This window comes from Nocardiopsis gilva YIM 90087 (genome assembly GCF_002263495.1).
Taxonomy (GTDB): Bacteria; Actinomycetota; Actinomycetes; order Streptosporangiales; family Streptosporangiaceae; genus Nocardiopsis_C; species Nocardiopsis_C gilva.
Genome location: NZ_CP022753.1, coordinates 1,415,718 through 1,473,388 on the forward strand (window position 1 = coordinate 1,415,718; position 57,671 = coordinate 1,473,388).

44 protein-coding genes and 1 pseudogene (2 of these 45 cut by a window edge) are annotated in these 57,671 nt (G+C 67.4%); 29 read left to right on the plus strand and 16 right to left on the minus strand.

Annotated features, from left to right (window positions below; translation table 11 throughout):
* The 6 genes from CDO52_RS06715 to CDO52_RS06740 all read left to right on the plus strand — a co-directional run.
* Nucleotides 1-11, plus strand: the 3' end of a protein-coding gene (locus CDO52_RS06715) for an isoprenyl transferase (RefSeq protein ID WP_017619891.1). Its footprint begins 751 nt before the window's first position; only the last 11 of its 762 coding nucleotides appear in the window; its start codon lies beyond the left edge, outside the window; its stop codon occupies nucleotides 9-11.
* A gap of 381 nt (nucleotides 12-392) precedes the next feature.
* The gene (locus CDO52_RS06720; protein WP_026126018.1) at nucleotides 393-1,655 is read left to right on the plus strand and encodes a PhoH family protein; all 1,263 of its coding nucleotides are present in this window, start codon (nucleotides 393-395) and stop codon (nucleotides 1,653-1,655) included.
* Between the two features lie 235 nt (nucleotides 1,656-1,890).
* A complete protein-coding gene (locus tag CDO52_RS06725; RefSeq protein WP_094932268.1) occupies nucleotides 1,891-3,447 on the plus strand; it encodes an alkaline phosphatase D family protein in 1,557 nt (518 codons plus the stop codon).
* A 99-nt stretch (nucleotides 3,448-3,546) separates the two neighbouring features.
* A complete protein-coding gene (locus tag CDO52_RS29065) occupies nucleotides 3,547-4,167 on the plus strand; it encodes a transglycosylase family protein (protein ID WP_083919966.1) in 621 nt (206 codons plus the stop codon).
* Between the two features lie 513 nt (nucleotides 4,168-4,680).
* A complete protein-coding gene (locus tag CDO52_RS06735) occupies nucleotides 4,681-5,349 on the plus strand; it encodes an aggregation-promoting factor C-terminal-like domain-containing protein (protein WP_026126015.1) in 669 nt (222 codons plus the stop codon).
* Nucleotides 5,350-5,596: 247 nt separating this feature from the next.
* Entirely contained in the window at nucleotides 5,597-5,842 is a 246-nt protein-coding gene (locus tag CDO52_RS06740; RefSeq protein WP_017619886.1) for a hypothetical protein, read from the plus strand.
* A gap of 148 nt (nucleotides 5,843-5,990) precedes the next feature.
* On the opposite strand, the gene CDO52_RS06745 is transcribed toward CDO52_RS06740, so the two are convergent.
* The 6 genes from CDO52_RS06745 to glpX all read right to left on the minus strand — a co-directional run bounded on the left by CDO52_RS06745 (nucleotide 5,991) and on the right by glpX (nucleotide 14,333).
* The gene (locus CDO52_RS06745; RefSeq protein ID WP_017619885.1) at nucleotides 5,991-7,712 is read right to left on the minus strand and encodes a serine/threonine-protein kinase; all 1,722 of its coding nucleotides are present in this window, start codon (nucleotides 7,710-7,712) and stop codon (nucleotides 5,991-5,993) included.
* A 222-nt stretch (nucleotides 7,713-7,934) separates the two neighbouring features.
* On the minus strand, nucleotides 7,935-9,320 hold the full coding sequence (locus CDO52_RS06750; RefSeq protein ID WP_017619884.1) for a class II fumarate hydratase: 1,386 nt from the start codon (nucleotides 9,318-9,320) through the stop codon (nucleotides 7,935-7,937).
* A 199-nt stretch (nucleotides 9,321-9,519) separates the two neighbouring features.
* Complete coding sequence (locus CDO52_RS06755) at nucleotides 9,520-10,155, minus strand: lytic polysaccharide monooxygenase auxiliary activity family 9 protein (RefSeq protein ID WP_017619883.1); 636 nt, start codon at nucleotides 10,153-10,155, stop codon at nucleotides 9,520-9,522.
* A 375-nt stretch (nucleotides 10,156-10,530) separates the two neighbouring features.
* The gene (locus CDO52_RS06760; protein WP_017619882.1) at nucleotides 10,531-11,139 is read right to left on the minus strand and encodes a DUF1707 SHOCT-like domain-containing protein; all 609 of its coding nucleotides are present in this window, start codon (nucleotides 11,137-11,139) and stop codon (nucleotides 10,531-10,533) included.
* Between the two features lie 485 nt (nucleotides 11,140-11,624).
* Complete coding sequence (locus tag CDO52_RS06765; protein ID WP_017619881.1) at nucleotides 11,625-13,103, minus strand: DUF3352 domain-containing protein; 1,479 nt, start codon at nucleotides 13,101-13,103, stop codon at nucleotides 11,625-11,627.
* A gap of 204 nt (nucleotides 13,104-13,307) precedes the next feature.
* The gene (gene glpX / locus CDO52_RS06770; protein WP_017619880.1) at nucleotides 13,308-14,333 is read right to left on the minus strand and encodes a class II fructose-bisphosphatase; all 1,026 of its coding nucleotides are present in this window, start codon (nucleotides 14,331-14,333) and stop codon (nucleotides 13,308-13,310) included.
* Nucleotides 14,334-14,512: 179 nt separating this feature from the next.
* On the opposite strand from glpX, the gene CDO52_RS06775 reads away from it, so the two are divergent.
* Together CDO52_RS06775 and CDO52_RS06780 are read left to right on the plus strand one after the other, a co-directional pair.
* On the plus strand, nucleotides 14,513-15,151 hold the full coding sequence (locus tag CDO52_RS06775; RefSeq protein WP_026126013.1) for a TetR/AcrR family transcriptional regulator: 639 nt from the start codon (nucleotides 14,513-14,515) through the stop codon (nucleotides 15,149-15,151).
* Nucleotides 15,152-15,181: 30 nt separating this feature from the next.
* Nucleotides 15,182-15,718 (plus strand): DUF4245 domain-containing protein, encoded by a 537-nt coding sequence (locus CDO52_RS06780; protein WP_017619878.1) that lies wholly within the window; start codon nucleotides 15,182-15,184, stop codon nucleotides 15,716-15,718.
* A gap of 87 nt (nucleotides 15,719-15,805) precedes the next feature.
* Here the strand turns inward: CDO52_RS06780 and CDO52_RS06785 are convergent, their stop codons facing one another.
* Nucleotides 15,806-16,780 carry a 4-hydroxy-3-methylbut-2-enyl diphosphate reductase gene (locus tag CDO52_RS06785; protein WP_017619877.1) on the minus strand — a complete coding sequence of 325 codons (975 nt, stop codon included), beginning with the start codon at nucleotides 16,778-16,780 and terminating at the stop codon, nucleotides 15,806-15,808.
* A 343-nt stretch (nucleotides 16,781-17,123) separates the two neighbouring features.
* Here CDO52_RS06785 and CDO52_RS29200 point away from each other — a divergent pair, with 343 nt between their 5' ends.
* Together CDO52_RS29200 and CDO52_RS29205 are read left to right on the plus strand one after the other, a co-directional pair.
* Complete coding sequence (locus CDO52_RS29200; RefSeq protein WP_332459807.1) at nucleotides 17,124-17,444, plus strand: hypothetical protein; 321 nt, start codon at nucleotides 17,124-17,126, stop codon at nucleotides 17,442-17,444.
* Nucleotides 17,445-17,472: 28 nt separating this feature from the next.
* Nucleotides 17,473-17,769, plus strand: a complete 297-nt coding sequence (locus CDO52_RS29205; RefSeq protein ID WP_332459808.1) for a hypothetical protein — start codon at nucleotides 17,473-17,475, stop codon at nucleotides 17,767-17,769.
* A 97-nt stretch (nucleotides 17,770-17,866) separates the two neighbouring features.
* Here the strand turns inward: CDO52_RS29205 and CDO52_RS06795 are convergent, their stop codons facing one another.
* The gene (locus CDO52_RS06795; RefSeq protein WP_017619875.1) at nucleotides 17,867-18,355 is read right to left on the minus strand and encodes a hypothetical protein; all 489 of its coding nucleotides are present in this window, start codon (nucleotides 18,353-18,355) and stop codon (nucleotides 17,867-17,869) included.
* 209 nt (nucleotides 18,356-18,564) lie between these two features.
* Here CDO52_RS06795 and CDO52_RS06800 point away from each other — a divergent pair, with 209 nt between their 5' ends.
* The 3 genes and pseudogenes from CDO52_RS06800 (at nucleotide 18,565) to CDO52_RS06810 (ending at nucleotide 21,084) form a co-directional block, all read left to right on the plus strand.
* Entirely contained in the window at nucleotides 18,565-19,428 is an 864-nt protein-coding gene (locus tag CDO52_RS06800; protein ID WP_017619874.1) for a patatin-like phospholipase family protein, read from the plus strand.
* 82 nt (nucleotides 19,429-19,510) lie between these two features.
* Nucleotides 19,511-20,777 (plus strand): annotated as a pseudogene (xseA, locus tag CDO52_RS06805) (exodeoxyribonuclease VII large subunit).
* The gene (locus CDO52_RS06810) at nucleotides 20,758-21,084 is read left to right on the plus strand and encodes an exodeoxyribonuclease VII small subunit (protein ID WP_017619872.1); all 327 of its coding nucleotides are present in this window, start codon (nucleotides 20,758-20,760) and stop codon (nucleotides 21,082-21,084) included. Before xseA ends, CDO52_RS06810 begins: the two are co-directional and overlap by 20 nt.
* Nucleotides 21,085-21,187: 103 nt before the next feature.
* Here the strand turns inward: CDO52_RS06810 and CDO52_RS06815 are convergent, their stop codons facing one another.
* From CDO52_RS06815 to CDO52_RS06825, 3 genes are read right to left on the minus strand one after another with little or no spacing between them, the layout of a single operon-like run.
* The gene (locus CDO52_RS06815) at nucleotides 21,188-21,862 is read right to left on the minus strand and encodes a DUF6542 domain-containing protein (RefSeq protein WP_051060836.1); all 675 of its coding nucleotides are present in this window, start codon (nucleotides 21,860-21,862) and stop codon (nucleotides 21,188-21,190) included.
* Between the two features lie 31 nt (nucleotides 21,863-21,893).
* Nucleotides 21,894-23,261 (minus strand): DNA recombination protein RmuC, encoded by a 1,368-nt coding sequence (locus CDO52_RS06820; protein ID WP_017619870.1) that lies wholly within the window; start codon nucleotides 23,259-23,261, stop codon nucleotides 21,894-21,896.
* A gap of 14 nt (nucleotides 23,262-23,275) precedes the next feature.
* On the minus strand, nucleotides 23,276-23,887 hold the full coding sequence (locus CDO52_RS06825) for a TetR/AcrR family transcriptional regulator (protein WP_017619869.1): 612 nt from the start codon (nucleotides 23,885-23,887) through the stop codon (nucleotides 23,276-23,278).
* 250 nt (nucleotides 23,888-24,137) lie between these two features.
* Between CDO52_RS06825 and CDO52_RS06830 the strand changes: the two genes are divergently transcribed.
* On the plus strand, nucleotides 24,138-26,675 hold the full coding sequence (locus tag CDO52_RS06830; protein WP_094932269.1) for a beta-glucosidase family protein: 2,538 nt from the start codon (nucleotides 24,138-24,140) through the stop codon (nucleotides 26,673-26,675).
* Here the strand turns inward: CDO52_RS06830 and CDO52_RS06835 are convergent.
* Entirely contained in the window at nucleotides 26,659-27,564 is a 906-nt protein-coding gene (locus tag CDO52_RS06835; RefSeq protein WP_094932270.1) for an FkbM family methyltransferase, read from the minus strand. The two genes, CDO52_RS06830 and CDO52_RS06835, sit on opposite strands and share 17 nt — an antisense overlap.
* Before the next feature lie 362 nt (nucleotides 27,565-27,926).
* Here CDO52_RS06835 and ychF point away from each other — a divergent pair, with 362 nt between their 5' ends.
* The 14 genes from ychF (at nucleotide 27,927) to CDO52_RS06915 (ending at nucleotide 49,956) form a co-directional block, all read left to right on the plus strand.
* Nucleotides 27,927-29,021 (plus strand): redox-regulated ATPase YchF, encoded by a 1,095-nt coding sequence (gene ychF, locus CDO52_RS06840; RefSeq protein ID WP_017619865.1) that lies wholly within the window; start codon nucleotides 27,927-27,929, stop codon nucleotides 29,019-29,021.
* A gap of 509 nt (nucleotides 29,022-29,530) precedes the next feature.
* On the plus strand, nucleotides 29,531-30,499 hold the full coding sequence (locus CDO52_RS06845) for a conjugal transfer protein (protein ID WP_017619864.1): 969 nt from the start codon (nucleotides 29,531-29,533) through the stop codon (nucleotides 30,497-30,499).
* Between the two features lie 104 nt (nucleotides 30,500-30,603).
* Nucleotides 30,604-30,930, plus strand: a complete 327-nt coding sequence (locus tag CDO52_RS06850; RefSeq protein ID WP_017619863.1) for a hypothetical protein — start codon at nucleotides 30,604-30,606, stop codon at nucleotides 30,928-30,930.
* 12 nt (nucleotides 30,931-30,942) lie between these two features.
* On the plus strand, nucleotides 30,943-35,376 hold the full coding sequence (locus tag CDO52_RS06855) for a TcpE family conjugal transfer membrane protein (RefSeq protein ID WP_094932271.1): 4,434 nt from the start codon (nucleotides 30,943-30,945) through the stop codon (nucleotides 35,374-35,376).
* A 160-nt stretch (nucleotides 35,377-35,536) separates the two neighbouring features.
* The gene (locus tag CDO52_RS06860) at nucleotides 35,537-38,044 is read left to right on the plus strand and encodes an ATP-binding protein (RefSeq protein ID WP_094932272.1); all 2,508 of its coding nucleotides are present in this window, start codon (nucleotides 35,537-35,539) and stop codon (nucleotides 38,042-38,044) included.
* Nucleotides 38,045-38,121: 77 nt separating this feature from the next.
* Nucleotides 38,122-40,443 carry a type IV secretion system protein gene (locus CDO52_RS06875; protein WP_020380411.1) on the plus strand — a complete coding sequence of 774 codons (2,322 nt, stop codon included), beginning with the start codon at nucleotides 38,122-38,124 and terminating at the stop codon, nucleotides 40,441-40,443.
* Nucleotides 40,444-40,520: 77 nt separating this feature from the next.
* Nucleotides 40,521-41,186 carry a hypothetical protein gene (locus CDO52_RS06880; RefSeq protein WP_017619859.1) on the plus strand — a complete coding sequence of 222 codons (666 nt, stop codon included), beginning with the start codon at nucleotides 40,521-40,523 and terminating at the stop codon, nucleotides 41,184-41,186.
* A 72-nt stretch (nucleotides 41,187-41,258) separates the two neighbouring features.
* Nucleotides 41,259-42,428, plus strand: a complete 1,170-nt coding sequence (locus CDO52_RS06885; RefSeq protein ID WP_026126010.1) for a C40 family peptidase — start codon at nucleotides 41,259-41,261, stop codon at nucleotides 42,426-42,428.
* 40 nt (nucleotides 42,429-42,468) lie between these two features.
* Nucleotides 42,469-43,260 (plus strand): hypothetical protein, encoded by a 792-nt coding sequence (locus CDO52_RS27230; protein ID WP_026126009.1) that lies wholly within the window; start codon nucleotides 42,469-42,471, stop codon nucleotides 43,258-43,260.
* A gap of 17 nt (nucleotides 43,261-43,277) precedes the next feature.
* Nucleotides 43,278-43,772: a hypothetical protein gene (locus CDO52_RS27235; RefSeq protein ID WP_152471731.1), complete on the plus strand. Its 495-nt coding sequence runs from the start codon at nucleotides 43,278-43,280 to the stop codon at nucleotides 43,770-43,772.
* A 50-nt stretch (nucleotides 43,773-43,822) separates the two neighbouring features.
* The gene (locus CDO52_RS06900) at nucleotides 43,823-45,091 is read left to right on the plus strand and encodes a tetrahydrofolate dehydrogenase/cyclohydrolase catalytic domain-containing protein (protein WP_083919961.1); all 1,269 of its coding nucleotides are present in this window, start codon (nucleotides 43,823-43,825) and stop codon (nucleotides 45,089-45,091) included.
* A gap of 968 nt (nucleotides 45,092-46,059) precedes the next feature.
* The gene (locus CDO52_RS06905; RefSeq protein ID WP_232524400.1) at nucleotides 46,060-47,202 is read left to right on the plus strand and encodes a M48 family metalloprotease; all 1,143 of its coding nucleotides are present in this window, start codon (nucleotides 46,060-46,062) and stop codon (nucleotides 47,200-47,202) included.
* A 20-nt stretch (nucleotides 47,203-47,222) separates the two neighbouring features.
* Nucleotides 47,223-48,689 carry a type IV secretory system conjugative DNA transfer family protein gene (locus CDO52_RS06910; RefSeq protein ID WP_026126007.1) on the plus strand — a complete coding sequence of 489 codons (1,467 nt, stop codon included), beginning with the start codon at nucleotides 47,223-47,225 and terminating at the stop codon, nucleotides 48,687-48,689.
* Between the two features lie 190 nt (nucleotides 48,690-48,879).
* Nucleotides 48,880-49,956, plus strand: a complete 1,077-nt coding sequence (locus CDO52_RS06915; protein WP_152471730.1) for a hypothetical protein — start codon at nucleotides 48,880-48,882, stop codon at nucleotides 49,954-49,956.
* A 72-nt stretch (nucleotides 49,957-50,028) separates the two neighbouring features.
* On the opposite strand, the gene CDO52_RS06920 is transcribed toward CDO52_RS06915, so the two are convergent.
* Together CDO52_RS06920 and CDO52_RS06925 are read right to left on the minus strand one after the other, a co-directional pair.
* A complete protein-coding gene (locus CDO52_RS06920) occupies nucleotides 50,029-50,295 on the minus strand; it encodes a DUF397 domain-containing protein (protein WP_086003448.1) in 267 nt (88 codons plus the stop codon).
* Entirely contained in the window at nucleotides 50,292-51,149 is an 858-nt protein-coding gene (locus CDO52_RS06925) for a helix-turn-helix domain-containing protein (RefSeq protein WP_017619852.1), read from the minus strand. Before CDO52_RS06925 ends, CDO52_RS06920 begins: the two co-directional genes overlap by 4 nt.
* Nucleotides 51,150-51,325: 176 nt before the next feature.
* Between CDO52_RS06925 and CDO52_RS06930 the strand changes: the two genes are divergently transcribed.
* Complete coding sequence (locus tag CDO52_RS06930; protein ID WP_017619851.1) at nucleotides 51,326-51,691, plus strand: hypothetical protein; 366 nt, start codon at nucleotides 51,326-51,328, stop codon at nucleotides 51,689-51,691.
* Nucleotides 51,692-52,803: 1,112 nt separating this feature from the next.
* On the opposite strand, the gene CDO52_RS27240 is transcribed toward CDO52_RS06930, so the two are convergent.
* Nucleotides 52,804-56,730: a wHTH domain-containing protein gene (locus CDO52_RS27240; protein ID WP_152471729.1), complete on the minus strand. Its 3,927-nt coding sequence runs from the start codon at nucleotides 56,728-56,730 to the stop codon at nucleotides 52,804-52,806.
* A 696-nt stretch (nucleotides 56,731-57,426) separates the two neighbouring features.
* Nucleotides 57,427-57,671 carry the final stretch of a hypothetical protein gene (locus CDO52_RS06940; RefSeq protein WP_051060833.1) on the minus strand. The gene runs 307 nt beyond the window's last position, so 245 of the gene's 552 nt are visible here — the last part of the coding sequence; its start codon lies beyond the right edge, outside the window; its stop codon occupies nucleotides 57,427-57,429.

Sequence of the window (57,671 nt, forward strand, 5' to 3'; positions counted from 1 at the left end):
ACGGCTCCTGAGCCGACCCCCCTCCACCCTCGCCCGGACACCGGCAGGAAACGGAGGAAGGATCGTGTTACCGGGTGTTCACACGCCGTCTCACCTGGGGGTCTTGCTCTTTCAAGGGACGTCGGTACCGTCAATACCAGTGGATGGTGCGTATCCGTCCACTCGGGAGGCCCCGAACGGTTGAGGTCCTGGTTGAACGAGGAACTCATGGTGTCAAGGGCCGGTCCCGGCCCTGTCGGGGCTGGTCCCGGTCCTTGGTATCCCGTGAGAGAAGGGCGCCTACGTGGCGCCCAAGGGGAGAACGAGTGGCTAGTTCCTCGACCTACCGCCGCGATCTCGACACCCTCGACACGTCCGCTCCGCTGACGGAGACGGAACGGCGGCGAACCTACGTGCTCGACACCAGCGTCCTGCTGGCCGACCCCACGTCGATCACCCGATTCGCCGAGCACGGGGTGGTCCTGCCGATCGTGGTGATCACCGAACTGGAGAGCAAGCGCCACCACCCGGAACTGGGCTACTTCGCTCGGGAGGCGCTGCGCAGGCTGGACGACCTCCGGGTCGCCGAAGGGAGCCTCGACGTCGACGTCCCGGTCAACGAGTACGGCGGCACGCTGCGGGTGGAGCTCAACCACAGCGACCCGTCGGTGCTCCCGGCCGGATTCCGGCTCGGCGACAACGACACCCGGATCCTCACCGTCGCCCGCAACCTTCACGATGAGGGCGACGTCGTGCTGGTCAGCAAGGACCTGCCGATGCGCATCAAAGCGTCGTCCATCGGCCTGGCGGCCGAGGAGTACCGCGCCGAACTCGCCATCGAGCACGGCTGGACCGGCATGGCCGAACTGGAGGTCCCCGCGCACGAGGTGTCCGCGCTCTTCGAAAACGGGACGGCCGACATCGAGGAGGCCCGCGACCTGCCCTGCCACACCGGACTCGTGCTGGTCTCGGAGCGCGGCAAGGCACTGGGCCGGGTCCTTCCCGACAAGTCGGTGAAGGTGGTCCGGGGCGACCGCGACGTCTTCGGCCTGCATGGACGCAGCGCCGAGCAGCGCATCGCGCTCGACCTGCTGGCCGACCCCGACCTCGGCATCGTCTCGCTCGGCGGCCGCGCCGGCACCGGCAAGTCCGCGCTCGCGCTGTGCGCCGGGCTCGACGCGGTGCTGGAGAAGGGGCGGCACCGCAAGGTCATGGTGTTCCGTCCGCTCTACGCGGTCGGCGGCCAGGAGCTCGGCTACCTGCCCGGCACCGAGAACGAGAAGATGTCGCCCTGGTCCCAGGCGGTGCACGACACCCTCTCCGCGGTCACCACGCCCGAGGTCATCGAGGAGGTCGTCGACCGGGGCATGCTGGAGGTCCTGCCGCTCACCCACATCCGGGGCCGCTCGCTGCACGACGCGTTCGTCATCGTCGACGAGGCCCAGTCCCTGGAACGCGGGGTCCTGCTCACGGTGCTCTCGCGCCTCGGCGAGAACTCGCGCGTGGTGCTCACCCACGACGTCGCCCAGAGCGACAACCTGCGGGTGGGCCGCTACGACGGCGTCGTCGCGGTGATCGAGAAGCTCAAGGGCCACCCCCTCTTCTCGCACATCACCCTCACCCGCTCCGAGCGCTCCCCGATCGCCGCGCTCGTCACCGAGATGCTGGAAGGCTGATCCGGTAGGTCGCGGGCGGACGCCATTGCCTCCGCCCGCGACCCGGCCCATCGCCTCCCTGTCGTTGATCTCGGGAAAGTGCGCCAAAAACCCTCGGAATCTGGCGCACTTTCCCGAGATCAACGACCGAACGGGGGTGTGTTCACGTCGTCGTCGGCGTGCGTTCGGGAGTGCGTGTGCGGCCGTGCCGTAGATTGCCGTGCGCGTCACATCCCCGTACGGAGGAGCCACCCGCATGGCCGCACCGTCCCCCGCATCTCCCGGATCCCCGCTGTCCCGGCGCTCCCTGCTCGCTTCCGGCGCCGTCGGCCTGGCCACCGCCGTCGTCCCCGGAGCGGCCCCCGCGCTCGCCCAGGGCAAGAACCGGCCCGTCCTGACCCACGGCATCCAGCTCGGCGACCCGCGCGGCGACGGCGCCGTGGTGTGGACCCGGGCGGACCGCGCCGCGCGGATGGTCGTGGAGGTCTCCTCCCGCCCGGACTTCGCCGACGCGCGGATCGTGCGCGGGCCGATGCTGACCCCGGCACACGACGGGACCGGGCGGATCCGGATCACCGGCGTGGATCCGGGCACGCGCGTCCACGTCCGGGTGCGCGCCGAATCCGGCCGGGCCGCGAGCGAACCCGTCGAGGGCTCGTTCCGCGTCCCCGGCGGCGGGGACGGCCCCATCCGCTTCCTCTGGTCGGGCGACGTCGCAGGGCAAGGCTGGGGCATCAACACCGACATCGGCGGGATGCCGATCTATGGCGCCATGGCCGACCGCGAGCCGGACTTCTTCGTGCACAGCGGCGACTCCTGCTACGCCGACGGCCCGCTGGAGGAGACCGTCACCCTGCCCGACGGCCGGACCTGGCACAACCTCGTCACCGAAGAGAAGAGCAAGGTCGCCGAGACCCTGAGGGAGTTCCGCGGCCAGTTCGCCTACAACCTGCTCGACGACGGCGTCCGCGCGTTCGCCGCGCGCGTCCCGCACATCGTCCAGTGGGACGACCACGAGGTCGTCAACAACTGGTACCCGGGCGAGATCCTGGACGACGACCGCTACACCCAGCGCCGCGTCGATGTCCTGGCCGCCCGCTCCCACCGGGCCTTCCACGAATGGCAGCCGATCATCCCGGCCGAGGCCGTCGATGGCCGCATCTACCGGAAGATCTCCTACGGCCCCGAACTCGACGTCTTCGTCATCGACATGCGGCCCTACCGGGACGCCAACTCACCGGGCACCGCCCGCCGCGAGCGCATCCTCGGCGAAGCCCAGGCCCGGTGGCTGGTGCGGGAGATGGCGGCCTCGACCGCGACCTGGAAGGTCATCGCCTCCGACATGCCGATCGGCCTGGTCGTGCCGGACGGGGACGACATCGAGGCGGTCGCCAACGGACGACCGGGTGTCCCCCGCGGCCGCGAGGCCGAGATCGCCTGGGTGCTGCACCGGCTGCACCGAAGCGGCGTGCAGAACGTCGTCTGGCTGACGGCGGACGTGCACTACACCGCCGCGCACCACTACGCGCCGGATCGTGCGAGCAGTCCGGAGTTCACCCCGTTCTGGGAGTTCGTTTCCGGCCCACTGCACGCGGGGGCGTTCGGCCCGAACAAGCTCGACCCCACGTTCGGCCCCAAGGCGGTCTTCGTCCAGGCGCCGCCGCGTGCCAATGTCTCCCCGATGGAGGGCTTCCAGCACTTCGGGGAGGTCGAGATCGACCGCGAGAGTCGCGACCTCACCGTGTACCTCCGTGACAGCAACGGGGACTCCCTGTGGTCTACGACGCTGAATCCGCAGGAGCGACCGACCTGACGGTAGCGGCGTCGCTACACTGTGTGCGATTCGCATTACATAGAGAACACCCTGCCCGTTCGGCCCGGACGCGGGACGCGGCAGGGTGGGACTCGATCTATGGGGGGATGCGTGTTACTCAACCGGATCTCAGGACGGCTGGCCGTGGGCGCCGGTGCCGCTGCGGTGGTCGCGGGGGCGGCCTTCGTCGCCGCGTACGCCGACTCCGACGCGGACGCCGGACAGGCGGTCTCCGCGCTGCGGCCGACCTCGGACGCCCCCGAGGACTTCTTCGCCGCCACCGAGCAGATCTCCGGCAGTGACCTGCGCAGACAGCGCGAACAGGCACAGCGGCAGATCGACGCGGCCAGCGGCGCGGCCGTGACAACGGGGACGGGCTCCGCCACGGAGGTGAAGGAAGAGCCCGAGGAAAAGGACGAGGGCGACGCGGGCGGCTCCGATGGGGCGATCGACCCCGACATCGGCGGCGACGTCGACAACCTCAACTGGAGCGCCCTGGCCCAGTGCGAGTCGGGCGGCGACCCGACGAAGGTGAGCCCTGCCGGCTTCTACGGGCTCTACCAGTTCAGCATGTCCACATGGCAGTCGGCCGGCGGTACGGGATCACCCGCCGACGCGAGCGCCGACGAGCAGACGATGCGCGCCAAGAAGCTCTACACCAAGGTCGACGGCAACTGGCAGGGCCAGTGGCCGGAGTGCGGCCGGCACCTGTTCGACTGAGCCCGCCGGAGCCTCCGGCTCCGCCGAGGTCCCTTCGGGCCCCGCGATCACCGATCGCGGGGCCCGAAGCGCGTCGTGGCGAGGAACGCGGCTCGAACGGCGGATGCCGCCTCGGGGAAAGCGGATGCGGAACCGGTTCTCCCCTGTGGAGCCTGTGACGCTTTGTCACCCAGCGTGCATAAACGCAGGTGAGAATTGCCCCAACGCTCACCGTGTGTGCTGTGATTCACGTCATAGGTGGATTTTGCGTAGTCTCCTGCGGCGATGCGGCAGGGTTGGATCCGTTCCATAAGGAGTCCCCGGAGCGCGGGACGGGTGCCGATGTGACACCCCCACGGACCCACCGAATCCCGTGCGCGAGGTCGCGAAGCGGCGGGGCGGCCGGCGGTCACGCCCCTCAGATACATCCGCCGCTCACCATTCCCCCAATGGCACACCCGACCTGCTGAGTCCCGGGGCCGAGGTCTCTCACGCGCGTCACCGCCGGGCGCGTGACTGACGAAAGGGCGATTTGTGCTACTTAACCGGATCTCGTTGCGGGCGGCCACGGCCGTGGGGTCCGCGACGCTGGTCGCAGGCGTGACATTCGCGGTGACCGCGTTCGCGGACACCGGCGCTGACCCCGGGCTGGCCGCCTCCGCCGCCACCGCGGCGCAGCCCCCCGCCCCCGAGGACGCCCCCGACGACTTCTTCGCCGCCAGCGACCCGAGCCCTGGCGAAGATCTGGCCCAGGAGCGCGAAAAGGCCAAGGGGCTCATGGAGGAGGCCGGAAACGCGGCCGTGTCCTCCGGGTCGGGCTCCGTCAAGGAGGAGAAGGAAGAAGAGGAAGAGGAGTCGAAGGACGAGGACGACTCCGGCGACTCCGACACCCCCGTCCCCACCGGCGACCCCAAGGCCATCGCCAAGGCCATGCTCGGCGACTACGGCTGGGGGCAGGAGCAGTTCACCTGCCTCGAACCGCTGTGGGAGAAGGAGAGCAACTGGGACCACCAGGCCAAGAACCCCAGCTCCGGCGCCTACGGCATTCCGCAGGCCCTTCCCGGCAGCAAGATGGCCAGCGCCGGGTCCGACTGGGAGACCAACCCGGCCACCCAGATCGAGTGGGGCCTGGGCTACATCGAGGGTCGCTATGACAACCCCTGCGGCGCCTGGGCGCACTCGCAGGCCAAGGGGTGGTACTGACCCGGCGGCATGTGCCAGCGTGACCTGCGGTTACGCGTGAACGATGGGCTCGCGGGCGGCTGCCTGCGGGCCCATCGGTTGTTTGGTGGCGCTCTTGGCGGGCACCTCCACAGTCGCCCGGCGCTGCTGAGATCCACGGCACCGCCGGGACCCGGTGACCGGCTCGGGCCGGGTTCCGGACAGGCACCGGAAGAGCGGGTTACCGTGACGGTGACGGAGATGACATCCCCCGGCCCTGGAGAGCGGCGTGTACCGAATCGCTATCAGCCATGTGGACAACCCCGGCCGCAAGATCACCCCGACCCACCAGGACACGGCGCGTACCGTGGAGGACGCTGTGTCGGTGGTGCGGAAATGGCTGCACCCGCTCGACTCCTCCCCGATCCTCACCGACGATGTGCAGCAGGCGGTGAACATCGCCGACTTCCGGGTCGACATCGCCGATACGACACCTGGCCAGGTGTACCGGGTCGTCATCGCCCCGAGTATGTAACGACATGTAGAAGCAGGGTCATATGTGCCGAATGTGCGGCAGAGACAAGCAAGGTAAGGCCATCTGCCCCTGGTGCCGGGACTCCTCGCCCCCGGTCTGAACAGGGTGCCGGATAGAGCGGCCGGGCGGCTCGACGCGGGGATGCGGTTCAGCTCCGGGGCTCGAAGGAGTCCAGGATCGACCGGTGCAGTCCCTGGTAGTCGGTGGCCTCATGAGCGGGGACGTTCCACGCCAAGACGTAGCCCTCCCTGTCGCTCACGATGACGTGAGCGACCAGCCGCCGACCCGGCGTCGTCTGATCGCCATCGACGTAGTCCCCCTCCGCATAGGCGACGTCCCAGGACGCGGGGAATCCGGGTGCGGACTCGACGACGTCGATCGTCTCGTAACTCTCGGGGACCTCGCCCTCCTCCTCGAAGAAGACCAGCCAGTCGTGGGCGGTCTCCGGGTCGCCTTCCTCGACCGACCACGAGTCCACGAAGAACCAGGCGTCCCCGTCGGGGTGCGTGAACTCGACGAATCGCTCGTTGGCGCTGTCCGTGCGCCCCTCCCAGTCCGATGGGTAGTCGATCGCGTACCACTGGTTGGTGTAGGTCCTGGCGTCGCTCAGGGGACCGTTCTGGGCGTACATGACGAACATGACCACCAGGAGCACGGCGAGGACGACGGCGATCGCGCCGCCGCCGAGGAGCACCGTGCCAATGCCGAAGCCCCGAGGAGGGTTCGTCCGCTGCGCCTGGGCGGTGAATTCCGCGTAGGGAGTCGGCCACGCGCCGGTGGGGGCGGAGCGCATCGGGCCCGTAGGCGGCCCCGCGTGCGGCCCTCCGGCGGGGTTGGGCGTCGACGGGTCGGCGGGATGGGGTGTCACGGGGCCGTTCGGTCGCGGTGTTATCGGACCGCTTGGCCGTGGCGTGACGGGGCCATTCGGCGGCGGTGTCACCGGCCCGCTCGGAGAGGGGGTCGTGGGCCCCTGCGGGTACGTGGCAGCGGGCGGTTGCGACTGCGGCTGCTGGGCCGGCTCCGCGACCGGCGCTCCACCGGCAGGCGATCCGGCCTCACCGAGCAGCGCCAGCGCCTGGTCGGCGGTGAGCCGTCGTGCCGGATCGCGTTCCAGCAGGCCCCGGATGAGCGGCGCCAGCGGCGCCGCGCGTTCCGTGGGTGGGAGGGGAGCGGAGAGCACTGCGGCGATCGCCGCGGTGACACTGTCCCGGCGGAAGGGGGAGGCACCCTCACACATCGCGTACAGCGTCACGCCGACACTCCACAGGTCGGCGGCTCCGGCCGCCTGGTCACCGCGGATGCGCTCCGGCGGCATGTACTCGGGCGAGCCGACCAGCGTGCCGGTGCGGGTGATGGAGGATCCGCCCTCGACCGTGGCGATCCCGAAGTCGGTGAGCGTCACCCGGTCGCCCTCGGTGAGCATGACGTTCGCCGGTTTGATGTCGCGGTGGATCACCCCCGCCGCGTGGGCCGCGCGGACCGCCTCTAGGAGCTCCCGTGCGATCGCGGCGGCGCGCTGCGGGGCGATCGGGCCTCCGGCGCTTAGCTCCTCCTGCAGCGACCGGCCGCGGATCAGCTCCATCACCACCCAGGGGTGGCCCTCGACGTCGAGGACATCGTGGATGGTGACGACCGAGGGGTGGGTGATGCGGGCGGCCGACCGGGCCTCGCGCCGCACCCGCGCGTGCGCCTCCTCGCGCTGGGACTCGGTGAGCCCGGCGGGAAGCAGCACCTCCTTGACGGCGACCTCGCGGGCCAGGTGGGGGTCCCACGCCAGCCACACGACGCCCATGCCGCCGACACCGAGTTTGCTCCGCAGCCGGTACCTGGCGGCGATGACGCGCTCGCCGCCGTCGTTGCTCTTCGCCATGAGCAGCCTTCGTCGGGGGAGAGAAGGGGGGAAATGCAGGGGCTCACCTGCAGATTACTCACAAGATCCCGACGATGATCAGACTGCCGCGAATTGGCGGGAATCGGCCACGGTGTTATCGGAAAAGGATCCGGGGAAAAAGAAAAGCCGGTGCGCTGGGACACCCCGGCACACCGGCTTCCCGCCGAACGAATTCCATGGGCGGGCGACCGGGTCGCGCGTCTAGGAGTTCGTCATCTTCAGCACGTCGAGCGCCTCGTCGAGCTGCGCCTCGGTGAGCTTGCCGTCGGCGATGTAGCCGCGTTCGAGCACGACCTCGCGGATCGTCTTGCGGTCGGCCAGGGCCTGCTTGGCGACCTTGGCGGCCTCCTCGTAGCCGATGTACCGGTTGAGCGGCGTGACGATCGAGGGGGAGGACTCGGCGTACTCGCGGCAGCGCTCCTCGTTGGCCTCGATCCCGGCCACGCAGCGGTCGGCGAACACGCGGGACACGTTGGCCAGCAGGCGGACCGACTCCAGCACGTTGCGGGCGATGAGCGGGAGCTGCACGTTGAGCTCGAAGTTGCCGGTGGCACCACCGAACGCCACCGCCGCGTCGTTGCCGACGACCTGCGAGGAGACCTGCAGCATGGCCTCGCACAGCACCGGGTTGACCTTGCCGGGCATGATCGAGGACCCGGGCTGGAGGTCGGGCAGGAAGATCTCCTGGAGACCGGTGCGCGGGCCGGAGCCCATCCAGCGGATGTCGTTGGCGAACTTGGCGAAGCTCACCGCGATGGTCCGCAGCTGCCCGGAGAGCTCGACCAGGCCGTCACGGGCGCCCTGCGCCTCGAAGTGGTCGCGGGCCTCGGTCAGCGGCAGGCCGGTGGCGGTCGCGATCTCGGCGATGACCCGCTCGGAGAAGCCCTCCGGGGTGTTGATGCCGGTGCCGACGGCGGTGCCGCCCAGCGGCAGCTCGGCGACGCGCGGCAGCGCCGCCTGCAGGCGCTCGACTCCGTAGCGGACCTGCGCGGCGTAGCCGGCGAACTCCTGGCCCAGGGTGACCGGGGTGGCGTCCATCAGGTGCGTGCGGCCGCTCTTCACGACGGTCGAGAACTCCACCGACTTGCGGGTGAACTCGCCCTCCAGGTGGCGCAGCGCCGGGATCAGCTCGTTGACCACGGCCGCGGTCGCGGCGATGTGGATCGACGAGGGGAACACGTCGTTGGACGACTGCGAGGCGTTGACGTGGTCGTTGGGGTGGACGTCCTCGCCGAGGCGCGCGCTCGCCAGCGTCGCGACGACCTCGTTGGTGTTCATGTTGCTGGACGTGCCCGAACCCGTCTGGAACACATCGATGGGGAAGTGGTCGTCCCACTTGCCCTCGGCGACCTCCAGGGCGGCGTCGCGGATCGCCTTGGCGAGGTGGTCCGGGACGACCCCGAGCTCGGCGTTGACCTTGGCGGCGGCGGCCTTGATGTGCCCCAGAGCGGCGATGTGCGCGCTCTCCAGGCCCTGCCCCGAGATCGGGAAGTTCTCGACCGCGCGCTGCGTCTGGGCGCGCCACTTGGCGTCAGCGGGGACCTTGACCTCGCCCATCGAGTCGTGCTCGATGCGGAATTCACTCATTGCTGAAAGACACCTCCAGGGAAACCTGTGCACAAGACTGCCAGATACCCCATGCCGAGGCTTCCCGCACCCCGCCTCACACGCCCACGACCTCCGCGAACGTGCGCAGAGTCACGTCGGGCGCGACGGCGGCCCCGGACCGCCCCGCGGCGGTCCGGGGCCCGGGGGAGGGCCGGTCAGCCGAGCGTCGAAGCGCGTGTCACCTGAAGACCACGTCGGAGCAGGAGTAGAACGCCTCGGGGCTGTCGGAGCGCTGCCAGATCACGTACAGCATGTGCCGTCCGCTCTTCTGGGGCAGCCGCACCGTGGTGCTCCACCGCCCGTTCCAGGTCGCCGGGTCGGTGACCGTGGTCAGGGGTGTCGACTCCAGATCGGACCACTTCAGTGGCTGGGACGGGTCGTAGCCGTCCCGGGTCAGGTAGAACTCGTAGGTTCCCCGGTGCGGGGCGGTGGCGTGGAAGGTGAGCGTCCGTGTCCCGCCCGAGGGCAGGTCGGTGGCGACCCAGTCGGTACGCGGGGCGTCGAAGGCCGCGTACTTGGCGCGTCCGGCGCTGCACAGCCGCCCGTCGGGGATGAGCTGGCGGTGCCGCCCGGCGGCGTTGGGGATGTTGACCTCGTTCCAGTCGTAGACGGGCTGGGTGCCGCCCTGGGCGATGGCGTCCCGGCACGCGTCGGAACTGGGGTTTTCCGGCCCCTCCAACCGGCAGTTGTAGACCCGGCTGACGGGGTCCTGCATGCTGCCGTGGGCGTTGGCGGCGGCCGTGGTGAGTCCGCTGAAGAGCAGGGTGAAGCCGCCGATCACGGCGAGGGCGGCGGTCGTGCGTCGTCTGGGCATAGGTCGTCCTCCTGCGGGAGCGGGGGACCGGGGCCGGGACCGCCCCGGGACCCACCGGGGGAGTTCCAGACGGTGCGCACCGAATGGTGGGGGTGACCGAAATATAGGCACGGATTCAACTAAAAGGAAAGGTACTTTCCTGTAATTTGTCCGCGCAGGTCACCGTGGAGATTCGGGAGGTCGCCGGAGAAACCATGGACCAGTGCAGGCGGCGAGGCGGACCAGTGGCCTCGTGAAGCGGGGGTGACGCGGAGGCCAGAGATCACTTACCTGACACTCGGTTATTCTTCAACTTCCCCGAGCCGTCCCCCTCCCTCCGTTGATCTCGGAGATAGTGGGATAAAAATCGGCGCTGAGACCCCAATATCTCCGAGATCAACGGAGGTGGCGGCGATCGCGCCACCGGGGCAGACGCCAACGCGGCCGTCGGCTCCGCCGCCGCGGCGCGTGCACGCTCACCGAGCCGAAAAGCGAGAACCCCGCGATCTCCAGGACCGGCGCGTCGCTCTCCTCCGGCGGCCGCGCCGAACTGGTGCGCCGCCCGAGGAACGCCCGGCCGCCCATCCGCACGTCGATCCCCTCGGGCACACGGATGCGGACGCGGCCGAAGAGGCTGAAGGCGTTCACTTGGACCCGGTTGCGCATCATCAGCGCCTCGCGGAGATCCACGTCGGCGTTGCCGCCCACGGCGACCACGTACTCCTCAGTGCGCAGCACCCACCGGCCGGAGCGCCGGACATCGCCGAAGAACGCGGTGATCGGCCCCGAGTGCGGCTGGATCGGCTGTTTCTCGGTCGGGACGAGGTCGCGGGTGATCTCGGGCAGCTCGCCGAGCGTCCGCGCCCGGTAGACGCGTTCGGCGCGCTCCTCGAACTCGGAGATGTCCAGCCGCCCGTCCTCCACGGCACTCCGCAGCACGTCGAAGACGCGCTCCCGGTCGGCATGGGAGGCGCGCAGCCGCTCCGGAGGCAGTGCGTCGGTCACCGGGTCTCCTTCGAGGATGCCCTCGGCTTTAGCCGGGGGAGGAATCTAACCCCTGCGGAGCAGGGCACGAACGGGGTTTCGCCGCCAGGGCGAAAGACCGCCCACGTGATCGGGTAATCGGCTAAGGTATACCGCGTGCGTTGCGAGAACCAAGCGCGTACACGGTGCCGGTCGAGAACCAAGACGGCACAGAACCACCCAGCTTTGCGGTACCAAACCGGGCAGGTTCCGTCCCGGCTGGTGTTGAGGGATTACGACCTTTCAGGTCGCTGGCCTGCGGGGCTTCCTGAGCCAGGAATCCCCCTGCTTTTGCTGGGGGAGGGTTCAAAGCACCCAACGTTAGCCGCATCGGCCGCTGTCGGCGGTGATGCGTGCCGACGGTCCCGAACGCGAAACGGGCGGCACCCCCGCTGGGGATGCCGCCCGCTCGTCGGTCTCGCTGAGCGCGGCCGCTACGGTCGCCGCGATCTCGTCAGGTCACCGCATTACGCGGCGCCGGACGGAGCCCACCGTGCCACGACGGAACCGTTGGACCCGTCGAAGTTCATCGCGCCGCCCATGGCCCCCCACTGCTCGGGGTTGGCGATCTCGTCGCCCGGCGAGAGCTCGCGCAGGTTCATGTACACACCGAGGTGGGAGTCCTCCGTCCCCTCCATGACCCGCTGGAAGTAGGTGTCCTCACCGAGCTTTCCGGTGCCGGTCGCCCCCGAGGAGACGACGACGGCGTCGCCGTCGGTGTCGACGCCCGGCGTCGATCCGTAGGATCCCGCGGACATGTCCTCGACCATGGACTTCAGCAGATCGGAGTCGGCGCCGGTCGCCCGGAACTGGAAGGAGAAGTCGTTCTCGAAGACCTCGTCGAACGATCCCTGGACGTCGGTGATGCCGAGCGCCGTCTTCGAGCCGAGCAGCTGGGTGAAGCCCTCGGGGAGCGACACCCCTTCCGTGTCCAGGGCGTCCTCGAAGTCGCCGAACTCGTCGGCGTTCTCCTCCCAGACCTGTTCGGCCATGCTGTCCAGGCCGCTGCCGCCCACCGCCATCGCGGTGTTGTTCGGCAGCGACGACATCGCCTCCAGCCCGGGCTCGGGCGCCTTGTAGTCGTCCAGGGCGTCGCCGCTCTTGACGTCGAACACGTCGCCACGCACTTCGGCGTACTCGCTCTCGACCTTCAGCGACAGCGCGAGACGGCCTTCGACGTCCTCACCACCGGTCAGGTCCTCGAAGGGGTTGGAGGAGCTGCCGAGGCCGCCGGAGCCTGAGCCGGCTTCGATCCTGCTGATCTCTCCCAGGTCCATCCACGCGGTCGCCAGGGTGTCGCCGCCGACGCTCTCCATGTCGGAGGCGAAGTTCTCCTGGCCGTCGAGTGTGCCGCTGGCCGCGACCTTGCTGTCCAGGTCGCTGAGCGTCGCCTGGGTCGGGGCGAGGATGGCGAAGTCGTCCCGGAAGTCGAAGGACAGGTCCGTCTCGTCCTGGACCTTCTGCAGCGCGGTCCGTGCGGCGTCCTCGTCGGTCACGGCCACGGCGAACGCCATCGCCATGCCGTCATCGGAGACCTGCGCCGCCGAGGCGTCGGTCTCCCACATCGCGTACCCGAAGCGTTTGCCGAGCCAGGGCTCGACGTCCTTGTCGTAGTCGAGGTACTCGAACTCGCTCTCGACGAGGTCGCGCGCGGGGTCCGACTCGGGATCGAGCTCGTCCTTGACCTCGTCCGGAAGCTTGTCCACGAACTGCGCGTAGTTCGCCAGCTGCCCGCCCGACGGCTTCAGGTCGAGCTTGGCGAAGACCACCGACGATGACGGCATGACCGTCTCCGGCTGCGGTCCGCCGAACCATCCGCCGATGACCGTGTTGGCCGCCCACACAGTGGATGCCAGCAGCACGACGCCCAGGCCCGCGGCGACCGGGACCATCCAGATGCGGTTCTTCCGCGGCTCGGCGTACTGCGGCGGCTGCGGTGCGCCCATACCCATGGAATATCCCGGATATCCGGGTTGTCCGACAGGCTGTCCCCCGGTCTGCGGACCGGGAGGCCCCCATGACGGCTGGCTGGGCGGGTCAGGGTAGGACATCGAACCTCCGGAGGGACAAGCTTGGTCGATGTAGACCGTACCAATCCGCAGGTCGTCGATTGCCCCTGATCCCGCCCATAACCGACGGGGCGGACAGCCCTAACGCGCGGTCTCGAAGTCCACGCCGGAGTAGGTCGCGAGCTTGTCGATGCGGTGTTCGCTGTGCACCTTGCGGACCGTGCCGCTGCGCCCGCGCATCACCAGCGAGTCGGTGACGGCGCCTCCGGCCTGGTAGCGGACGCCTTCGACCAGCTCGCCGTCGGTGATGCCGGTCGCCGCGAAGAACACGTCCTCCGAGGAAACCAGGTCGTCGGTGGTCAGCACGCGGTCCAGGTCGTGCCCGGCGTCCATCGCCTTGCGCCGCTCATCCTCGTCCTGTGGCCACAACCGGCCTTGGATCACGCCGCCGAGGCACTTCATGGCGCACGCGGTGATGATGCCCTCGGGTGTCCCGCCGATCCCCAGCAGCAGGTCCACGCCGGTCCCCTCGCGGGCGGCCATGATGGCACCGGCCACGTCGCCGTCGGTGATGAACTTGATGCGCGCACCGGCCTCACGCACCTCGCGCACGATCGACTTGTGCCGCGGCCGGTCCAGGATGACGACGGTCACGTCAGCGGGGGTCCCGCCCTTGGCGCGGGCCACCGCCCGGATGTTGTCGCCGACCGGCGCGGTGATGTCCACCACTCCCGCCGCGGCGGGGCCGGTCGCCAGCTTGTCCATGTAGAACACGGCGGACGGGTCGAACATGGACCCGCGCGGGCTCACGGCGATGACCGCGATCGCGTTCGGCATGCCCATCGCGGTCAGCCGGGTGCCGTCGATCGGGTCGACCGCCACGTCGCACTCCGGCCCCCGGCCGTCGCCGACCCGCTCTCCGTTGAACAGCATCGGGGCGTTGTCCTTCTCGCCCTCGCCGATGACGACCGTCCCGTTCATCGACACGGTGCTGATGAGATGCCGCATGCCGCGCACGGCGACGCCGTCGGCCCCGATCTTGTCCCCCTTGCCGACCCAACGGCCCGCGGCCAGAGCGGCGGCTTCGGTCACCCGGACCAGTTCGAGGGCCAGGTTGCGGTCAGGCGCCTCCGGCGCGCGGGACACGGGTGCGGTGGGATTGGTCATCTTTCGAACAGCCTCTCAAGTGCGGCACTCAATGCCCAGCTCACAACGGGTGTGCTCGCGGGCACAACGTTCCCCCGCCGAGTGCGGTGGCTTGGAACCAGCGTAATCAACTGGCGTAACCTCGTCCCAAGGCGGGCCGTCGGCACGCTGTCGTGAATGGGACGGGACGGTATTCGGACTTGACTGTTGACAAGGTGCACAAGCCGGTGCGGGTCTCGCACCGCGGAGCGGCCACCCGCAGCGCCCTCCTGAACGCGGCGGCCCACGTGTTCCGCACGGTGGGGTTCGCCAAGGCCGGCGTGAGCGAGGTCGTCGCCGAGGCCGGGGCCAGTGTCGGGAGCCTGTATCACCACTTCAGCGGCAAGGCCGACCTCTTCATGGCGCTGTATGAGGAGTTCCAGCAGCGCCAGCAGGACCGCACCCACCGGGCGGTCAGTGACGCCCGCGCCCAGGGGGAGACCGACCCCACCCGGTTGATGTACGCCGCCGCCCGCGCCTACCTGGAAGGATGTATAGAGGAGAGGGAGACCACACTCCTCTTCTTCTGCGGTGACGGACCGCCCGGGTTCGACTCCCAGCTGCGCGGTCGGCTCCGCGAGTGGACCGACCGGAACGTCGCCCTGTTCCGCAAGGCCGACGAACCCGTCGACGAGGCGCTCCTCATGGTCGTGAGCGGCGCCATGCTGGTCGCCGTGGCCGAGGTGATCCGCCGCGACGACAAGGACGCGCGACGACTCGCCGACGACATCACCGCGCTGCTGTCCCGGCTGGAGCCGCAGTACGCCGCGGAACGGAGACCCCGGCCCCGGGACGAGTGACCCGCTTCATTACGGCAAGCTTGAAGCATCATGAGTAGCTACAACCGCGCCAACGCGACCTTCGGGTCCCTGGCCGTCGCGATGGGCATCATCGTCGGCATCCTGCTCGTCATGGCCATCGTGGTCGCGGGAGGGCGGGAGGAACACATCCCGAGCGTCGACTACCGCATCGACGCGGCGACCCTGCGCGACACCGCCTCCTACACCACCTATGTCCCGGGTGACGAGCTGCCCGAGGGGTGGGTGGCGACCAGTTCGAGGCTGACCACCGACGACCCGGTGAGCTGGACGCTCGGCTTCGCCACCCCCGCCGACCGGCACGCCGAGCTGGCCATGAGCGACGCGGATTCCGACGACTTCATCGCTGACACCACCAAGGGCGAGTCGGCCGGGACGACCGACGTGGACGGCGCGAGCTGGGAGCGCTTCGAGCGCCCGTCGCAGAGCGACAAGAAACCCCGCCGCGCACTGGTGAAGCGCGAGGAGGGTGCGACCGTCATCGTCGTCGGCAGCGCGGGCTTCGATGAGCTGGAGACGCTGGCCGGGTCGCTGGAACCCCAGAGCTGAGTCGGCGGACCCCGGACACGCGTCGGCCCCGCATCCGTCAACACCGGATTGCGGGGCCGCGCACATTTACGAGAGTGGGGACCGCTTCTACGAGCCGGCCGGCTCCTCGGCCCGCAGGTCCTTGCGGAGCTCCTTGGGCAGCGAGAAGGTCAGCCGCTCCTCGGCCGTCTCGATCTCCTGCACGGTGTCGAAACCGTGCTCGGCGAGCTGGCGCAGCAGGTCCTGGACCAGGATGTCGGGCACCGACGCGCCACTGGTCACGCCGACGGTCGTGACACCCTCCAGCCAGGCCTCCTCCATCAGGGAGGCGTTGTCGATCAGGTGGGCCGCGCTCGCCCCGCCGTCCAGGGCGACCTCGACCAGCCGCACCGAGTTGGAGGAGTTGTCCGAACCGACCACGATGACCAGGTCGCACTCCGGCGCCATCTCCTTGACCGCGTCCTGGCGGTTGGAGGTGGCGTAGCAGATGTCGTCGCTCGGCGGGTCGAGAAGGTTCGGGAACTTCTGACGCAGCGCGTCGACCGTCTGGTTCGTCTCGTCGACCGACAGCGTGGTCTGGGACAGCCACGAGACGTTGTCGGGGTTGCGGACGTTGACCTTGTCGACCTCGTCCGGGCTCTCCACGACCTGGATGTGCTCCGGGGCCTCGCCGCTCGTGCCCTCGACCTCCTCATGACCGGTGTGCCCGATCAGGATGATGTCGCGGTCCTCCTTGGCGAAGCGCTTGGCCTCCTTGTGCACCTTCGTCACCAGGGGGCAGGTGGCGTCGATGGTCTTGAGCTGGCGGCGCTCGGCCTCCTCGTGCACCATCGGCGACACGCCGTGGGCGGAGAAGACCACGATGGCGCCCTCGGGCACCTCGTCGGTCTCCTCGACGAAGATGGCCCCGCGTTCCTCCAGCGTGCGTACGACGTGCGTGTTGTGCACGATCTGCTTGCGCACGTAGATCGGGGCCCCGTACTGTTCCAGGGCTTTCTCGACCGTGACGACAGCGCGGTCCACCCCGGCACAGTAACCACGGGGCTTGGCGAGCAGGACACGGCGGCGATTCGTCGCAGTCATGTGCTCCATCCTACGGCCCATGGGCCTACGGCGGTGCGGCTGTGATCAGACGCACCCCTCACCTTGGGTGATGGGGCCAACCGATTTGATGAATGCGTGATAACAGTCCGTACTCGTTTCCGTCGCGACCAGCCGGAACCATTCACAAACCGCGCGCGGCGGGCGACTCTTACTCCCCTATTCTGGGTTGAATTCTCGTCATTCGATCGCAGTATTGAGCAGCAGCGAGCACCACTGTGCCAGCCGTCCGCACCCACTCCATCGGGTCTCTCGATGGGACATCCCCAGTGTGAGTGCGCCGTGATGTTCTACCCCACCGAGATTGTCAGGAGCCCCCAGTCCCATGTCTAAGCCGTCGATCGTCAGCAAGGTGATGACCCTGGTCAAGGGGGTCTTCGGACAGAAGGCCGAGGCCCCGGCCCCCGAACGGTCCACCATCCCGGTACAGCAGGGCTCAACGACTGAGAAGGCCGACGCGGTAGCGAAGGCGGAGACCACCGAGACGACGGCCCCGGCGGCGCCGGAGCCCAAGCCGGTCACCCGGTCGGAGGCCACCGAGGTCCCGGCCACCGGCGAGAAGGCCGCTGAATCGAAGGACGACGACGCCCCGCGGCCACTACGGACAGCGACGCCCCGCGGCCGACACCCCTTCAGCCGCGGATGACGCCCCGACCACCGAGGAGCCCCCGCTCGTGGCTCCAGAGGAGAAGGACACCATCGCTGAGGAGATCGCCGGGGCGGAGGCCACCACCCAGGTCGCCAGCGACGAGGTCCTGGAGAAGGTCCGCAAGCAGGCCGCCCCTTCGGCCGAAGAGCTGCCGGTCCCCGGCTACGACAGCCTCACCCTGCCCTCCATCCGCGCCCGCCTGCGCAAGCTCACCATCGACCAGGTCCGCGACCTGCGCGCCTACGAGATCGCCAACGCCGAGCGGCCGGAGTTCGTGAAGATGTACGACAACCGCATCGCCAAGCTGCAGCGGACCGAGTAGCCGGGGTACCCAGCAAGCAGACGCGACACAGGCGGGGCCATCGACCGCAGACCGGGTCGATGGCCCCTGGCGCGGGCGGCGAGGCTGGGTCAGCACGTCAGCCGCAGTTCAGCCGCGCCTCGCGGCCCGTGATGATTTTGACGTCTCCCCGCGGGTTGTCGATACGCATCCACAGTCGGTAGGTATGCGTGCCGGCGCAGTCGGTCGAGAGCATGTGGGTCGCGTTCCCCCTCCATTCCCGCTCGTCCATCGTCTCCCAGCCGTACCAGCGGGATCGTTGCAGTCGGGCCTTGAAATACCACCGCCACGTGCAGTCCCGGACATAGGTGAGGGCCTTCACGCGAGGCCCGCTGGCCTTGTAGGGCTTCCCCAGATAGGCCCGGCATGACTGTGCCGTGCCGGAGGCGTTCTCCCCGAGAGTGAGCGTGCCGCTGTCGGTCGACACGGCCGGCGTCGGGACCGCCTCCGCGGGCCGGGTCGACGCGTGGGCGGGCGCGGTGACCAGCGTTCCCGCCATGACCAGCCCCATCAAGCCGACGGTGACGACGGCCGCGATCCGGGAGCCCGTGGTGCTGTACTCGTTCATGACCGCCTCCGTGGTTCAGGTCGCGGTCGGACCGGATACTCACGAGCCTGTGGCGTGGCTCACATGCCGTCAAAACCATTCGGTCTAGGCCGAATGACCTGCACAAAAGGCATCCGTGGCAATTCCGAATCGCCCCGCGGGTGCCACCTTCTGATCACTCTGCGTCCCCGTATCCTGTCCGAGGAGACCTCGGACGAAGGGCGGAGCGAATGCGCAGGGCACTCGTACTGGGCGGCGGAGGGCTCACCGGGATCGGCTGGGAACTGGGCGTTCTCTCCGGGCTCCAGGAGGCCGGGGTGGACCTCACCGAGGCCGATCTGATCGTGGGGACCTCGGCGGGCTCCGTCGTCGGCGCGCAGATCACGTCCGGTGAGGCGCTGGAGACCCTCTTCGCGCGCCAGCTCCGCTCGCCCAACGGCGAGGTCGCCGCCCGCATCTCCCGACGGGTCCTCGCCCGGATGGTGTGGGCGTTCCTCACGGAGCGGGACCCGGCGCGGGCACGCGCCCGCATCGGGCGGATCGCCCACGCCAGGGCGACCGCGTCCCTGTCGTCATCCGAGTCCCTGGTCGCGCGGCGCGAGGTCATCGCCGCCCGCCTCCCCTCGCACGACTGGCCCGAGCGCGACCTGCGCATCACGGCGGTGAACGCGCGCACCGGGCAACGGGCCGCCTTCGGCCGCGACAGCGGTGTTCCGCTTCCCGACGCCGTGCTGGCCTCCTGCGCCGTCCCCGGCGTCTGGCCTCCGGCGATCATCGGCGGCCGCCTGTTCATCGACGGCGGCGTCAGCTCCGCCGCCAACGTCGACCTCGCCGAGGGGTACGACCACGTCGTCGTCCTCGCCCCCATCGACGCGGGAGTGGGGCACATCCCGTCGACCTCCGAGGAGCTGGCGCAGCTGCCCGGAACGCCGCGCACCGCCCTGGTCGTGCCCAGTGCCGCGGCCAAGGAGGCGATCGGCTCCAACCCGCTCGACCCCGCCCGCCGCGCCCCGGCGGCCCGTGCCGGGCGGGCCCAGGCCGCCGAGGTCCTCGCCGAGGTCCGCGCGGCCTGGGGCACAGCGGACACGGGCTGAACCGGTTGGGGACGCGCCCGCCTGTCCACCGCCCCTCGCGCCATGACGGGAAACGTCCCCGCACTCCTCTACGCTCAGGGCCATGGGTATGGAGAGCTCCCCGGAGTCACCGCAGCCGGTCCGGGTCGTCATGCAGGCCATCGGCGGCTGGATCGGGCGCCTGGGCCGTATCTGGGTCGAGGGCCAGATCGCCGAGCTGAACCGGCGCGGCGGCACGGTGTTCATCACCCTGCGCGACCCCGTCGCCAACGTCTCGGCGCGCGTCGTGTGCCCGGTGCGCGTGCTGGAGGCCGCGGCTCCGGCCCCGCAGGCCGGGGCGCGCGTCGTCATCCACGCCAAGCCCGACTTCTATGTCGCCCGCGGCACGTTCTCTCTGCTCGCCCTGGAGATCCGGCACGTGGGCCTGGGGGAGCTGCTGGCCCGCCTGGAGCAGCTGCGCACGACCCTGACCGCCGAGGGGCTGTTCTCCGAGGCGCGCAAGCGCCCGCTGCCGTTCCTCCCGGGCCGTGGGGGTGATCTGCGGGCGCGACTCCGCCGCCGAGCGCGACGTGCTGGAGAACGGCCGACGCCGCTGGCCCGCCGTCCGGTTCGAGGTGCGCGAGGTCGCGGTGCAGGGCGACCGGGCCGTCGGCGAGGTGCTCGACGCGCTCAAGGAGCTCGACGCGCACCCCGACATCGAGGTCGTCATCATCGCCCGCGGCGGCGGCTCCCTGGAGGACCTCCTCCCGTTCTCCGACGAGGCGCTGGTGCGCGCGGTCGCCGCCACCCGCACCCCGGTCGTCAGCGCGATCGGGCACGAACAGGACACTCCGCTGCTCGACTTCGTCGCCGACCTGCGCGCCTCCACGCCCACCGACGCCGCCAAGAAGGTCGTGCCCGACGTGGGGGAGCAGCTGCGCCTCATCCACCAGCTGCGCGACCGGGGCCGCCGAGTCATCCAGGGCGGGATCGCCCGCGAGGAGGCCTGGCTGGCCTCGATGCGCTCGCGCCCGGTGCTGGCCAGCCCGCTGCGCGAGATGGACCGGCTGACCGAGCAGATCACCGGCCTGCGCGACCGTGCCCGACGCTGCGTCACGATCTCCCTCGACCGCGCGTCCGACGACCTCGCCCACACCAGAGCGCGGCTGCACGCGCTGTCCCCGGCGACGACCCTGGCCCGCGGCTTCGCGATCGTGCAGAAGTCCGACGGCGCCGTCGTCCGCTCGGCCGCCGAGGTCGAGACAGGGGAGACGCTGCGCCTGCGCTTCGCCGAGGACAGCCTGACCGCCACGGCCGACGGCCGCGCGCAGGCCGACGACCTTGAGACCACCGACGACCGAGGGGGACCCCATGGCCAAGACGACCAATGACAACAGTGCGGACGCCAACGCCGACACCGCCACTGACGCCAACGCTTCGGCCGCCTCGACGGAGGCCGCCGAGCCGGAGCTGAGCTACGAGGAGGCCCGCGAGGAGCTCGACAACGTCGTGCGGCGCCTGGAGTCCGGCGGACTCACCCTCAAGGAGTCACTGGCCCTGTGGGAGCGCGGTGAGCAGCTCGCCAAGACCTGCGAGCAGTGGCTGGAAGGCGCCCGCGCCAAGCTCGCCGTCGCGTTGGAGGAGAGCGCTCCGGAGACCGAGAGCAACGGGCAGAACGGTCAGGACGCCCCCTTCTAAGCCCCGCTTCCCCGTTGATCTCGGGGATATCGACGTAATATCGGCCATTATTCGGTCGATATCGCCGAGATCAACGGGGAAGTAGGCGAATCGGGGCGGGGGGCTACTCCGCGTGCGAGTTCCGCTCGGCGCGACGCGCGGCGCGCTCCTTGCGGCCGTTGAGCTCGTCGCCGAGGTCGCGGACGTTGGCGGGGAGGCCGCGGAAGAGCGTGATGAGCAGCACGAGGGCCGTCCCCAGGAACAGCCAGGGGGCGATGTTGGCGAGGCGGGTGCCGATGCCGATCGCGACGCCGCGGGCGAAGCCGTTCTCGCCCAGGGTCATGATCATCTCGGCGCTCAGGGCGGCCGTGAAGTAGGCCAGCGGCGGGCTGACCGAGAGGGACAGCAGGTCGGTGGGGCGAACCAGCAGGGCGGCGACGAGGCACGAGGCCACGAACGCTCCGCCGCTGATGCTCGGCATCTCCGCGAGCGGGGCGATCATGGCGCCCCCGAAGGTGATGAGCACGATGGCGAGGATGCCGCCGCGTCCGGTGAGGCGGATCCCCGCGCCGCTGTGGGGCGCGGGCCGGGGCCGGGCCCTCGACGCACCTCCGTCGGGTCTCCGTCGCTCCGGCGGCGCTTCGGCGACACCGGCCCTCGCTCTGGGTGCCCGCGTGGCCGTGGTGGGACCGGCGCTGCTCGGGGATTCCCGGTGGGGCGAGCGGTGGCGGCGGGACGGCTCCTCGACGAAGAACGGAGGCCGAGGCTCCTCCGGAGTCTCCGTATTGCGCGTTACCATCGCCGTACGCTCCCTGTGTAACTCATAGTAATTATTGTGTCACTTGCGGTGAGGAGTTGGATTCCTCTTGGGGTGCCGTGTCTCCATCTTCCTGGAACGGCTCCCCGAACAACTCGACCCGCGGATCGGTCCCGTGCCCGTCGCCCGCCCCGAGCGCCCCCGCCGTCTCGGCCTCCTCCGCCTCCTCGGTCAGCTCCGGTGCGGTCAGCGGCCGGGCCTGCTCCTCCACTCCCGCGGGGCGGTCAAGCTCGCCGTCCACCAGTCCCAGCTCGCCGAACCGGCGCGCCGTCACCAGCACCCGGCTCTCCAGCGAGCCCACGGTCTGGTTGTAGGCGGCGACCGTGCGCGAGAGCTGGCGGCCCAGGCCGTCCACATGCCCGCCGAGTGTCGACAGCCGCGCGTGCAACTGCTTTCCCAGCTCGAACACGGCGCGGGCGTTCTCGCTCAGCGCCTCCTGCTGCCAGGCGTACTGCGCGGTGCGCAGCAGCGAGATCAGCGTCGTCGGCGTCGCGATGTGCACCCTGCGCCCCATCGCGTACTCCAGCAGCGCCGCGTCGTGTTCCAGAGCGGGGGCCAGGAACGCCTCGCCCGGGATGAACAGCACCACGAACTCCGGCGCCGGACTGAACGCGCTCCAGTACGACTTCGACGCCAGCTGGTCGACGTGCGTCCGCAGGTGCCGCGCGTGCGCCCGCAGGCGTTCGGCCCGGACATCCTCGTCGTCGGTCTCCACCGCCTCCAGGTACGCGGCCAGGGAGACCTTGGAGTCCACCACGATGTTCTTGCCGCCGGCCAGCCGTACCACCATGTCCGGGCGCCGCACGCCGTTGTCGGTGTCGGCGGTCGCCTGCTCGGAGAAGTCGCAGTAGGCGTTCATCCCGGCCAGCTCGGCGACCCGGCGCAGCTGCAGCTCACCCCACCGTCCGCGCGCCTCGGGGCGGCGCAGCGCGGTGACCAGGGACTGGGTCTGGTCGCGTAGCCGCTCCGACCCCTCGCGCACGTAGTCGACCTGCTTGGCGAGCTCGGCGTGCGCCGCGCGGCGCCCCGCGTCGACCTCCCGCAGCTGCCCCTCGACCCGGGACAGCGTCTCCTTCAGCGGCGCGACGAGCTGCTCCACGGCCTGGCGCCGCTGCTCCATGTCCTGGCCGGCCTCCAGGCCGACGGCGCGCATCCGCCCCTCGGCCAGTTCCAGGAAGCGCTGGTTGGTGGCGTCCAGGGCCTGCGCGGACAGCGCGCGGAAGCGGTCGCCGAGCTGCTCCTCGATGTAGGCGGCCCGTTCCTCGGCCGCCCGCGCACGGGCCCGCGAATCGGCGGTGCGGTCGCGGGCGAGCAACCACCCCACCGCAACGCCGATCGCGACACCTACCAACAACACCAGAATCACACTCAGGCCGTCCATAGCGGCCTATGTTCTCAATCCTCGGCGGCGCCGGGGTTTCCGCCACGCGCGGGAGAGGTCAGGACGTCGGCCAACATTTTGATCAGGCCGGGCATCTGGACCGAGTCCGGGTCATAGAGCCACTGCAGCCGTAGGCCGTCCATCGCCGCGATGACCAGCGCGGCGGCGTCTTCGGGGGCGAGGCCACTGGGCAGGGTGTCGCCGTGGCGCTCGCGCAGCTGTTCCGTGGTGCGGTCACGGAGTCCCATGTAACGGGAGTGGAAGTAGTTGTGCGCCGGGTGGTGCTCGGTCACGCCCTCCGCGCTGAGCACCGTGTGGAGCTGGACGAGTTCGCGCCGGTCGGTGTTGCGGGTGACGACCTCAGCGAAATCGGCCAGGTCGCGGGGGCTGTCGCCCATCGCCGCGTCCATCTCGTCGCGCTTTTCGAGCACCGCGACGAGCAGGGCCTCCTTACTCGGGAAGTAGTGCAGCAGCCCCTGCTGGGTCAGTCCGACGCGCTCGGCGACGGTGGCCAGGGACGTGCCCTTGTATCCACCAGCGGCGAACTCCTCGATCGCCGCAGCGAGGATCTCGTTTCTTCGGGCGCTGCCTTGACCGCGACGCCGTCGTACGACGGTCTCACTCATCGTGCCTCCAACTTCGAGATGGCCGCAGCCGACGTTACAGGGCGGTTTCGAACAACAGAGTTATCGGGTATACGCCGACAGTGACCGGAATGGGAGTCGTTTCCGCGTTCCGCCTGGTCCCACGCCGCGCAGGTGAGCCTGGAAATCTGAGCGAACGCTTGCTAGGTTTCGCAAAGGGAGCCAGGGCGTCGCCTCCCGGCGCGCTCTGCGGCCACCGAAAGCCAATCCATGGCAGAGCCTCGGGAGCGCCATGTGCCCTCAGCCCACCACCGTCCGCCCCGCCGACGACGCGGGGGAGCAGAGGGAACGCCGCGTCGACGCGGCCCTCGCCGCGCTCATTCTCCCGGACAAGGTCGGGCTGCTGTCCGGAGCGGGCATGTGGGCGATCGCGCCCAATCCCGCGATCGGGCTCGGGCGGCTGGTCATGTCCGACGGTCCCGTGGGCGTACGCGGCGAACACTGGACCCCTGACGACCCATCCGTGCAGCTGCCCAGCCCCACCGCCCTCGCCGCCACCTGGGACCCGGCCCTGGTCCGCACCGCCGGGCGGCTCCTCGCCCAGGAAGCGCGGCGCAAGGGCGCGCACGTGCTCCTCGCCCCCACCGTCAACATGCAGCGCAGCCCGCGCGGCGGACGGCACTTCGAGTGCTTCTCCGAGGACCCCCACCTCACCGCCGAGATCGGCACCGCCTACGTCCATGGCGTGCAGGACGGCGGCGTCGGCGCGACCGTCAAGCACTTCGTCGCCAACGACGCCGAGACCGACCGCTACACCGTCGACAACCGGATCGACGAGCGCACCCTGCGCGAGGTCTACCTCGCCCCGTTCGAGGCCATCGTGAAACGCGCGCGCCCCTGGGGCGTCATGGCGGCCTACAACAGCGTCAACGGCGCCACCATGACCGAGCACGCCGACCTCACGGCGGTGCTGCGCGACGAATGGGGGTTCGACGGGATCCTCGTCTCCGACTGGTTCGCCGCCCGCGACACCGTGCGCGCCGCCCGCGCCGGACTCGACGTCGCCATGCCCGGCCCCGCGACCGTCTACGGCGACCACCTCGTCGCGGCCGTCCGCGACGGGCACGTGCCCGAGGCGGCCGTGGACGCGATGGCCCGCCGCGTGCTGCGGCTGGCCGCCCGCGTCGGCCTGCTGGACGGCGCCGACCCGGTGGTCGCGCCTGCCGAACTGCCCACTGCCTTTGATGGCCGCGCCCTCGCCCGCGAGGTCGCCGCCCGTTCCTTCACCCTGCTGCGCAACGAGCACGCCGCGCTGCCCATCGACCCGGCCGCCGTCCGCCGGGTGGCGCTCATCGGGCTCGCCGCCGACGAGGCCCGGACCAGCGGCGGCGGCAGCGCCACCGTCTTCGCCGAGCACACGGTCTCCCCACTGGAGGGGCTGCGCGCCGCGCTGCCCGGCGGCGTCGAACTCGTCCACGCAATCGGCGCCGACCCCCGCATCGGCCCGCCCCCGATCCGCGGGCCGCTCACCGCGACCTTCCGCGGCGCCGACGGCGCCGTGCTCGCCACCGAGCCCCTGCCCGACGGCACCGCGCGCTGGATGGGGGAGTTCCCCGCCGGGGTCACCCCGGACCACCTGGCCGCCATCGAGGTCACCGGCACCCTCGTCCCGGCGGCCACCGGCACGCACACCCTCGGTGTCTCCGGAGTCGGAGAATTCACGCTCACCCTCGACGGCACCGTGCTCCTCGACGGCACGCAGGAACTCGACGGAGCCGACCCGGGAGCCGCGATCCTGTCGCCTCCGAGCAGCGCCCACACCCTCCACCTCACCGCCGGGCAGCCCGTCGACGTGGCGCTCACCGCGCGCGGACCGTTCAACGCCATAGCCGGCGCGGTGTTCGTGGGCTTCGCCCTGACCCACGTCGAACCGCGCCCGGGCGACGATGAGCTCATCGAGGAGGCGGTGCGGGTCGCCGCGGACGCCGACGTCGCCATCGTCGTCGCCGCGACCACCGAGGCCGTGGAGTCCGAGGGATTCGACCGCACGTCCCTCGCCCTCCCCGGCCGCCAGGACGACCTCGTCGCCCGCGTGGCCGCCGCCAACGACCGGACCGTGGCCGTGGTCAACGCCGGAGCCCCCGTGGTCCTGCCGTGGCGCGACGACGTCGCCGCCGTCCTGCTCACCTGGTTCGGCGGCCAGGAGCTCGGCGCCGCGCTCGCCGACGTGCTGCTCGGCGCGCGCGAACCCGGCGGGCGGCTGCCCACCACCTGGCCGCGCGACGAGGACGACGCCCCGGTGCTTGACGTCCGGCCCACCGACGGCGTGCTGCGCTACACCGAAGGCCTGTTCATCGGCTACCGCGCCTGGGAGCGCGCGGGGCGGACCCCCGCCTTCCCCTTCGGCCACGGGCTCGGCTACACCACCTGGAGCTACGACGCCGTGGACATCGCGGAGCCCGACACCGCCGACGCCCTCGCGACCGTGCGGGTACGCCTGACCAACACCGGGGAGCGTGCCGGGCGCGAGGTCGTCCAGCTCTACCTGGCCGCCGACCACCCCGGCGCCGATCGCCCGGCCCGCCGCCTGGCGGCCTTCGCCACCGTCGCGGCCGGACCAGGGGAGCCCGCCGAGGCCGTGCTCACGGTCCCCCGCCGTGCCGCCGAGTCCTGGGATGCCGCGGCCCACGGCTGGCGGCTCGACGCCGGTGGCTACGAGTTCCAGGTCGGGCGGTCCAGCGCCGACATCCGACGCACCGCTCCGTTCCCGGTGTCCTCGGCGGTCACCATGCACCGGGTGCGCGGCGCGGGAGTCACCGACACGCGCTGATCGCCGCGTTCCACTCGACCGCGGTCCGCCACACCCGGTCGGGCACCGGCGCGGGGGCGAACATCCACATGCTCTGCTCGGCCTCCGGATCGACGCCGCCGATGGTCGACCGCGGGGTGTGGGGCGGCCCTCCGGCCAGGGGGTACCAGTGGTAGTCAACCGGCTCCAGCAGCGCCATGAGCCGCTCCCAGATCCCCTGCTCCGGCAGGACCGCGCAGAAGACGAACGGGCGGAACCGGCGCAGGATCTCCAGGCCGCCGGAGATGACGTCCGGCTCGCTGCCCTCGGTGTCGATCTTGATCACGGCGGGCGCGGTCCCGGCGCGCTCCCGCCAGTGGGCGAGCGTGTCCACCTCGACCTCGATCCGGCCCAGCGCCGGGCGGAACCCCGGCACCAGCGAGTTCGACGCGTCGCTGGTCATCGACAGGTGCAGATGTCCGGTGCCGCTGTGGTTGCTTGCGGCCAGCTCCACGACCTCTACCCCCAGGCCGTTGGCGGCGGCCACCATCCGCGCGGTGGCGGCCGTGTCGGGCGTGGGCTCGAACGCGTAGACGCGGCGCCGGGTGCGGGCCGCCGCGAGCGACGCGTACAGCCCCATGTTCGCCCCGACGTCGAGCACCGAACCCGGCCGGGCGTGCTCCAGCACGGCGAGATAGCACGACAGGGTCTCCGGCTCGTACCCGGCCAGGCCGGACAGGTGCAGGCAGCGGGGAATCCAGGAGTCGCCCGGCGCCTCGATCAGCAACGTTTCCGGACCGATCCGGGGGCCGCCCTCCCGGCGGGGCAGCTGAAGCTCGAACGTGCGCGTCTTCGGCGGCAACCGGGCCGGGTCGAGTCCCCCGAGACTCTGCGGCAGATGGATCCGGATCTGTCGTGTGGCGTGGCGCACCGCCGGATGTCGGCGGACAAAAGCTCGCACCTGACCAGGTAGCACTGATATCCCCCCACTGTGACCTGTATGGCGATATGAGCCGCGCGGGAACACCCCGTTAGGTCCCTGCCGAGACGGCGGTTATGGCCACTGGAGGCCGCGTATGCCCCCTGTTCCGGCCGTCGGCGCACGGTCGCGTCCACGCCACGAGGCTCCCCGTTCCTCGTGTCGGCTGGTTGAAACACGAACGTACTCCGAGAATCCTCGCGGCCGCAGGTCATTTGCCCTAACCGAGGCCCGCGTGTCACCGAAACGCCACCGACCCCTCGGCCGATATCCGAGGACGGTCCAGGGGCGCGGCGCGCATAGACTCAGGAGTCGTGAGTCTGTCAATTGGGATCGTCGGCCTGCCGAACGTCGGTAAGTCCACGCTGTTCAACGCGCTAACCAAGAACGAAGCTCTGGCGGCGAACTACCCGTTCGCCACCATCGAGCCCAACGTCGGTGTCGTGGGGGTGCCCGACCCGCGCCTGGACAAGCTGGCCGAGATGTTCTCCTCCGCCAAGGTCCTCCCGGCGACCGTCGACTTCGTCGACATCGCCGGCATCGTCCGCGGGGCCTCGGAGGGGGAGGGGCTGGGCAACCAGTTCCTCGCCAACATCCGCGAGGCCGACGCGATCTGCCAGGTCATCCGGGAGTTCAACGACCCTGACGTGACCCACGTCGACGGCGCCATCGACGCCGCCCGCGACATCTCCACCATCGACACCGAGCTGGTCCTCGCCGACCTGCAGACGCTGGAGAAGGCGCTGCCGCGGCTGGAGAAGGACGCCAAGCGCAACGCCAAGGACAAGGACGCCCAGCTCGCGCTGGAGACCGCCAGGGCCGCGCAGGAGGTCCTGAACAAGGGGGAGCGCCTGTTCAGCGGCGGCCCGGCCGCCGGGATCGACCTGTCGGTCATCCGCGAGCTCAACCTGATGACGACAAAGCCGTTCATCTACGTGTTCAACCTCGACTCCGATGAACTGGCCGACCAGGACCTGCGCGCCAAGCTCGCCGAGCTGGTCGCCCCGGCCGAGGCGATCTTCCTGGACGCCAAGATCGAGTCCGAGCTCGCCGAGCTTGACGATGACGAGGCCGCCGAGATGCTCGCCGAGATGGGGCAGCAGGAGTCCGGCCTGGCCTGGCTGGCCCGGGTCGGCTTCGACACCCTCGGCCTGCAGACTTACCTCACCGCCGGGCCGAAGGAGGCCCGCGCCTGGACCATCAAGAAGGGCGCGACCGCTCCCGAGGCCGCCGGTGTCATCCACACCGACTTCCAGCGCGGCTTCATCAAGGCCGAGGTCGTCTCCTTCGACGACCTCGTCGAGGCCGGCTCCATGCAGGCGGCCAAGTCCAAGGGCAAGGTCCGCATGGAGGGCAAGGACTACGTGATGGCCGACGGCGACGTCGTGGAGTTCCGCTTCAACGTCTGACCGCCCACCCGGCATTGACCGACCACCGCCCGCCCGTGCCGCCACGGGCGGGCGTTCGCATGCCGGGCCAGGGCGGGCACCGGGTATCGCCCCAGGCACCGCCCGCTCACCGGCACGTCCGGATCCCGATTCCCGGGTGTCGGCTTCGCCACTTTCGGCTCGCGCCCGCGCAATACGGGACGTAGGGCCCATGACCGGGCAGTCGAAGGTCACTAATCGTCACGAATACCTATCCGACCAGGGACTTCTTCCTTTCTCTCGGTCCCGCAATTGCACCGATGACCTCGACTGATTCCGTCGATTGGCTCGGTTTCGCCCGCTTGCGCGTCATTGGTTCGATCTCAACCGGGGTAGGACACAGGGCCGGGGACGAAACACCAACGTGGATTGTCAGCGGGGATCCGGAACAATGCCTCACCATAGGTATGGGGTAAACAGGGCGTGGATCACTTTGCCGTCGGTTTGCCGTCGGTGGGTGCTGTGGACCCGGTTTGGGATGGGGAGGCGTGATGGCTGGCAGGTCGACCGCGCGACGCGGTGGCGCGCCTGACGACACCGTGGCGGCCGACGACTACGACGGCGCCCAGGTCCCGGGGCGCGGCCCGCGCGCCGGATCCGGTGGTCGATGGTGGGTCTGGGTGGGGCGGGCCGTCCTGTGGGCCTTCATCATCGTGGTCATCTTCAACGGCCTGTGGATGCCCATCCGCGACAGCCTCGCCGAGCCCTCCGCCGAGCCCACGGCCGAGAGCGACGAACCGGACTTCCCCGAGAGCGCGGCCTCCGCCTTCGCGCTGCGGTTCGCCGAGACCTACCTGAACGCCAAGAAGGGCAAGGGGACCGAGCGCGCCGAGGAGCTCGCCGCGTTCGTACCCGACGGCAAGGTCGCCGAGCTCAACCTCTCCGGCGCCGAACTCACCGGTCGCGACATCCAGGTGGTCGGCGTCGACCCGCAGGACGACAACAACGCCGTCGTCACCCTCAGCGCCGACATCAACGGCGACCCGATGCGCCTCGACGTCCCCGTCTACGCCGCCGACAACGGCGCCTCCCTCGTCGTCTCCGGCCGCCCCGCCCTCCTCGCGGCACCGGCCAAGGCCGAGCTGCCCGCCCCCAAGGGCGTCGAGAACGACTCCGGCACCCGCGACGAGCTGGAACCCCGCCTCAAGCGCTTCTTCGAGGCCTACGCCGAGACCCCCGAACACCTGCCCAGCTACCTGGCGGACGGCGCCCACGTGGCCCAGTTGCCTGCGGGCAGTCTGAAATTCGCCGGATTGGAAGAACTGGTAGTTCCGGCGAAGACCGCGAACGGCAATGATGATGTACGACAGGCGACGGCCACGGTGAAGTGGCGGCTCGCGGGTGAGAAAGGGGATGACCCCGCGGAACTCACCCAGAGTTACCGATTGTCCGTGATCAAGGACGGCGACGACTGGAAGGTCCTGGATGTCCAGGGAGCGCCGGGGTCGTTCGGCAGGTAACCGGACGGCTATCAGCGGACAATATCGGTCGAGCAGGGCAGTGACCAAGGAGTCGTGAACAAAAATGCAGTTCAGACATGAGGTACGGGAGGATGGCGGCTAAGATGCTCCCCCTCGTGGACAATCTCGCCTACGCGTCTACGGACCTAGTGCGCAACACATATGACCTCGCGGGACCGCTCGTCCTCGCGACCAGTACAGATGCCCCGAACACGTCCGGGCTGGCCGATTTCCTCCGCGGCTTCTTCGGACCCCTGTTCCTGGTGATCGTGTCGGTGGTGGCCATCTTCTTCCTGTTCACCAGGGAGATCACCCGGTTCGCGCAGTTCATCATTCTGGCGATCTTCATCGGAATCGTGTTCTACGTGCCGGGCATCATCGAGGTCACCGCCGTGGCCATCGCGCGCGCAATGGGCGTTTCGACCGAGTAGGAGGCAGGGGACGTGGACCTGCCCACGTACACCAACATCTGGCGCATCGAGAAGCGGCTGTACAAGCTCTACGATTTCCGACTGCCGCAGCCGGTCTCGGTCGTCTTCCTTGGTGTTCTCCTGGGCACGTATGCCATCTGGTTCGCGCTGCTCGCCGTCATCGGCGTGCCGTTCACGACCGATCCGCCCTGGCACGTGCTCTGGCTGGTCCCGCCCTTCGTCATCACCTTCTTCGCGACCCGACCGGTCATGGAAGGGAAGCGGCTCAGCGAGCTGGTGGTGTCGCAGGTCCGGTACATGGCCGAGGCCCGCGTCTACACCAGCCTCAGCCCGGAACGCGAGCCCACCGAGGTGCGGGTCGCGGTGCGCGTGTGGCACCGCGACCCCGCCGCGGGCCCGCTCCCAGTGATCCACAAGAAGACCGCGCACCAGCGGGACACGGTCCGCGCCGCGCAGGGCGCGCCCGCCCTGGCCGAGATCGAGCGGCCGGTGGAGCGCGACCGGGCGCGCACCAGTGTGGGGGGCGACGCCGTGAACCACGGCACCCCGGAGGCCGAGCCGCTGCCGACGCCGTCGGCGGCAGGACCCGCGGCATCCGTCCGTCCCCCGCGGGCCGCGCCACCGCTGGCACTCGACACCAAGCGAAAGCAGCGGCGTGAGATCGAGGACGACGAGCGGCCCCGCGCCGCCGAGCCCATCGCGTCCCCTGAGCCGGTGGAGTCGACCGAGCGCGTCGAGCCGATCAAGGAAGCCGAGGCCGCCCGTCCGCCAGCGCCCGTCCACTTCACCGAGGAGTCCGCGGATCGGCCCGCCCCCAAGCGCGGTGTGGGCCTGAGGGTCCTCAACTACTTCGGCTTCGCCCTGCCGAAACAGGACCGGCCCGCCCCCACCCACCCGGCAGGTCCGGAGCGGGCGGCCCGACCCGCCACCACGGACCGGGCCACCGACACCGACCCCACCACCGCCGGGGCGCGGGGCGGCCCCATTCCCGGCCTCGACCTCACCGACCAGGACGACGACGGCCGCGCGGACCACGACGCCGAGTGGATCTCCGACCTCGGCAGCTCCTCCGGCCAGACGCCCTGGCCGCTGTCGTCCAAGGCCGCCTACGAGCGCGGCGACACCGGTCCGATGGCGCCGCTCGACGTGGATGACGCGCGTGCCAGCGGCAAGGACACCGACGTCGCCGCCCGCCGCCGCGCCGAGGAGATGATGTCGGCCCCCGAACCGGCCCCATCGGAGGTGCCCGAGCCCGAGGAGCCGGCTGCGGAGGCACCTTCCGAGCAGGCCGAGGCAGAGATCGCGGAGCCCAGGGCCACCACGGAGCAGCCACAGGCAGCCCCCGAACCCGTGTCGGCCCGCGAGCTGCGCGCACCGGCCGGCCTCGCGCCCCAGCACCGGCTGCGTGCCCGGGCCCAGGCGGTCGAGGCCACCCGCCGCCTGGAACGCCGGCGTGCCACGCTCCTGGAGCCGACCCAGCCCAACCACGCCGCTTCGATCACGCCCGCAGAGCCCGAGCAGCCCTCGCCGTCCAGCGAGCCGACGCCCGAGGCCGCAGAGGCGGCACCATTCCACCCCGACGCGACATCCGACGCTCGGGACGACCTCCGGGAGCGGGAACGCGTGGCACCCCCGCCGCCGGTCGAGCGTGCCCATGGCCTGGGAGACCCCGCCTCTCCCGAAGAAAGCCACGAAGAGCCTGTGGATAAGAGTCCCCGCCGCCGCCCGCATGCGGCACCGTGGGACCTGCCCGTGTCCTCACACTTCTACGAACCGCGCGGCTCGAAGGAGACGCCGGATACGTCCGACGAGCCGCAGCCGACGGCCACCGACGACACCGAGGACAACGACGCATCTCGCACCACAGGAGACGCCACGCGATCCGCAGACCAGGAACCCGCTCCGGCGGCTTCCTCCACCGGTAAGCCCTCGCTCGAACTCGACCACGGGACGGGCGAGCACAAAGACATGTCCGGTGTCCTGCGCGTCTTCTCCCCCCAGTCGGCCACCGACAGCTCCGAGAGCGACACCGCCACGGAAAGCGCTTCGTCCGCCACAGCCTCCACGGACGAGGAGCGCGACTCCACGACCGTCGAGTTCGAGGAGTCCGCCCCCGCTGTGGAGGGAGAGTTCGACTACGCCCCGGTCGCCGTGGACACCCCGGACATCTCCGAGACCCCGGCGACCGCGGACGACGAGCCGGACGCGTCCGCCGCACAGCACGCTCCGAAAGCCCACACGACACCTCGACCCGTGAGCGACGATACGACCGACTCCCGCCCGGAGGCCGCCGCGGCGGCGGACACCACCGAATCCGCCGAACGCCCCAGGAACGCCGCCGAGGCCGAGCGCCTGGAGGTCCTCGACCGTCACCTGAGCCGGACCGACACCCCGCCGCCCCCGCCGCCGCGCTTCGCCGACGCCGACGGGCCGAAGCCGCGTCCGCAGGTCGACTGGTTCACCGACGACCCAGCCGCCACGGCGGCTCCGGCCAGCACCCAGCACAAAGACGCGAAGCAGCAGACGACTCCAGCGTCCACGACGTCCACACCCTCGACCGACACGCCCGCCGGTCAGCCGCGCCCGAAGCCAAGCGGCGACACCACGAGCGACAAGCGCGCCGCCCCCGCCGCATCCACCGCAGACGCCGCGGACACCACACACGCCGCCCCCGACAGCAGCGGAGATCAGCCCGCTGCCGCCAACAAGCCGCCGCTGGAACTCGACCACGGCACCGGCGAACACGAGAGCTTCTCCGAGATCGGCGCCGCGCCGCGCCGCGCGACGCCCGCCGACCTGGAAGCCGCCGAAGCCGCCGCGCTCCGCTCTCGACAGCGCCAGAGCACCCGCGACACCGTGCCCGAGCAGAGCACCGACGCACCGACCAGCACCTCGGACGCATCCGCGGATTCCGCCCCGACTCCCGCCCCCGCTCCCGAGCGCCCGGCGGCGTCCGCTTCGGATGCGCACCCGCGTGAACGCGTCACTCCACGTGAGAAGAAGCCCGACACCGTCAGCACTGCGAAGTCCGACACCGGGCGGTCCGAACGCCTGTCCCGCAGCATGCGGTCGAACCCGACCGGCGGCACCCCCGCCATCGGCGCGCACCCGGAGAAGTCCGAGAGCGGTAGGACGCCGTCGCCACGCCGCTCCACACCGCGCCCGGTCGGTCCCATCCAGCGCACCCCCACGACGAGCGGCAAGCGCCCGGAGGGCCACGGCCCGCGCGATGCGCACCACGTCGACGACGGCGTGTTCAACCGGGTCGCGCAGAACGCGCGGCGGATCAGCGACCTCTTCGGCACCACACCGCCGGGGCAGCCCCCGGAACACACCGGGGAAGCGACCGACGACGCCAAGGGCGTCGCCTCCGGCACCGGCACGCCCGCGGGCGAGGGGCAGGACAAGCCGACCCTGCAGCTCGATCACGGCACCGGCGAGCAGGCCAGCCTGACGGACACCCCGCACGGCACGCCCGCGCGGCACGACGACGCCTCCGGCCATACCGAGGACACGCCCACCGCGGGCGGGACGCGGGGCTGGCGGCGCCTGGCCCGCGTCGTCACCGGCGGCTCCACGGTGCCGCAGCGCTCGGACCTGTCCGAGGAGGACGTCGAGCGCCTGCGCACGCCGCTGCGCGGGACACGCCGGGTCGTCGTGCTGGGCTGCACCGGCGGGGCCGGGCAGACGGTCACCACGCTCATGCTCGGCCACACGCTCGCCGCGCACCGCGACGAACGGGTCGTGGCGGTCGACGTCAACCCGGGGTTGAACGCCCTCTCCCGCCGCGTGCGGACGGAGACGCCCGAGACCCTCACCTCCCTCCTTGCCAACGCCGACTCCGTGCACGGCTACCTCGGCATGCGCAAGTACACGTCCCAGGCCAAGAGCGGGCTGGAGGTCGTGTCGACGCTCGACGACCCCTACGTGCAGACGCTCGACGACCGCGACTACGCCGGACTGACCAGCCTGCTGGCGAACTACTACGGGCTCACCCTGCTCGACCCAGCGGCGACCGGGGTCGCGCGGGCCCTGCCCATCGCCGACGGGCTGGTGCTCGTGGCCCCGGCGAGCGCGGACGCCGCGCGCGCCGTGGACATGACGTTCGAGTGGCTGGACGGGCACGGATACGCGAGCCTGCGCATGCGGGCCGTGGTCGTGGTCAACGGGGTGAGCAAGCGCAGCCTCGGGGATGTGGACGACGCCGAGCGGGTGGCGCGCGGGCGCTGTCGGGCGATCGTGCGGGTGCCGTGGGACGACCACCTGGCGGCGGGAAAGATCGTGGACGTCACGGCGCTGCGGGCCACCACACGGCGCGCGCACGCGGCGCTCGGCGGCGTTCTGCTCCACGGCCTCAACGGCGGCGCCGGATCCGGCCGGGCACCTGCCGGCCCTGGCCACGGCCCCGGCACCGGTACACGCGCACCCTCGGGAGCCCGCCGGTGACCCCCGCCCGCACCGCACCCCACCGCCCTCCTCTGGCCGATCCCGGAAGAGAGCGCCGAACCCGAGCGGATGGGCGGCGTTCTCTCCCAAGATCGGCGGAAGAGGGGAAAGGACCGCGCTGCAGCACCACCCACGGCACCATCACCAAGGAGGGCACCCGATGAACGGCAGCAGGAGTGGCAGCCGCCTGGCGGTCCGCTACTTCGACGACCGCATCCTGCTCAGCGACGCGGAAGCCTGGGCCTACTTCCGGCTGCCCAAGGTCTCCTACGAGTTCTCCACCCCCGAGGAACGCGAAGCCCTCGCCACCAACATCACCATCGCCCTCGCCGCCATCCGGATGGACGACGCCGAGGTCCACCTGCGCGTCGCCCACCGCACCTACCCGGCCGCCGAGTGGGCTACCAAGCTCGACGCGACCTCCGACTCCGGTCCCGGCTGGTTCGACTACCTCGACGAGATGTACCGGCACGTGTGGGCCAAGGACTTCTGGACCAAGGAGGTCTACCTCGGCGTGCGGCTCGGCCAGCGCGGCGGGGTGCGCGGGCAGTTCAGCCAGGGTGTCTTCGCCCAGCTGTTCAACGCCTACCAGCGCACCGAGCAGGTGCTGGGCATGGAGGACGACGCGATCGACGACCGCGAGATCGCCCGCTGGACCGACCAGTCCGAGCGCCTCGGCCGGGCGCTGGCGGCCAGTTCGCTGCACGCCCGCCACGCCACCTCCGACCAGCTCGCCTGGCTCATCCGGCACGCCGTGACCGGGACGATCGAGGAACCCCGTACTTCGGCCACCGACCGCCGCACCTGGGGCAAGGGGGAGATCGAGCAGCTCGTCGAGGGCGTGATCCAGAACGGGCGCTCGATGCTCCGCCTCGACCAGCCCTCCGGCTCCACCTACGTCGCCTACCTCTCCTTCTCCCGGTTCCCCGACCTGATGCCGTTCCCCGACGGCGAGCCGTGGCTGCACTTCTCCGACGCGCTGCCGTTCCCCGTTGAGCTCAGCCTGCGGATGAAGCTCATCCCGCCGGCCAAGGCCAGCAAGGACGTCGGCCGCAAGCTCGCCCACGCCCGCGACATGGACGCGCACATCCGCGAGGCCGGGGCCGACCTGCCCATCGCGCTCGCCGAGCAGATCGACGCCGCGCGCATGCTGGAGCACGGCATCACCAAGGAGCGGCTGCCGTTCGTCTACGGCTGGCACCGGCTGATGGTGTCGGCGCCCACCGAGGACCTTCTCAACCAGCGGGTGGAGGCGGTGGTGGAGCACTACCGCGACATCGGCATCGACGTCACCAACTCCACGGGCGACCAGTTCGCGCTGTTCCTGGAGTCCATGCCGGGCGACCGGATCCGGCTCAACGCCTACGCCCAGCGTCAGCCGCTGCGCACGATCGCCGGGGGGATGCCGACCGCCACCGTCGAGGTGGGCGACCGGCACGACCCGGGCGCGGGCGGAGGCGGCTGGACCGGGCCCTACATCGGGGAAACCCTCGGACGGGCGCGCTCGATCGTGCACTTCGACCCGATGGTCGCGGCGGCGCGCAACCGGCCCACGGCCATCGCCATCACCGGGGAGCCGGGCGGTGGGAAGACGACCCTGGCGCTCCTCCTCATCCACCAGCTCGCCTTACGCGGCGTGACGGTGGCGGCCATCGACCCCAAGGGCGACGCCGAGTCCCTCGTCCGCCTCCTCCAGCGGCGCGGGCGCAAGGCGCGGATCATGTCCCTGGGATCGGCCGAGCCCGGCCTGCTCGACCCGTTCTCCTTCGGCGACGACCTCGCGGCGCAGAAGACGATGGCCACCGAAACCCTTCGCCTGCTCCTGCCCAGAATGAGCGAAGAGCGGGAGTCGGCCATGATCCAGGCGGTGGCCGCCGTCGCCAACCAGCCGCGGCCCAGCCTCGACAAGGTCGTCCAGTTCCTGGAGGACTCCGACGACGCGGCGTCGCGCAACCTGGGGGCGGTGCTGCGCTCCATGTCGGAGATGCGGCTGGCGAGCCTGTGCTTCGACCCCCAGGGCGACACCCAGATCGACACCGAGGGGTGGACCACGGTCTTCACCCTCGGCGGGCTCACGCTGCCCGACTCCACCATCCAGCGTGACGACTACTCCTACGAGCAGCGGCTCAGCGTGGCCCTGCTCTACCTGGTCAGCCAGTTCGCCCGGAGACTCATGAACGGGCTCGACCGCCACCTGCCCAAGGCCATCTTCCTGGACGAGGCCTGGGCCGTGACCTCGACACCGGAGGGCGCCAAGCTGGTGCCCGAGGTGTCGCGCATGGGGCGGTCGCGCAACACCGCGCTGATTCTGGTCAGCCAGAACGCGGGTGACCTGCTCAACGAGCAGGTGACCAACTGCCTGTCCAGCGTGTTCACCTTTCGGTCGACCGAACGCCACGAGGTCGAGAGCGTCATGGCCCTGCTCGGGGTTGAGCCCTCCGAGGACCACATGGGCATGCTGCGCAACCTCGGCAACGGCGAGTGCATCTTCCGCGACCTGGACGGCCGCGCGGGACGTATCGCCGTCGACCTGGTGTCCGAGGAGCTGCTGCGGTGGCTCGACACCAACCCGACACGCCAGAGGCCCGACGCGGACGACGATGGCGGTACCGACAGTGCCCTGGTGGGTACCGGTGGCAGTGGTATCGGGACCACAAGGCAGGAGTAGCGGTGAGGACTTGGTCGGCCGGGGCGTTGAGGAACCCGCGCTCTCACTTCGGCAGGCAACTGAAACGACAACTGACCATGGCGCTGCTGGTTCTGGCCTTTGTGCTGGTGCCAATCGGCAGCGTCCAGGCCGCCCCGGTCTGCGAGGGGGAACCTGCCCCCCAGCCGGAGGCGGCGGGCAGCGGCGCGGACGGACTCCTGGTCCCGCCGCAGTCCCAGTCATCCATCGTTGGATCACCTGACGGCCTGCCACCGGACGCGAGCCTGTACGGGCAGTACGGGACGGCCGGGCAGCAGTGGCACGTGATCCGCGAGTCCTGCGTCGACAAGATGGGCTCGGCGGCGGTCGCGACGCTGACCACGACGACGTGGGAGCTGTCCAAGACCATCAACCAGTCGACGATCACCGTCTACCAGGCGGCGACGTCGGACGGGTTGCTCTCGAACTTCAACGACATGGTCGAGGGCGTCATCATCCAGCTTCGCGAAGGCGTGTGGCGCCCCCTCCTGCCCACGATCACCATCCTCGGAGCCGTGTGGCTCGGCTGGTACGGCCTGATCCGTAAACGCCTGACCCTCACCGTCGAGAGCGCGGTGTGGATGGTGCTGGCGACGGCCATAGGTATTTGGATCATGGTGAACCCGGGCCAGATTCTCACCATGGCGAGTAGCGTGGTGAACTCCGGTACCCAGCTGGTGAACACGGCGGTGTCGAAGGTTTCGGTCCCAGGTGCCACGACCGCGTGTCCTGCTGGTGCGACGCCGGTGGAGAAAGCCGAATGGGAATCCGACAGTGACTTCGCCGTTCGACGTAATGCCGACATGCTGTGGAGCAGCCTGGTATGCCAGCCGTGGATTGCGGGGGTGTTCGGCTCTGGCAACGACACAGCCGAGAGCGCTTCTGCGTTCTACGCGGTGGATCTCCTCGAGGCGCAGGGCATCAGCCGTATTGAGCAGAAGCAGCTCGCCGATGGTGAGGTCGAGCCCGAGGAGCTGGTCGCCCAGAAACAGGAGAAGTACGAAGACATCGCCAAGGGCATCGAATCCTCGTACCCGGGCGTCTACCCGCTTTTCGAAGGAGACCAGCAGGGGAGTCGGCTAGGCGTAGCCGCGTTGGCGCTGTTCGCCTCGGTGTTCGCGGGAGGGCTTATTCTCGCGGCGTCGGTTGCCTTGATCGTGTTGAAGATCGGGTTTCTATTGCTCCTCCTGCTCTCACCCATCTTCCTCCTCATCGGCATCCATCCGGGATACGGGCGAACCGTGCTGCTGCGATGGTTCGAGATGATGTTGGGACTGCTGCTCAAGCAGGTCTTCATGGTCCTGCTGATCGCCCTCCTGGTCATGTGCTACGGACTGGTCATGGCGATGAGTATCGGGTGGGGCCTGCAGGTCATCCTGCTCTCCCTCTTCACCGTGGCGCTGTTCATCTACCGCAAGCCGTTCGCGCACCTGTTTGCCTCGGTGAACGCCAACACCTTCACCTCGCGCATGGTCAGCGACGCCGTGGGCAGCAGTGCACTGAGCAAGAGCGCGAACGTCCTGCCGCCGGTCGCCTACATGCGAGGGCAGAAGTGGGGACTTAAGCGCGCGCCGCAGATCGCAGCCGCGGCGAGTGCCGTGCCTGCGGGGGCCGCGAACTCTGGCGGACCGGATACGGCGGCGGAGAGCGTGCGTGGAACGGGCGCGGGCGAGCCCGCCGAGGGCGAAGGAGCCGCTGTTCGTGCGGACACCGGTCGAGCCCGTGGAACCGCTGGTTATGGCCGCGCGCGCGGAAAGTCGGCTCCGCCACCCCTGCATCTGGCCAACAGCGCGGGCGATAGCGATGCGGGGCGTTCCCAGCAGGGAGCACCTACCCAGCGCAGCTCCTCCCAGGCGCCACGGCTCCATGAGGCGGCATCCGGTGGGCTGGGGGCGTCGGCGGGAGCGTCGCATAGCGGAGGCCGTACCGGCCCCATTCCACCCCGTCCTTCCGGTGGATACACGGGAACTGGCGACACGGGTTGGGCATCGGTGTTCGGCACCGACTCCGGCAGCGGTCAACGTGCCGCCAGTGCCGGTGACGACGATCGACCACCTGCGGGCAGCACGGAACGGTCAGCACCCAGCACCGGACAGGGCATCTTCCGAGGGCGAACGGCCACGCCGCCGCAGGGAAATGCGTCGTCGAGGGGCTCCCGGTGGGGCGGGCCGAACACCCGCAAGGACAAGCCGGCGCCCCCACCGCGGCCCCCGCGCCCAGCGCCCGGCGCGCGCCGCGAGGAGGGCGGCAACTGGCTCACGGGCTCGGGCAAGAAGGACAGTGATGCTCCGACAAGCCCCTTCTGGGCCGGTTCGGCAGCCCAGCGCCAGCGCGAGAACAAACGCGACATCCCCTTCTGGCTCCGGGACGAGGACAGCTGATGCCGAAGAAGCGCACCACAAGTAGCCGACGCCTCCCGATTCGACACAGACCGAGCGCCAGATAGGAAGCCCTCGACATGCCCAAGCCCCTCACCGAAGGTCAGCAGCGCCTGTTCTTCGGGGCGCTCGTCGTCGTGCTGGTCGCATTCGGCATCTATTTGAGCCTGGGCGGCTTCAGTGACGGCGGAAACGGCCGGGAGGAACCCACGGGACGGGATCAGGCGCGGGGAGAGTCGGGGCCCACTGGTCAGGGGGCCGACATTCCCGCCACCGTTCCGCCCAGTCCCATCCCGACGACCGCCACCAAGGACATGCAGGTGCTGGAGTGGCTTCCGCTGTCCGAGGACGAGGTGAAGGCTGCCGCCGCGACTGCCCAGGGGTTCGCGGCGGCCTACGGCACGATCGACTACTCGAAGTCTCCTGAGGAGTACTACAAGTCGATGCAGGAGCTGGCGACCAAGAACTACGCGAAGACGCTCGCAAAGAGTTCCGGGGCAACGAGCCTGTGGGAGGAGATGGCCGAGAAGAAGGCCGTCGCCGAGGGACGGGCTGATGTGAAGCTGCTCCAGAGCATCGACAAGGATTCCGTCGTGTTCGTGGTCAAGGTCCAGTCGATCACCGAGGACAAGGACGGATTCAAGGAGGACCTGGGTGACTTCGCCGTCACGGTGGTGAAGAAGGGCGGCGAGTGGCAGGTGTTCGATTTCCAACCCGCTGATGCCGGGAATCGCGGAGACGGTTGATGCCTCGGTTCCCCCACCGTTAGTTCGCCGACTTTCCCCCCTTCGCAGGTACTCGTCTGAGGCAGGTGCCGAGTGATCTCCCTCTTCACAACCCCCATCCCCGACGATCGAGGCTCCGCCATCACTCGCCTCGCCGTGGGCGTTGGTCTAATGGTGGCCGGAACCCTCGCAGCCGCGGTCATCGTTGTCCCCGTGGCTACGTTCAACGCCGGGTTGGGCAGCCTGGTAGGCGGCCTGAAGTGCACCCCGGGTCAGGACGCCGACCAGGCCGCGATGAGCAGCTATGCAGAAGATTCCATCCCGGAGAACTACCTCGAGACCTACAAGAAAGTGGGCAAGGACAAGGGGATCCCCTGGAATGTCCTCGCGGGAATCGGTCAGGTGGAGAGCAAGCACGGCCGTTGGGATGGGCCGGGTATCACCGAGGGGCATAATGACTGGGGTGCGGCCGGGCCGATGCAGTTCGGTGCCAAGGACGGCTCGGCAGCGGGTAACAGCTGGGGTGGCAAGCCGATCATGCCCGTCGAGGACCGGCCTGACAAAGGGTACGGCCAAGACGGTAATGACGACGGAGTCGTCAACGTCTATGACCCTGCCGATGCCATCCCGGCGGCGGCCGACTACCTGATCGCTCACGGTGCCAAGAACGACCTGCGTAAAGCGATCTTCGGTTACAACCACGCCTGGTGGTACGTGGACGACGTCATGGAGTGGGCGGAGAAGTACGCGGACGGCGGTTTTGACGTCAGCTCCGCCATCGATGTGGCCGTCAACTGTGAAATGACCGCGGATGGTGCCCCCATCGGGCAGGCACCCGACAAATACTCCCAGGCCGTAGTCGACTGGGCGATGGCACAACGCGGGAAGCCCTACCTCTACGGTGGCACTGGCCCCAACGCATTCGACTGCTCCGGCCTGCTGCTCAAGGCGTACGAGAGCATCGGTGTCTCGATTCCTCGGATCTCCCAGGATCAGTGGAAGTTCGGCCCCAAGATCAAGAAGGGCGAGGAGCAGCCAGGGGACTTCGTGTTCTTCGATGTCTCGCGCTCAAACGAGCCTCCGGGGCCAGGGCATGTCGGCATGGTGATCGGCGATGGGCTGATGGTTGAGGCCAGGTGCACCAACTGTGGCCCGATCGCCACCCGGCCGTACGATGCCCCTGGCAGGGCGCCGATCCTGGGCTTCACCAGGCCGCTGGAGCACCCCGACGTGAAGGCGCAGTTGGCGGCCCAGGGTAAGTAGACGCCCAACGCGGCACCTTCCCCGACCATGAGGATCGAATATGCCTGAAAGAGACGATACCCCGCAGAAGAAAGTGGGCCTGCACGGGTGGCGAGCATTTCTTGTCGTCTTCGCCTCGGGTACGTTGGCCGCCTTTCTTGTCGTCGGGATGGTCGTTGGGGTCGTGAAGTCGATCTTCAGTCTGGGTTCTGATGTCGCTGACTCGGCCACAAACCAGGGCGGTGGAGTCGCCGCCGGGGCGACCGGGGCGCCGCACACCTCCCTTGAACCTGGGAAACTGAACCTCTGCAAGACAAGCATCCCGTCAATTTCACGTCTGAACGCTAGTCGTGTGGATTCACGACAAGGGTATGTGGACTCGGCTCAGGAAGACGGGTATAGCAGCGATGACATCAGGACCGTTTCTGATGACTGCGACTGGAAACTCGTCCCCGAGTACAATTCCGTCTACCCGTGGGACTTCGACTTTTCCTACGAAGCAACCATCACCTCTCCGGGTAAGGAGACGCCCGTCGAGATCGCTTCCCACCAGTTCGAAGACCGCGCGAAGGGGCTGGAGTCCGGCGTCGCATCGGTTGAGGACGAGGGAGAGGGCGCATTTTCTGAGTTCACCGATCGTTCGTACTTCGTCTATGGAGCGTCCGGCAGCGATAGCGACAAGACGACGTACGTCCTCCTTGCTCAAGTCAAGTCTGTCGTGTACGAAGTCCGGATGGATGCGACGTCCGACGACTCGACGTCTTCCCTCGTTCCGAAGAGCGCCTTCGAGAGTGAAGTCAAGAAGCTGGCTTCCCGGATGGAAGTCGATCTAGGAATCTGGGTTCCCGAGTAAAAGAAGGAGTGCTCATAGTGGGATTGGACCATCCGGTTGCTGTTGAAACATTCCCCGACGGGGCCAGGCGCATTATTGCCGCCGTGTACTGGAGGCATCGACTCGGTGGAGAGGCCCACTGCCTCGGTCGAGTCTTTTTCTCTCCCGGAGGAAGGGTGCCGGTCGTAGAGCTTTCTGCACTGAGAACTAGCCCGTTTGAATATCAGTTGGGAAGTGACTACTCGTCAGCCGCCAGTCGGCTCATCGATATCTTGGCGGAGATCGGGGAAGTGATACCCGATGATGCGGTGTGGATTGAGCATTACGGCCGCTTCTCGTCTTATGGCTTTCCTGATGATGAGGGGTACATCCTCATCCCCTTGCACCGAGGTGTCGACGGTGTCTCGGATGATATCCGGGAGCACCGCGAGCTTCCGCCACAGGAAGCCATCGAGATCCTGGAAGGCCTTCCGACGTCGACGGTGGAGGAAGACGTCGTCAAGGTGGGCCTTGAGGGAATTAAATACTGGTGAACAGAGAGATATCTGGGCGGTCCATCCTTCGCCATGTGCGAAGTGAATATATGGGGTACCGGAAAGACATCGTAAGAAGCGGAAAGATTGTTGAAATAATTCGCTTCGAAAGTGATTCAGGTGTACCTGATGTTCGCCGAAGGTTGGAGGCGGCCAGGGTTTCCGCTGAGCAGAAATCGAAAAATCTATCGTCTATCGGTTTCGGCGTTCGAGAAGAAATCCTTGATTATGATTCTCCCATCAATGATCTATTGGAAAGGGTGGACGTAGCAAATTCGAGTCCAGAGGTAACTGGTATCATTGTGCAGATGCCTGTTCGGCATCCGCTGGGGCGTGCGATTTCTGAAATTTCCCCGGACAAGGATATCGATGCGTTGACGGGCGAGAGATCGCCGTACCGTTCCTGTGCCACTGCTGACGGCATCGTCCGAGTAGCGGATCCATTCCTGGATGATTCGTCTGTCACGGCTGTGGTCGGCGGAAGGGGATTCGTTGGGCAGGGAGTCGTCGGTCTCCTCCGTGACCGAGGGATTGAACCGATAGTCCTGGACATCGGTGATGACCTGGGTGTCGTACGGCAGGCTGACGTCGTGATCTCCGCTACCGGAAGCCCAGGGACACTGGGGCGAGAGCATCTGCACTCGGGCCACCGTCTCGTCATCGACTCCGGGTTCGTCCCGCAGGAAGACGGGGCCATATCGGGGGACGTTCGTAAGGATGCTGCCTTCCTTCCGGAGGTCATCACTCCGGTTCCTGGAGGGGTCGGGCCGGTAGAGATGGCTGTGCTGATGGAAAGAGCCGTTCAGAAGGAAGTTGATCCATCGATTCCATCATGGAAAGTTTCGATGGATGTAGTACGTGATAGGTACCAGGAGCATTCCCCCCGCGATCCGGGACAACAGGACCTCATGCACCACACATTCGTCGTCCCTGGCCAGGGGTATCCAAATCTCCCTGAGTATTCCCGCCACCCGCCTGAAGCAGCATCAGCGGATCTCGGCGCGAGCGTTGGTCACCCAGCGTCGGAGGTGACAGACCGAACGGTCGCGTCCGAGAGTCCGTATGCTTCGGGTGGAGAGCCTGGAAAATCAGGTGCGACGGTCGCAACCCCTGGGTCCGCGGAAGGACGAGAATCGCGTGAACGGGCAGCACGGAGTCACCGACTCGCGGAGAGGTTGCGTCAGTTCGCGCAGGAGCGCCGCGAACAGCCTGAACAGAGGGAAGCCTCCCGCGCAGATGCGTCCGAGGAACGCCTTCGGTCGAGGAACGATACTGAGCGACTACAGGCACGTGGACCGGACGGCCCGACCTTGGCTTAGACAGTGATCATGTCGCTGAATCCCAGCCTTTCGATGATGTAATGGCCCTCGCTGCCGGAGCAAGTGAACCCGTCGGCCGTACCTGATCTGTATTTCTTCGAGATTGACATGTCGGGTTATATTCGGTCACGCTGTCCGGCGTGAATGCTGAGAGTGTGGCGGTTCTCCGAGCGGAGTTGGCAAGACTCGCTGATCGAGTCGAAGGGCTTGAAGCCATTCAGGATCAAGTTGAGGCACTGGCCGACCAGCTGTCGGAGGACTCTCACACGAGGCCGCCGCACCGTGCGGAGAAGGACGCGGTGGCGTGGCAGGATCTGGACTCGGACGCAGCAAGGTGCGTGTTCAACGAGCTGCGGGAGTGGATGACGTCGGTGCTTGTGCACCATCCGCGGGTAGGGGAAGCGCTGCGCCCCTGTTGGTACCGGCATCCCGCTGTCGTTCAGGTCCTTCTCGACACCTACGCCGGTTGGAACCGTGCTTACCGCAGCCCTGGTCGGTCCGACTCTGTGCTGTGGGCGCTCGACTGGTCGCAGCGCCATCTTCCTCACCTGGAACAGTTCCTCGCACGAGACCTCGCGCAGTGCACCCAGGTACGCCATGACCCTGACCATGTCCCCATGCCCCGGATGGATGAGTCGGACGTTGAGTCATACATCGCATGGTGGACCCGCGATCGCACTCGCGTATCCGAACCCTCCGGTCAGTGGCTAGAGGAAGCGCCATAGCTCACGCTCTCGGTAGCAGCAGAAGCGGTAGAGCGATGGGGTCCGTTGCCGGACGGAAACACAAGGAGCGTGGAAAAGCGGATGTTCTGCGACAGCTGCGGAACCCGGTTGGAATCCAGATCCACTTCCTGTCAGCGCTGTTCGACTCAGCTGGTTTCTCCGGCACCGACCGAACGCCTACGGGCACGACAGGTCCAGGCGGCGACACGAATCCAGAAGCTGAGCGGAGGGGTACGGCGGTCGGTGAGCGCAGTGGCCGGCCGTAACCTCCGAGGCAATGCCGCAGGACTCATCGCGGCGTGGTTCAATCTTCCGTTCGCGCTGTTCCTCGCAGCGGTCGGCGCTATCGCGGGCGGGCTCATTGGGGTGGTGTCAGGAACGATCGCCGGCCCCGGCATGTCGACCCGGATGACGGTGCTGCTGAACGTGCTGCTCCCCTTCCCCGTCAATGTCGAGGACCTTCTCCCCACGGCCGCCTTCCAGATCGGCGGGGTGATCGGTGGAATACTCGGTTTCCTCAATGGTGCCTGGGTCATGGTGTGGCTGGTGTACTCGGACTTCTGGCGCCTTCTCTACGAAGGAGACCCGTCCTGGCCGCTCGCGGCGGTGGCGGGTCAGGTGATAACAGCACTCTTCGTCGCCGTTCTCTACACCTTCTATTCGATGACCTGTGAGGGGTGGCGACTGCGCATTACCGGGGCGCGGCGACCGAGTCGCCGTGAGGCGCAATGGCTGATCCCGCTCATGGCGGAGGCGGCCCGCCGACTCGGCTCCCCTGGCGTGCCGGTTCTGCTGATTGACGACAGCCGTGAGCCGAACGCCACCACCTGGACCCGGCACATCGTCGTCAACCAGGGCCTGATCGACTTCCTTCGTTACGACGAGGAAGCAATGGCGGGCATCCTCGCCCACGAGATCGTCCACTGGAAGAACGGCGACGCAGTCGTGATGGCCTGGGGTAAAGGCCTCGCCTTGCCCCTATACGTCGTCTACGAGATAGCGGTCAAGGTCCAGCAGGCTGCGCGCTGGGGTGTGCTGCGTTTTCTGGTCTGGGCCGTGCTCTGGAGTGTGTACGTCACGGTCGACAAGATCGTCATGCCACTGCACGCCGCCGAGTGGCGTCGCTGCGAGTACCGCGCCGACGCGGAGGCGAAGGCGGCTGGATACGGCGATGGCCTCTATCGGGCTCTGGCCTGGCTGCGTCAGGGATTCGATGGCGCCCGGTCAGGGTGGGATGCCTCGATTCTCGCCACCCATCCGCCCACCGAACTGCGCCTGGAAGCGCTGGAGAGTCCCCACGGCCACTACCCGATAGCGGGCACACCGTCGATGGTTCGACGGACACCGCAGGCAACCATGGTCCGAACCGGACCGGACAAGGACTAGGAAGCGCGGCGAGACGACCGATGCATACGTTCGCGCCGACACCGGCTGTTCGGCTCCGCCCTGAGCACCGGGTATACCTCGGCCTCGACCCCCATGATGGATACAAACGCGTGTGGTCCAAGCCCTCGGACTCTGTCGGTGTCGTAGGGCCGCCGCGTTATGGCAAGACCTCGGGGGTCATCATTCCAGCGTTGCTGTATTGGGCGGGACCGGCAGTGTCGACCTCCACCCGTGGCGACATCCTGGACTTCTGCGGAAACTGGCGCGGGAGGATCGCCTCGGGAAACGGCGGCCGTGTCTACGTCTACGACCCCTTCGAGAGCGAGCACCGGGCGACGTCGATCCGCTGGTCCCCACTGGCCGAGTGTGAGGATCCCAGCGTCTGCTTTCGGCGTGTACAGGCGATGACGGCCGTGGCTGGGCGAGGGCTGAGCGATGGCGAGCATTGGCGCTCCGGGGCCGCGATGATCCTGCGCGGACTGTTCCACGCGGCTGCGCTAGCCGGTGATTCGATATCGGAAGTCCGTCGCTGGCTGGCCCGCCAGGAGGTACGTCGTCCCGCTCAGACCATCCGGGCGCACCAGAGTGCGGCCGAGGGGTGGGCCGATGATCTGGAGGCGGTGAAGCTGCTGGGGGAGCGCGAACGTGGCAGCTTTTACTCGGTGGCTCGGAACTGCCTGGAGGCGACCGCCGAGCCGCGCGTGCTGGAAACGTGTTCCGCCACAGACCTTGATGTCGACCACTTCCTTCAGACCAATTCCACCCTCTTCATCGTGGGACCGAGCCATTTTCAGGACGTGGTTGCCCCGATGATCGTTGGGCTTATCGATTCGATCGCCCAACGGGCCGCCGAACTCGCGGCAGCGCAGGGTGGCCGACTCGCCCGGCCGCTGTTGCTCGCCCTGGACGAGGTCGCCAACATCGCCCCGCTGAAGAGCCTGCCCACTCTCGTGTCAGAAGGGGGAGGCCGCGGGATCATCACGCTGTGGGCCGCGCAGTCGCTAGCGCAACTGCGCGCCCGCTACGGCGCGGAGGAGCAGCAGGCGATCCTGACGGCCACCACCGCCAAGATCATCTATGGCGGGATGTCGAACGACAGCGACCTGCGCAATATCTCGGCCTGGGCTGGGGAACACAGCGTCCCTGAGCTCACCTTCCACGCGGCGGGTATGGATCCGGCCTTTGCCGCTCCCGACCGACTGAATCGGCCCGGAGAGTGGAACAGTTCTCGCGCGATTGACGGCGCCAATCCGGCGTACGGGGCCGGCGGCCAAGGCGGCTTGGGCAGTCCTGCCGACGCGGCGCGCCAGCACTCGATCGGCTCGTCTTACAGGCCGGTTCTGCCCGTTGAGGTGATACAGCAGATGCCGCCACACAATGCCTGGCTGTGGTGGCAGTCCGAGCCACCGATGCAGGTTGAGACCCGCCCGGCCGGGTTGGTCCCGGAGTACCGGGATGTCAGCGGGTACACCCCGGCTGGCGGATGACGGACGGATGATGAACGAGCACATGCAGCCCCCCGCACCCTCCGAGTCGTCCGCACCGCCACCCTGTTCTCAATGCGGAGCCCCTGCGGCGCGGGCGTCGTCACGCTTCTGCCGGAATTGCGGCACGCCGCTGGCGACGGCGATTGCTGCACCGGTTGCTCCTAGCCCAGTGGAGCCTCGGGCCGAGGAGGTGTACGCGTCCGAAGAGAAGAGGGGCAGGAAGAGGACCGCGCGGCGGCTCGTGGTGATCGGCGGGATTGCCGCCGTCCTGGTCCTGCTGGCGGCAGGACAGCGATTGGTGCAGGATCAGCTCTCCAGCCCCGAAGAACCGGTTCGGGAACTGTTGGGCCTGCTAGCTGAGGGGAAGGCCGACGCCATCGCTGACCTCATGGGTGTCGACTCTCCGCTGATGACCGACGCGGCATTGAAAGACGGGTACACGCCACCGGACGACTTGGCCATCACCGAAGTGACCTATGGAAACGCGGCGGGCAGCGAAATCGAGGACACTCGGCGCCCCGTGCGTGACTCCGCTGTGGTGGACGTGAGGATCAGGATCGGTGAGGAGACCAGCAAGGCGCGGATCTACGTCAGACGAGAGAGCGTCGGATGGTTGCGTGAATGGGAACTGGGCGACCGAATCGACGGTCTGCTGGGCCAGGCGCGGCTCCTGAACGCACACATCGACCGGCTTGAACTGGCCTCCACGGTCGTCGAGACGGGCGGAGGTTCCCTCGGCGGACTCGCCAGAAGGCAGGGCGAGGTCACTCTGCTGCCCGGTACCTATACGGTCAGCGTGCCGGACACGCACCCGCTCTTCGGGGGCATGACCACCGAAGTGGTCCTACAGCCAGGCGAACAAGCCCAGAGGGAGTCGCCCTTCGAGACGACCGAACTGAAAGTCAAGCCTGAGGCTGTCGCCGAGGTGAAGAGCCAGGTCAGCGACCACCTTCGGAAATGCGCTGAGAGCACCATGCTCAACCCGCCCGGATGCCCGTTCAACGTCGACCGCGGAGGGACGTACCGGACGGTCGAAGACGTCGAGTGGACGATCATCGACGAACCCCAGATCGAGGTGAGCGCGGCCCCGATCGACAGCGGAAACGTGCCTGCCGTTGTGTCGACCACGGACCCGGGCAAGGCAGAGGTTGAGTTCACCTATAGCTACGGTGACGGAGACGCACAGAAGAAAGTCGTGGAGGTCTCCGTCGAGGGATCCGTGCGTGTGGACAAGGAGGGAGAGATCCGCTGGAGTCGTAGCGGTTGAGGTTCCTGACGCAGCGGACCTGTCCTAGCCCGGTTCTCCTCGTCTGAGCCGGGAACGCGATCCGCCAGGTGATCATCCGCGGTCAGGTCTCTTCAGTCTTCCGATGAATCGCGACCACTCTGAGGAGCCGAAGCCAAGCATCGCGAGGCTTGGGTTCTTAGAGTCACGAATGAAACTTCCTGTGTCAGCGTGCGAGGCTACCTCTACGCACTCTTCGCCTTTGGCGCTGCTGTAGCTACTCTTACGCCAGTTCATGGTGACCTCCACACAATCCTGGGTGTCACCTCCGCTGTGGCTGCTCTTCGTCCACTGGAGGGGGCGGGTCATCGTGCTGCTCATTCCACTAGCCGGTTCACGAGGCTGGCTATGAGCTCATAGGAGTCTTCGGCACTCAGCACCAACTCTCGCAGCCTGTCGAAGATAAGCGTATAACTCGCGATTTCGTCTGGTTCTTCTAGGAACAGGCCATTATGAGCGCTATCGATAAAGACCACTGGCTCTTCGTCTTCCGACGGGAAGCTCAGGATGGCGAACTGGCCGGTCAGGGCCGGGTGCGATCCGGCCGTGTCGGGGAGGACCTGGACCTTGGCCTTGCCGCGCTTACCGACTTCGACTAGGTGCAGCAACTGCTCTGCCATCGCGCTAGGCCGACCGATGACCTTGTTGAGGGCAGCCTGATCGATGATGGCGTGGATGCTTGGAGAGTCGCTGCGGCCCAAGATCTCCTGACGCGCTCTGCGGGCTTCGAGACGGCGGGTGATCTCAGCATCGTCTGTGATATCGGCACCGCGGAAGATCGCCTCTGCATAGCTAGAGGTTTGCAGCAGCCCAGGGACCAGCATCCCGCTGTAGAAGCGGAGCTCGGAGGCTCCAGCTTCCAAGCTGGTGTACGACCCTGGCCCGAGGACGTCTGAGTAGCGTGCCCACCAGCCCCGAGTGCTGGCCTGTCTGGCCATAGCAACGAGGGCGTCGACTCTCCTGCGGTCGGCCACACCATAGAAGTCGGCTAGGCGTCGGACGTCCGCCTCCTTCAGGCGTTTCCACTCGCCGCGTTCGAGCCGATGCACCTTGGTGCGGTTCCACCTCATGGCATCGGCGACCTCGTATGCGTTCTTCCCGGAGGCTTCACGCATGCGCTTGAGCTCGGCGGACACACGCCGATGCCGGACGGTCTGGCGGGACAAGTCGGTCATAGCGCCCTTTCTGAGGGAGGCCCGTTGTCTAGCGATCCTAGGCACACGGATGAGCGAAGAAAATAGCCATGGCTTTATAGAATCGGTTGAAATTTAGCCATGGCTACGTACGCTGAGATGTGAGAGGTCGATCACAGCAAGCGATCGACTCCCCAGCATCCCAGGTGGTGACCTGTATGCCCAATTACTTCTCTCCCTCATCCTCGCCCCTGCAGCCCCTCCAGGCCCTCGCCAAGGAACTGGAAGCGCGGCGACTCGGGGCGACCATCGACGCCTCGGTCTCCGTGGTCGATGCCTATGTCCTCCCCGACTCCTCCCGCTGGCAGCAGGGGCTGCGCCGAGCATGCGCCCACTACACCCAGCGCGCGATCCTGCGGCCCGACCCCGTCAACGCTCACCCGTGGTGGTGGCTGCTGTGGCCGGGGGAGCGGTTCAACAACGAGACCGTCGAACCCGAGGTGATCCGCCTCCTCCCCGTCGAAGAGATCGACGAGACCGCGCGACGAATCCGCAACATCCTCATCCTCGACAGCACTGAATAACGCGCCAGAAACCTATCCCACAGACGCTGCGGCCAGCTGCCGAACGTGCAGGGGAAGAGCTGTCCGCTGAGCGCCACCCGGGTGTCCGTCCCGCACGAGGGGACGCGGGACGGACACCCCCTCCACGTTCGACGCCGTTCCACACCCCCGGGAGGGGAAGAAGCATGACCGCACAACCCCTACGCCGGCGCACAGCCACCCCAGCCGAACCCGAACACGCCGGCCAATTCACAACGCGCCAGGCCGCCCATCACGCCGGAACAGCTCGCCTGACACCCCGAAAGTCCACTCGCCATCGGCGCTACGCCGACGCGCCCCCACCCGCCAGCACATCGGACAGATCACGCCTCCCCGGCCCCGGCCGCTATGCCCCGACTCCAACGATTCCTCGCCAGGCCCCGCGCCAGTCCCGAACGCGTCCACCAGCACACATCGGCGCTCCCACTCGCGCCACCGCCTCCGCACAGTCGAGACGGACGCCGCGTCCCACCCAGCACTCCAGCGCAGACCGTAGACGTTCCTACCTCGCCAACAAGCACCGCATCCTCCGCGAGACTGCAGGCCCGACCCGCGCGCTGTTCTGTCTCTGGGACGAGCTGCCCTACTCCTGCACCATGCTCGCCGTGATGTTCCTAATCCACGCCCTCGACCTCCTCACCTGATACCCCCCTGTATTTGGTCCTGTCCAGGACTTACGACCTGGACAGGACCAAAGCGTGCGTGCAGAGAAGATAGAATGCACAGTTCTTCGAGAAACGGAACGCAGCGCTATGTGACGCCGTGGACGCTCCGACTCCTGTCAGGAGCGAAAAAGCAGACAGGCATCCGGTATCCATGGTCGAAGTGCGGTAAGTGGAAACGCATCGAAATCGGCGGTTGCACCTCCCCTGAATTTCTCTTCCTAGCTCACATTATCGGTGTAGTGGGTTGGTTTTGGAGAATTTTGCAACGAGAATTAGGAGTGCATGAGAGTTTTCCAGCCCTTGGTGATTGCTCCTACCTGTGACTGGGATTTGGGATTGCTAGCCGGATCGATACGTTGACGTTCATGGCTCTCGATTCAACCTTAACCACAGTGGAGACTAAGGATACAGGGAAAAGAATTATGCATGTTACTCTATTGGGTAGGATTTAGATCCCCGCGCTCGAGGAATCCTCGGGATAGCATTCCGAACGCACTCCTCGATATCGGGCACATAAATTCCGAGTTTGTTGAGCCAGTCGGCTACCCGAGTGACCGGCTCCCTCATCTTCTGTGCAGTAGTTATGAGCTCGTGGAATGTTACTGATGAGCGAATACACGCGGAGTCTTCATCGATATGGTCTATCGGTATTATTTTTATCGCGTCAGTAAACCGCAGGTCGTGAGGCAATTTATCGCGTGATGTCGCAAGTCCAAGCCGAGACATCGCATTAATTATACTGAGCTGGCTCTCTCCGCTTATCTGCGATGCGACGAGTACCCGAGCAAAGGGGACTGGTTGGTTCACTAGGCTGGTCCAAAGATCCAATGGGCCGAATGGATCTGCGAGTGATTCTTCGAGTGGTGACGTCTTGTTGGGAAGGTGAAGGTGAATATCGAAACCAAATTCTCGCAATCGACATAGTATTTCACCAAGAGGGCGTTCAGCGTTTCGTGCGGCTTCAAATAGTTCCATATAAAGCAGATCATCAGTCGGGTTGAGGGGTCGGCCTTCTTCATCGAACAATATATCTAGATCGCTCTCTTTAGTTTTCTTTGGAAAGCGTTTGGGTACTGCAAATCCAAGGTCAGACATGCGCATTGCCGCGTCTGAAGCAGTGATGTTCAGTCTCTGTGCGATCAATATTATGTCTGCCGGAGAAAGTGGGCGAGCATAACTAAACCACGGCCAGTGTCCATCTCCGGATTCGCTCAAAGTCCTTATGAGTGATTCGTCTGCAACGGCGGGCAAAGATCTCATATCCGCTTGTATGCCGCATTCCAAAAGCTGTTCGCACGTATCAGAAATCGACATTTCCAAATTCAGAGCGACGCGGGCTATCGCGCCCGGGGATATATCTCCGTCGCCGTTGGGGAAAAAGGTGATGGATTCACATGTGTATGCCTCTAGTAGCGCTCCGACTATTGGATTCGAGGCACGACGAATCAAAAAATCAGAGATATCAAATCCACTTTCCCGTAATATACGACCGATTTCAATTATTTCTATGTCTAATGTCTTCGCTAGCCATGCAAGTGCATTCGGATCAAGAGAGTTAATTTTGGCTTCTATGATCTTCTCGCATGCGCGACGGCCAACATCTTTCCTGTCAGAAAATGCCATTAGGAGTTTCGGATGACATTCCAGTATCTCCAGTTCATCCATTCGAAGGATGACCTCTGAGGGTTTGGCATCCATTATCTCAGCCACCTCGTAAATTTTATGCACTTTAGGGCTGGACCATCTACTCCGTTCGCTCGATATGGACCTTTTCAGAATTATCTGATCCGAAGGAAGTGCTGGACGGAGTGGCCCAACATCCGATAGCTGAGGACAGAGCGAGAATAAATCCCGGCGCATTTCTTCTTCTCCGGATGTTAGAATCCTCCATAGGACAATATGATCAGGGGCAGATCCATCAACGTTTTTCCAGACATCGGTATTTCCCGTGTCGAACTTTCCATAATTTTGGGGAGCGCCAATTTTTGCAATCCCTTGGTCGGCTGGGAATATTCCAGTCTTTGAGGTGCGAAGTTCCCCTTTCTTTAGAGGTATTTTGACTTCATGTTTAATAGAGTATTCGGTGATTATGTCAGCGAGTAGGGGGCTTCCAGAAGCCAGCCGGCAAATCCAGACAAAGCTCAAGATTTGGTTGCCTGATGCGACCAAATCCATGGCTGCCTTCTCCAGCAGTGAGCGCACTTGTTCTGAAATATCGCTGAGCACTTGGGCACGGTCTGCAGAGAGTTGTTTAGGGAGGTGTGGCCCAGTGAGATTTACGATCACACAGGTAAGTCCCTCTCCTTTTCGAGAGAAGACTCCGCGTCGTATGTCAGGTTCGACGAATAAGCCATCTACTAAGAGAGCTCCACCGCTATTGCACCAGATCACATTTATGCCATGGGGCGCTTGGCTCCACTCAACAAGGGGAGTTTCTGCCCTTATTCCTTGTTTATCTGAGAGCCACTCTGTCGGTCGAAACTCACCCGCTGGCCACTCGTGGACTTGGTAAGCGTCTCGTGCAAGAGTATGGAACTCAGCTATCCCAAGTACTCTCTCGAGTACTCCCACGCATGACCAAGTAGAGTATTCTTCGTCGCCATTTAGGTAGAGGCGTACATGAGTTCCAGGAGAATCTCCTCGTTCCGTGATTTGAATTATGCGGAATAGATTTCCAGGGCCGTAAATGGAAGCCTCAAGAATAGGCCCCAAATTGCCATCGCTGCCCATGCGGCAAGTCGTTACGCGGATTTCGTCGGCCAGCATGAAGTAGCTGAGTACTCCGATTCCAAATCGGCTGTTGGGATACAGCTTGATCGGAGGATTCATGCTCTCCCACTTTTCCTGTTCCATAAGGAAGTCTGGTTGTTCTGCGAACCGGTCCCCGGCGTGGGAGAAGACTCCACGTAGCTCAGCCTCGCCCATGCCGACGCCATTGTCGGTACACTCCACGTAACGGCGGCCGTTTTCGTCTACTCCCTGGGTGAACTCGATCCGGCCCTCGTAGTGCCTGGAGACCGACGAGGTACGGTTCAGGTAATCCGTGCGAGCGCGTCGGTATCTGCAAGCGTCCAGCGCGTTCTGATACAGCTCGCGAATCGCCAGTTCTCGGTCTTTGTAGAGCTGAACACCTGTCAATAGCTCACGGGCACGACGTTCATCGATACGGAACCGAGCCCAGGCGTCAAATGCGCCCTCGGCCGGGCACACTTTGTCTGCTGAGACGCGAATCGGAAGCTGCGGAACAGGCGGATTGACTCGCGAACCTACGGCTCGCTGCAAGTCATGTAGCAGCTCGTCCACACGGGTCACGTGCTCTCGGAGACCAACGATGACCGCTTCGTGATCACACTTCGCTTTGAGTACAGGCAGCTCATCTGGACCTCCCCACTGGGCCTCGTCTAACGTCTGACGCAGCTGTGCCAAGTCGACGGAATAGGGGACGCCAAGATGCTCGACGACCACCATCGGCAATGAGGCCATTTCTAACGACATGCTGAATGCCAGCGTGAGCACAAGCGTCATGCGCTGTTCACGAATGCGCTGCCTTCCCTGGGCTCGAGCAACAGGCTCGTCTGCCCTCAGAAGTTCTAAGTACTCGCGATTGCATACCTTGGGTCCACGACGTAGGCCGTGGAAGACCTGGTTCAATCGTTCCGGGTCTAGCGTTCTTCCGAACGGCCGCTCAGGGATCTGTACATCCACAAGGAGGTCATGGATCGACTCCTTACCAGCAACGTTCTCCGGCTCGAGCAACCATCGGTGAAACAGCCACCAGCCGATGGCGCCCTCATCCAGCGACAAACGGCGGGCACGATTGGTTAGCACCCCGTGTTTCTCGCAGAAGGCTTCGAACGATGCCCGCTCCGATCCTGGACTCGCTACCTGAGCCAGGGAGGCCGGGTTGACCTCCGCAAGCTTTACGGCTTGACGAAGTCCCTGAACTCGAAACAGAAGCGGCGTAAGCACAAGGAGAGATGCCTCTGCTGGGTATAGATCCAAGTCAGGACCCTGCTCCGGATCTCCGATGAGGACCCCGATGCGCTCGAGGAAGCGAATGGCTGAGCCTGGGTCCAGCCAGGGATCGCCGCTAAGTCGATCCTCGGCATCTTGGCGGAGTTTGCTCAGGCGAGCAGACACCTCTACGGCGGCGTTCCGGAAGGAGTCCATGTGACGTCCCTCTTTGACGTGTTGCCACACGGGGGAGTCGGCTGTGCACTCCGCCCAAAGATCACCCTCCGCCTTATCCCCCTTCGTCTCCTGCGGGCAGTGATTGACAGTGATGTCCCGGCCAGTGATCAGCCAGTTCGCGTTGACGTCACCATCAATGAAGTTTCGGGTGTTCCCTTGGTCCACAGACTGCTCCTCCTCTGCTGTTCAACCAGGGTAGGGATAGTCGGAGGTTCTTGCGATTCGTACTGGAATGCACGAACTTCGCGAAAAGGAGGGTGAGTCTCACCTAAGACCCCTGTCCACCCGCGATCACTAGCGTCACCGGGCGGTTACGAATTCAGCGTCCCCCTAGGGCGTCGCCTCTCTCACCCTGTGCCTCTGGGGCGGTGGAGGCGGGGGTAGAGCGTCCGGCGGATACACCATCTGCACCCTGGCAGACGTCCAACCTGGGCAGACCCTGACGGTCGAAGTCAGTGCGGGCGGCAGGGGAGGCGTCGGCGGTCGAGTCGGCGAGCAAGGGGAAGGCGGCAATGGAGACTACACGCATTTCAGCGGCGGCCACTGCGAGGGCGACGGAGCTGAGGCTACAGCGCCGTGGGGGGACTGGAGGGCTTCGTCGCCCCCTCCCTCTGGCCAGCGCCTTGGCGGTGAGCAGGGCCGTGTGGGCATCCCTATTGATGCCCGGGGCGGTCATGGGGCCGCGGGAGGCGTCGCGGGCTGCTGGCACGGGTATGGGGGAAGCGGCGGGAAGGGAGGTAAGAGTGACGCTGGCGCCGATTGAACGTCCAGGTGTCCGCAGCCGGGGTCGGTCGTCCTCCGGCCGTTTGACCGGGGTGAGGATGCCGATCCCCGCACCTTCGTAGCCCAGGTCGGCGAGCGTCACCAGCCCCTGGGCGGCCACGGCGTACAACGTGGGCAGGACGTGGATGCGGGCGGCGGCCAGACCGTGCACCGGCCGCAGTTTGCCATCACTGATGAACAGCGGGAACCCCCAGGGGTCCATGACGCCTTGCAGGTTGGCGTTGTGCACGTGGGCCTTTCCCGAATACCCGCCCCCGTAAGCGGGCGGTGCCCCCGGTCGATCTCCTCGCCCTTGACGCCCCGGGTCTTCTCCGGGCAGTGGT

What these genes read in the sequence shown, in the direction of transcription:
- CDO52_RS06725 (WP_094932268.1), top strand. Translation starts at nt 1,891, where the DNA reads ATGGCCGCACCGTCCCCCGCATCTCCCGGATCCCCGCTGTCCCGGCGC.
- CDO52_RS29065 (WP_083919966.1), top strand. Translation starts at nt 3,547, where the DNA reads ATGGGGGGATGCGTGTTACTCAACCGGATCTCAGGACGGCTGGCCGTG.
- CDO52_RS06745 (WP_017619885.1), bottom strand. Translation starts at nt 7,712, where the DNA reads ATGGCGAAGAGCAACGACGGCGGCGAGCGCGTCATCGCCGCCAGGTAC.
- CDO52_RS06750 (WP_017619884.1), bottom strand. Translation starts at nt 9,320, where the DNA reads ATGAGTGAATTCCGCATCGAGCACGACTCGATGGGCGAGGTCAAGGTC.
- CDO52_RS06755 (WP_017619883.1), bottom strand. Translation starts at nt 10,155, where the DNA reads ATGCCCAGACGACGCACGACCGCCGCCCTCGCCGTGATCGGCGGCTTC.
- CDO52_RS06765 (WP_017619881.1), bottom strand. Translation starts at nt 13,103, where the DNA reads ATGGGCGCACCGCAGCCGCCGCAGTACGCCGAGCCGCGGAAGAACCGC.
- glpX (WP_017619880.1), bottom strand. Translation starts at nt 14,333, where the DNA reads ATGACCAATCCCACCGCACCCGTGTCCCGCGCGCCGGAGGCGCCTGAC.
- CDO52_RS06780 (WP_017619878.1), top strand. Translation starts at nt 15,182, where the DNA reads ATGAGTAGCTACAACCGCGCCAACGCGACCTTCGGGTCCCTGGCCGTC.
- CDO52_RS06785 (WP_017619877.1), bottom strand. Translation starts at nt 16,780, where the DNA reads ATGACTGCGACGAATCGCCGCCGTGTCCTGCTCGCCAAGCCCCGTGGT.
- CDO52_RS29200 (WP_332459807.1), top strand. Translation starts at nt 17,124, where the DNA reads ATGTCTAAGCCGTCGATCGTCAGCAAGGTGATGACCCTGGTCAAGGGG.
- CDO52_RS06795 (WP_017619875.1), bottom strand. Translation starts at nt 18,355, where the DNA reads ATGAACGAGTACAGCACCACGGGCTCCCGGATCGCGGCCGTCGTCACC.
- CDO52_RS06800 (WP_017619874.1), top strand. Translation starts at nt 18,565, where the DNA reads ATGCGCAGGGCACTCGTACTGGGCGGCGGAGGGCTCACCGGGATCGGC.
- CDO52_RS06810 (WP_017619872.1), top strand. Translation starts at nt 20,758, where the DNA reads ATGGCCAAGACGACCAATGACAACAGTGCGGACGCCAACGCCGACACC.
- CDO52_RS06815 (WP_051060836.1), bottom strand. Translation starts at nt 21,862, where the DNA reads ATGGTAACGCGCAATACGGAGACTCCGGAGGAGCCTCGGCCTCCGTTC.
- CDO52_RS06820 (WP_017619870.1), bottom strand. Translation starts at nt 23,261, where the DNA reads ATGGACGGCCTGAGTGTGATTCTGGTGTTGTTGGTAGGTGTCGCGATC.
- CDO52_RS06825 (WP_017619869.1), bottom strand. Translation starts at nt 23,887, where the DNA reads ATGAGTGAGACCGTCGTACGACGGCGTCGCGGTCAAGGCAGCGCCCGA.
- CDO52_RS06830 (WP_094932269.1), top strand. Translation starts at nt 24,138, where the DNA reads ATGTGCCCTCAGCCCACCACCGTCCGCCCCGCCGACGACGCGGGGGAG.
- CDO52_RS06845 (WP_017619864.1), top strand. Translation starts at nt 29,531, where the DNA reads ATGGCTGGCAGGTCGACCGCGCGACGCGGTGGCGCGCCTGACGACACC.
- CDO52_RS06850 (WP_017619863.1), top strand. Translation starts at nt 30,604, where the DNA reads ATGCTCCCCCTCGTGGACAATCTCGCCTACGCGTCTACGGACCTAGTG.
- CDO52_RS06860 (WP_094932272.1), top strand. Translation starts at nt 35,537, where the DNA reads ATGAACGGCAGCAGGAGTGGCAGCCGCCTGGCGGTCCGCTACTTCGAC.
- CDO52_RS06875 (WP_020380411.1), top strand. Translation starts at nt 38,122, where the DNA reads ATGGCGCTGCTGGTTCTGGCCTTTGTGCTGGTGCCAATCGGCAGCGTC.
- CDO52_RS06880 (WP_017619859.1), top strand. Translation starts at nt 40,521, where the DNA reads ATGCCCAAGCCCCTCACCGAAGGTCAGCAGCGCCTGTTCTTCGGGGCG.
- CDO52_RS27230 (WP_026126009.1), top strand. Translation starts at nt 42,469, where the DNA reads ATGCCTGAAAGAGACGATACCCCGCAGAAGAAAGTGGGCCTGCACGGG.
- CDO52_RS06900 (WP_083919961.1), top strand. Translation starts at nt 43,823, where the DNA reads ATGGGGTACCGGAAAGACATCGTAAGAAGCGGAAAGATTGTTGAAATA.
- CDO52_RS06910 (WP_026126007.1), top strand. Translation starts at nt 47,223, where the DNA reads ATGCATACGTTCGCGCCGACACCGGCTGTTCGGCTCCGCCCTGAGCAC.
- CDO52_RS06920 (WP_086003448.1), bottom strand. Translation starts at nt 50,295, where the DNA reads ATGAGCAGCACGATGACCCGCCCCCTCCAGTGGACGAAGAGCAGCCAC.
- CDO52_RS06925 (WP_017619852.1), bottom strand. Translation starts at nt 51,149, where the DNA reads ATGACCGACTTGTCCCGCCAGACCGTCCGGCATCGGCGTGTGTCCGCC.
- CDO52_RS06930 (WP_017619851.1), top strand. Translation starts at nt 51,326, where the DNA reads ATGCCCAATTACTTCTCTCCCTCATCCTCGCCCCTGCAGCCCCTCCAG.